This window comes from Marinimicrobium sp. LS-A18 (assembly GCF_000463525.1).
GTDB lineage: Bacteria > Pseudomonadota > Gammaproteobacteria > Pseudomonadales > Cellvibrionaceae > Marinimicrobium > Marinimicrobium koreense.
Map to the genome: position 1 here is coordinate 286,656 of NZ_AWEP01000005.1, position 57,671 is coordinate 344,326.

Annotated in this window: 48 protein-coding genes, 1 pseudogene and 1 riboswitch (2 of these 50 cut by a window edge); of the genes and pseudogenes, 21 read left to right on the forward strand and 28 right to left on the reverse strand. The window is 58.8% G+C overall.

Features of this window, described 5'->3' with window-relative positions; translation table 11 throughout:
* On the forward strand, positions 1 to 1,429 hold the 3' portion of the coding sequence (locus N645_RS0109150; protein ID WP_024461210.1) for a molybdopterin cofactor-binding domain-containing protein. Its footprint begins 773 nt before the window's first position; the window shows 1,429 of its 2,202 coding nt (coding positions 774-2,202); its start codon lies beyond the left edge, outside the window; it ends in the stop codon at positions 1,427 to 1,429.
* Between the two features lie 53 nt (positions 1,430 to 1,482).
* Here the strand turns inward: N645_RS0109150 and N645_RS0109155 are convergent, their stop codons facing one another.
* The 4 genes from N645_RS0109155 to N645_RS0109170 form a co-directional block, all read right to left on the reverse strand.
* On the reverse strand, positions 1,483 to 1,884 hold the full coding sequence (locus N645_RS0109155) for a type II toxin-antitoxin system VapC family toxin (protein ID WP_024461211.1): 402 nt from the start codon (positions 1,882 to 1,884) through the stop codon (positions 1,483 to 1,485).
* Entirely contained in the window at positions 1,881 to 2,117 is a 237-nt protein-coding gene (locus N645_RS0109160; RefSeq protein WP_024461212.1) for a type II toxin-antitoxin system Phd/YefM family antitoxin, read from the reverse strand. The genes N645_RS0109155 and N645_RS0109160 overlap by 4 nt, the downstream gene beginning before the upstream one ends.
* A gap of 70 nt (positions 2,118 to 2,187) precedes the next feature.
* Positions 2,188 to 4,848, reverse strand: a complete 2,661-nt coding sequence (locus N645_RS0109165; protein ID WP_024461213.1) for an MFS transporter — start codon at positions 4,846 to 4,848, stop codon at positions 2,188 to 2,190.
* Positions 4,849 to 4,995: 147 nt separating this feature from the next.
* Positions 4,996 to 6,495 carry a hypothetical protein gene (locus N645_RS0109170; protein WP_024461214.1) on the reverse strand — a complete coding sequence of 500 codons (1,500 nt, stop codon included), beginning with the start codon at positions 6,493 to 6,495 and terminating at the stop codon, positions 4,996 to 4,998.
* Positions 6,496 to 6,734: 239 nt separating this feature from the next.
* Between N645_RS0109170 and narL the strand changes: the two genes are divergently transcribed.
* Complete coding sequence (gene narL / locus N645_RS0109175; protein WP_024461215.1) at positions 6,735 to 7,385, forward strand: two-component system response regulator NarL; 651 nt, start codon at positions 6,735 to 6,737, stop codon at positions 7,383 to 7,385.
* Positions 7,385 to 8,608 (forward strand): gephyrin-like molybdotransferase Glp, encoded by a 1,224-nt coding sequence (gene glp / locus N645_RS0109180; RefSeq protein ID WP_024461216.1) that lies wholly within the window; start codon positions 7,385 to 7,387, stop codon positions 8,606 to 8,608. Before narL ends, glp begins: the two co-directional genes overlap by 1 nt.
* A 342-nt stretch (positions 8,609 to 8,950) precedes the next feature.
* Here the strand turns inward: glp and N645_RS0109185 are convergent, their stop codons facing one another.
* From N645_RS0109185 to yegQ, 3 genes are all read right to left on the reverse strand, one after another.
* On the reverse strand, positions 8,951 to 11,359 hold the full coding sequence (locus N645_RS0109185) for a M56 family metallopeptidase (RefSeq protein ID WP_024461217.1): 2,409 nt from the start codon (positions 11,357 to 11,359) through the stop codon (positions 8,951 to 8,953).
* Positions 11,356 to 11,745 carry a BlaI/MecI/CopY family transcriptional regulator gene (locus tag N645_RS0109190; protein ID WP_024461218.1) on the reverse strand — a complete coding sequence of 130 codons (390 nt, stop codon included), beginning with the start codon at positions 11,743 to 11,745 and terminating at the stop codon, positions 11,356 to 11,358. The genes N645_RS0109185 and N645_RS0109190 overlap by 4 nt, the downstream gene beginning before the upstream one ends.
* Before the next feature lie 320 nt (positions 11,746 to 12,065).
* Positions 12,066 to 13,331: a tRNA 5-hydroxyuridine modification protein YegQ gene (gene yegQ, locus N645_RS0109195; RefSeq protein WP_036160738.1), complete on the reverse strand. Its 1,266-nt coding sequence runs from the start codon at positions 13,329 to 13,331 to the stop codon at positions 12,066 to 12,068.
* Between the two features lie 186 nt (positions 13,332 to 13,517).
* Positions 13,518 to 13,671, forward strand: a riboswitch (molybdenum cofactor riboswitch).
* Here yegQ and moaA point away from each other — a divergent pair.
* Both moaA and moaB read left to right on the forward strand, forming a co-directional pair.
* Entirely contained in the window at positions 13,660 to 14,637 is a 978-nt protein-coding gene (gene moaA / locus N645_RS0109200; RefSeq protein WP_024461220.1) for a GTP 3',8-cyclase MoaA, read from the forward strand. (Overlaps the previous riboswitch by 12 nt.)
* Before the next feature lie 41 nt (positions 14,638 to 14,678).
* On the forward strand, positions 14,679 to 15,194 hold the full coding sequence (gene moaB, locus N645_RS0109205; RefSeq protein ID WP_024461221.1) for a molybdenum cofactor biosynthesis protein B: 516 nt from the start codon (positions 14,679 to 14,681) through the stop codon (positions 15,192 to 15,194).
* 9 nt (positions 15,195 to 15,203) lie between these two features.
* Here the strand turns inward: moaB and N645_RS0109210 are convergent, their stop codons facing one another.
* From N645_RS0109210 to N645_RS0109230, 5 genes are all read right to left on the reverse strand, one after another.
* The gene (locus tag N645_RS0109210; protein WP_024461222.1) at positions 15,204 to 15,578 is read right to left on the reverse strand and encodes a putative zinc-binding protein; all 375 of its coding nucleotides are present in this window, start codon (positions 15,576 to 15,578) and stop codon (positions 15,204 to 15,206) included.
* Positions 15,579 to 15,669: 91 nt separating this feature from the next.
* The gene (locus tag N645_RS0109215) at positions 15,670 to 16,332 is read right to left on the reverse strand and encodes an NrdJb (RefSeq protein ID WP_024461223.1); all 663 of its coding nucleotides are present in this window, start codon (positions 16,330 to 16,332) and stop codon (positions 15,670 to 15,672) included.
* Between the two features lie 14 nt (positions 16,333 to 16,346).
* Positions 16,347 to 19,601: an LAGLIDADG family homing endonuclease gene (locus N645_RS0109220; protein WP_024461224.1), complete on the reverse strand. Its 3,255-nt coding sequence runs from the start codon at positions 19,599 to 19,601 to the stop codon at positions 16,347 to 16,349.
* 51 nt (positions 19,602 to 19,652) lie between these two features.
* Positions 19,653 to 20,528 (reverse strand): U32 family peptidase, encoded by an 876-nt coding sequence (locus N645_RS0109225; RefSeq protein WP_024461225.1) that lies wholly within the window; start codon positions 20,526 to 20,528, stop codon positions 19,653 to 19,655.
* Complete coding sequence (locus tag N645_RS0109230; RefSeq protein ID WP_024461226.1) at positions 20,528 to 21,523, reverse strand: peptidase U32 family protein; 996 nt, start codon at positions 21,521 to 21,523, stop codon at positions 20,528 to 20,530. The genes N645_RS0109225 and N645_RS0109230 overlap by 1 nt, the downstream gene beginning before the upstream one ends.
* A 94-nt stretch (positions 21,524 to 21,617) precedes the next feature.
* On the opposite strand from N645_RS0109230, the gene N645_RS0109235 reads away from it, so the two are divergent.
* The 3 genes and pseudogenes from N645_RS0109235 to N645_RS18335 all read left to right on the forward strand — a co-directional run bounded on the left by N645_RS0109235 (position 21,618) and on the right by N645_RS18335 (position 26,226).
* Entirely contained in the window at positions 21,618 to 22,100 is a 483-nt protein-coding gene (locus tag N645_RS0109235) for an SCP2 domain-containing protein (RefSeq protein WP_081665992.1), read from the forward strand.
* Between the two features lie 231 nt (positions 22,101 to 22,331).
* Positions 22,332 to 22,751 carry a hypothetical protein gene (locus N645_RS0109240; protein ID WP_024461228.1) on the forward strand — a complete coding sequence of 140 codons (420 nt, stop codon included), beginning with the start codon at positions 22,332 to 22,334 and terminating at the stop codon, positions 22,749 to 22,751.
* A 382-nt stretch (positions 22,752 to 23,133) separates the two neighbouring features.
* A pseudogene (locus tag N645_RS18335) lies at positions 23,134 to 26,226 on the forward strand (TonB-dependent receptor).
* A 58-nt stretch (positions 26,227 to 26,284) separates the two neighbouring features.
* On the opposite strand, the gene nrdD reads toward N645_RS18335, so the two are convergent.
* Together nrdD and nrdG are read right to left on the reverse strand one after the other, a co-directional pair.
* Positions 26,285 to 28,090: an anaerobic ribonucleoside-triphosphate reductase gene (gene nrdD, locus N645_RS0109250; RefSeq protein WP_024461229.1), complete on the reverse strand. Its 1,806-nt coding sequence runs from the start codon at positions 28,088 to 28,090 to the stop codon at positions 26,285 to 26,287.
* Positions 28,020 to 28,547, reverse strand: coding sequence for an anaerobic ribonucleoside-triphosphate reductase activating protein (nrdG, locus tag N645_RS17735; RefSeq protein WP_081665994.1), 528 nt, complete (start codon positions 28,545 to 28,547; stop codon positions 28,020 to 28,022). Before nrdG ends, nrdD begins: the two co-directional genes overlap by 71 nt.
* Positions 28,548 to 28,831: 284 nt before the next feature.
* Between nrdG and N645_RS17740 the strand changes: the two genes are divergently transcribed.
* From N645_RS17740 to cysI, 6 genes are all read left to right on the forward strand, one after another.
* Positions 28,832 to 29,542 (forward strand): MOSC domain-containing protein, encoded by a 711-nt coding sequence (locus N645_RS17740; protein WP_081665996.1) that lies wholly within the window; start codon positions 28,832 to 28,834, stop codon positions 29,540 to 29,542.
* Between the two features lie 59 nt (positions 29,543 to 29,601).
* Positions 29,602 to 30,792: a PLP-dependent aspartate aminotransferase family protein gene (locus tag N645_RS0109265; protein WP_024461231.1), complete on the forward strand. Its 1,191-nt coding sequence runs from the start codon at positions 29,602 to 29,604 to the stop codon at positions 30,790 to 30,792.
* A 403-nt stretch (positions 30,793 to 31,195) separates the two neighbouring features.
* Positions 31,196 to 31,990, forward strand: a complete 795-nt coding sequence (locus N645_RS0109270) for a class II glutamine amidotransferase (RefSeq protein WP_024461232.1) — start codon at positions 31,196 to 31,198, stop codon at positions 31,988 to 31,990.
* Positions 31,991 to 32,107: 117 nt separating this feature from the next.
* The gene (locus N645_RS0109275; RefSeq protein WP_024461233.1) at positions 32,108 to 33,337 is read left to right on the forward strand and encodes an FAD/NAD(P)-binding oxidoreductase; all 1,230 of its coding nucleotides are present in this window, start codon (positions 32,108 to 32,110) and stop codon (positions 33,335 to 33,337) included.
* 139 nt (positions 33,338 to 33,476) lie between these two features.
* Positions 33,477 to 35,264 (forward strand): assimilatory sulfite reductase (NADPH) flavoprotein subunit, encoded by a 1,788-nt coding sequence (locus N645_RS0109280; RefSeq protein WP_024461234.1) that lies wholly within the window; start codon positions 33,477 to 33,479, stop codon positions 35,262 to 35,264.
* Complete coding sequence (cysI, locus tag N645_RS0109285) at positions 35,264 to 36,973, forward strand: assimilatory sulfite reductase (NADPH) hemoprotein subunit (protein WP_024461235.1); 1,710 nt, start codon at positions 35,264 to 35,266, stop codon at positions 36,971 to 36,973. The genes N645_RS0109280 and cysI overlap by 1 nt, the downstream gene beginning before the upstream one ends.
* Positions 36,974 to 37,023: 50 nt before the next feature.
* On the opposite strand, the gene N645_RS0109290 is transcribed toward cysI, so the two are convergent.
* A complete protein-coding gene (locus tag N645_RS0109290) occupies positions 37,024 to 37,245 on the reverse strand; it encodes a hypothetical protein (RefSeq protein WP_024461236.1) in 222 nt (73 codons plus the stop codon).
* Between the two features lie 223 nt (positions 37,246 to 37,468).
* Between N645_RS0109290 and N645_RS0109295 the strand changes: the two genes are divergently transcribed.
* Positions 37,469 to 38,005 carry a hypothetical protein gene (locus tag N645_RS0109295; RefSeq protein WP_024461237.1) on the forward strand — a complete coding sequence of 179 codons (537 nt, stop codon included), beginning with the start codon at positions 37,469 to 37,471 and terminating at the stop codon, positions 38,003 to 38,005.
* 28 nt (positions 38,006 to 38,033) lie between these two features.
* On the opposite strand, the gene N645_RS0109300 is transcribed toward N645_RS0109295, so the two are convergent.
* The 4 genes from N645_RS0109300 to N645_RS0109315 form a co-directional block, all read right to left on the reverse strand.
* Complete coding sequence (locus tag N645_RS0109300) at positions 38,034 to 38,258, reverse strand: DUF3565 domain-containing protein (RefSeq protein WP_024461238.1); 225 nt, start codon at positions 38,256 to 38,258, stop codon at positions 38,034 to 38,036.
* A gap of 13 nt (positions 38,259 to 38,271) precedes the next feature.
* Positions 38,272 to 38,979 carry a succinate dehydrogenase iron-sulfur subunit gene (locus N645_RS0109305; protein WP_024461239.1) on the reverse strand — a complete coding sequence of 236 codons (708 nt, stop codon included), beginning with the start codon at positions 38,977 to 38,979 and terminating at the stop codon, positions 38,272 to 38,274.
* A gap of 33 nt (positions 38,980 to 39,012) precedes the next feature.
* Positions 39,013 to 40,572, reverse strand: a complete 1,560-nt coding sequence (locus N645_RS0109310) for a VCBS repeat-containing protein (protein WP_238559229.1) — start codon at positions 40,570 to 40,572, stop codon at positions 39,013 to 39,015.
* Positions 40,573 to 40,716: 144 nt separating this feature from the next.
* A complete protein-coding gene (locus tag N645_RS0109315; RefSeq protein WP_024461241.1) occupies positions 40,717 to 42,315 on the reverse strand; it encodes a BCCT family transporter in 1,599 nt (532 codons plus the stop codon).
* Between the two features lie 294 nt (positions 42,316 to 42,609).
* On the opposite strand from N645_RS0109315, the gene N645_RS0109320 reads away from it, so the two are divergent.
* A complete protein-coding gene (locus N645_RS0109320; protein WP_024461242.1) occupies positions 42,610 to 42,816 on the forward strand; it encodes a cold-shock protein in 207 nt (68 codons plus the stop codon).
* Positions 42,817 to 42,929: 113 nt separating this feature from the next.
* Here the strand turns inward: N645_RS0109320 and N645_RS0109325 are convergent, their stop codons facing one another.
* From N645_RS0109325 to N645_RS0109345, 5 genes are all read right to left on the reverse strand, one after another.
* Complete coding sequence (locus N645_RS0109325; RefSeq protein ID WP_024461243.1) at positions 42,930 to 44,585, reverse strand: VCBS repeat-containing protein; 1,656 nt, start codon at positions 44,583 to 44,585, stop codon at positions 42,930 to 42,932.
* Between the two features lie 128 nt (positions 44,586 to 44,713).
* On the reverse strand, positions 44,714 to 45,355 hold the full coding sequence (locus tag N645_RS0109330) for an SCO family protein (RefSeq protein WP_024461244.1): 642 nt from the start codon (positions 45,353 to 45,355) through the stop codon (positions 44,714 to 44,716).
* Between the two features lie 14 nt (positions 45,356 to 45,369).
* A complete protein-coding gene (locus tag N645_RS16850) occupies positions 45,370 to 46,110 on the reverse strand; it encodes an SUMF1/EgtB/PvdO family nonheme iron enzyme (RefSeq protein WP_036160743.1) in 741 nt (246 codons plus the stop codon).
* Between the two features lie 12 nt (positions 46,111 to 46,122).
* Positions 46,123 to 47,259: a multicopper oxidase domain-containing protein gene (locus N645_RS16855; RefSeq protein ID WP_202960783.1), complete on the reverse strand. Its 1,137-nt coding sequence runs from the start codon at positions 47,257 to 47,259 to the stop codon at positions 46,123 to 46,125.
* Between the two features lie 38 nt (positions 47,260 to 47,297).
* Positions 47,298 to 47,717 carry a cytochrome c gene (locus N645_RS0109345; RefSeq protein ID WP_051174393.1) on the reverse strand — a complete coding sequence of 140 codons (420 nt, stop codon included), beginning with the start codon at positions 47,715 to 47,717 and terminating at the stop codon, positions 47,298 to 47,300.
* A 254-nt stretch (positions 47,718 to 47,971) separates the two neighbouring features.
* On the opposite strand from N645_RS0109345, the gene N645_RS0109350 reads away from it, so the two are divergent.
* Complete coding sequence (locus N645_RS0109350) at positions 47,972 to 49,135, forward strand: cytochrome P450 (protein ID WP_024461246.1); 1,164 nt, start codon at positions 47,972 to 47,974, stop codon at positions 49,133 to 49,135.
* A gap of 182 nt (positions 49,136 to 49,317) precedes the next feature.
* Complete coding sequence (locus tag N645_RS0109355) at positions 49,318 to 49,977, forward strand: peroxiredoxin (protein WP_024461247.1); 660 nt, start codon at positions 49,318 to 49,320, stop codon at positions 49,975 to 49,977.
* 45 nt (positions 49,978 to 50,022) lie between these two features.
* On the opposite strand, the gene N645_RS0109360 is transcribed toward N645_RS0109355, so the two are convergent.
* Positions 50,023 to 51,381, reverse strand: a complete 1,359-nt coding sequence (locus tag N645_RS0109360; protein ID WP_024461248.1) for an OmpP1/FadL family transporter — start codon at positions 51,379 to 51,381, stop codon at positions 50,023 to 50,025.
* 100 nt (positions 51,382 to 51,481) lie between these two features.
* Here N645_RS0109360 and yghU point away from each other — a divergent pair, with 100 nt between their 5' ends.
* A complete protein-coding gene (yghU, locus tag N645_RS0109365; RefSeq protein ID WP_024461249.1) occupies positions 51,482 to 52,324 on the forward strand; it encodes a glutathione-dependent disulfide-bond oxidoreductase in 843 nt (280 codons plus the stop codon).
* Positions 52,325 to 52,336: 12 nt separating this feature from the next.
* Here yghU and sufT read toward each other — a convergent pair whose 3' ends face one another.
* A complete protein-coding gene (sufT, locus tag N645_RS18340; RefSeq protein WP_036161023.1) occupies positions 52,337 to 52,855 on the reverse strand; it encodes a putative Fe-S cluster assembly protein SufT in 519 nt (172 codons plus the stop codon).
* A gap of 448 nt (positions 52,856 to 53,303) precedes the next feature.
* Here sufT and N645_RS0109375 point away from each other — a divergent pair, with 448 nt between their 5' ends.
* The gene (locus tag N645_RS0109375) at positions 53,304 to 54,893 is read left to right on the forward strand and encodes an MFS transporter (protein ID WP_024461251.1); all 1,590 of its coding nucleotides are present in this window, start codon (positions 53,304 to 53,306) and stop codon (positions 54,891 to 54,893) included.
* A 286-nt stretch (positions 54,894 to 55,179) separates the two neighbouring features.
* Positions 55,180 to 55,563, forward strand: a complete 384-nt coding sequence (rnk, locus tag N645_RS16865; protein ID WP_036160746.1) for a nucleoside diphosphate kinase regulator — start codon at positions 55,180 to 55,182, stop codon at positions 55,561 to 55,563.
* Between the two features lie 42 nt (positions 55,564 to 55,605).
* Here rnk and gdhA read toward each other — a convergent pair whose 3' ends face one another.
* Positions 55,606 to 56,952 (reverse strand): NADP-specific glutamate dehydrogenase, encoded by a 1,347-nt coding sequence (gdhA, locus tag N645_RS0109385; RefSeq protein ID WP_024461252.1) that lies wholly within the window; start codon positions 56,950 to 56,952, stop codon positions 55,606 to 55,608.
* An 83-nt stretch (positions 56,953 to 57,035) separates the two neighbouring features.
* A protein-coding gene (locus tag N645_RS0109390) for a nitric-oxide reductase large subunit (RefSeq protein WP_024461253.1) crosses the window boundary here: on the reverse strand, positions 57,036 to 57,671 show its end. It continues 1,731 nt past the right edge of the window; 636 of the gene's 2,367 nt are visible here — the last part of the coding sequence; its start codon lies beyond the right edge, outside the window; it ends in the stop codon at positions 57,036 to 57,038.

Below are 57,671 nucleotides of genomic sequence, written 5' to 3' on the forward strand. Positions count from 1 at the left end.
CATGCCCGGCGTCAAGCAGGTGGTGCGCGTCGATGATGAAACCGTGGCGGTGGTGGCCGATACCTTCTGGCGTGCCCAGAAAGCCTTGAAAGCCCTGCCGATCGAGTGGGATGAAGGCGAAAACGCCAAGGTGTCCAGCGAGAGCATCGCCAAAAAGCTGCTCGAAGGTTTGACCGCGGATACATCGTTTATCGGCAATCAGGCAGGCGATGCCAAAGACTCGCTGGCCAAGGCCGAGCGGGTCATTGAAGCCGACTACAGCTATCCCTATCAGAACCACGCCCAGATGGAGACGCTCGCCGCCACCGTGCGCTGGCGCAAGAACGGCTGCGAGATGTGGGGACCGACCCAGGTGCCGGGAACGGCCCTGGAAGCCCTGGCCGAAGCGGCGGAGTTACCCCAGGACGTGTGCGAAATCCACACCATGCGCATCGGCGGCAGCTTTGGCCGCCGCGCGGCCACAGACTATATACGGCAGGCCACCCTGATCGCCAAACAGATTCCCGACACGCCAATCAAACTGATGTGGACGCGGGAAGAGGACATGCTGCAGGGCCGTTTCCACCCGGTGACTCAATGTCGTCTGCGCGCAGCCATGGACGATGAAGGCAATGTCCAGGCCCTGCATATGCGCATCTCCGGCCAGTCGATCATGGCCTACGCCATGCCCCAGGCGATGAGTGACAAGGGCGATCCGGTGGTGTACCAGGGGCTGGACCCCGAGGGCGATATGGCTCTCGGGTATTCGGTGCCGAACCTGCTGGTGGACCACGCCATGTACAACCCGCATATCCGCCCGGGCTTCTGGCGGGGCGTGAACCTTAACCAGAATGCCCTGTATCTGGAAAGTTTTATTGATGAGCTGGCTCACGCCGCCGGCCAGGATCCACTGGCCTTTCGTCGCAAGCTGATGGCCAACCATCCGAAACACCTGGCGGTGCTCGAAGCCGCCGCCGAAGGCATCGGCTGGGACACCAAGCCGCCGGAAGGCATCTATCGGGGCATCGCCCAGGTGAAGGGTTTTGGCAGTTACGTGGCCGCGGCTGCGGAGGTGTCGGTCACCGACGGCAAGGTCAAGATGCACCGCATCGTGGCCGCCACCGATCCGGGCCATGTCATCAACCCGCAACAGGTGGAGGCGCAGGTCGCCGGTTCATTCGTGTACGGCTTGTCGCCCCTACTCTACAGCGAAGCGACGGTGAAAGACGGGCGCATTGAGCAGGAAAACTTCAACACCTACAAGGTGATGACGCTCAAGGATATGCCCAAGGTGGAAGTGATCACCATGCCCTCCGGCGGCTTCTGGGGCGGCGTGGGCGAGCCCACCATCGCGGTGGCCGCTCCGGCGGTACTCAACGCCATCTTCGCCGCAACCGGCAAGCGTATCCGCGATATTCCCCTCAAAAACACGGACCTGACGGTCAGTTGAACCTAGCGCCCCTGGCCGTCAGACGGTCAGGGGCGAATTTGAGTGAGCCGGGATTACCAGATGCTGCGCACATGCTTGTAGGCCCGAATTTTCTCATCGGCGGTCACCAACGGTGCATTCAGGTGGCGCGCCAGTGACACAATCATGCGATCGGCCGGATCTTTATGAAAATCCCCCGGTAGCCGGGTGGCCTGCACGCCCACCGCGACGTCCAACGGCACAAACCGTACGCTCTCTATCTCGGCTACCACATCCAGCCAGTCATCAACGCTCATACTCAGCGCCAAGCGGCCTTTCTCAATCAGCATGGCAACTTCCCAGGCAGAAATGGCCGAGATCAATATCAGGCCGTTTTCCGAGGTCTGCTCATGCTCAATGGCCGCGCGAGCATTCTCGGACAGTTGCGAGTCACCATTGACCCACCAGACCAGCACATGGGTATCCAGAACAATCACGACAGAGCATCCCAGTCATCATCAGCGACCGGCTCAGTGGGGCCTTTGAACTCCACCACCGAACCTCGCAGACGCTCCAGCGGCGAACGCTGCTCCGCCCGGTAGCGGCGAACCTCGATGGCAGGCAGCCCCTTATCGGTGACGATAATGGTCTCCCCAGACGCCTCCACCCGTCGAAAAAACTCCAGCGCCTTGGCCTTGAACTGGGACTTGGAAACCGGCTCTTGATGCATAAATCACCCCTGGTCATCGCACATGGTCATCAGCTTACTACCACCCGATGACCGGAGCAACCGCTCCTCACTAGCAGGGCACCTCCGCCCCACGCCGGGCGTAGTACCACCAGGTTACGAACAGACAGGTCACGTAGAACACCACAAAGCCGGTCAGGGCCGCGGCGACACCGCCGGTCATATCGAACGAGGTGCCGTAAGCTTTGGGGATAAAGAAACCGCCGTAGGCCGCGATGGCGGAGATGAAACCGAGTACCGCCGCCGCTTCCCGGTTGCCTTCCACCTGTGCCTGTTCGGTGTCGCCCAGAGCACGCTGGCGCAGGGTCATGAACATCACCGGCACCATGCGGAATGTGGAGCCATTGAGAATACCCGAGGCGACGAACAACACCAGGAACATCCCGAAGAAACCCCAGAAGTTACCGGCACTGTCTTCACCCGGCAAAAACTGCAGCACACCGACGACGCCGGCAATCATCACCGCGAAGGTCCAGAGGGTCACGCGTGCGCCGCCCAATTTGTCGGCAATCACCCCACCGGCCGGACGCGCCAGCGCACCGAGCAGGGGACCAATAAACGCGTATTTGGTCGGGTCCACATCCTTGAAGAGCATGCCTGACAGCAGCGGGAAACCCGCGGCAAAGCCGATGAAGCTGCCGAAGGCGCCCAGGTACAACCAGCACATCAGCCAGGTGTGCTTGCGTTTGAAAATCACCGCCTGATCACTGAACGAGGATTTCGCCGAAGCAATATCGTTCATGCCAAACCAGGCCGCTATCGCCGCCACAATAATGAACGGTACCCAGAGCAGAGCGGCATTCTGAATCCACAGGTTCTCGCCCGCCAAGGCGCCGGACTGAATCACCGTGGGGTCACCCCCGAACGGGCCCAGCACACTGGCCGCGATCGCCAGCGGCGCAATCAACTGCATGGCGGATACCCCGAGGTTACCCAGGCCGGCATTCAACCCCATCGCCCCCCCCTTCTCCGCTTTCGGGAAGAAGAAGCTGATGTTGGCCATACTGGAAGCAAAGTTGCCGCCACCGAAACCACACAGTAAGGCCAGAATCAGCATCACCAGATAGGACGTATCGATATTCTGCAGAGCGAAACCCAACCACAGGCAGGGCAGCAGCAGCGAGGCGGTGGAAATCGCGGTCCAGCGGCGGCCGCCAAATATCGGCACCATAAAGCTGTAGAAAATACGCAGCGTCGCCCCGGACAGCGCCGGCAAAGCCGCCAACCAGAACAGCTGATTGGAGGTATAGGGGAAACCGAGCTGGGGCATTTTCACCACCAGAATGGACCAGATGGACCAGACCGCAAAGGCGAGAAACAGGTTGGGGATGGAGATCCACAAATTGCGTCGGGCGATTTTTTTGCCTTTCTCTTCCCAGAAGGTTTTATCTTCCGGACGCCAGTCCTCCAGCACAAAGGCATCGGGCGTGGAGAGCTCCGGCAGGTCGGTGACGTCCCGCCCGGAACGCCACTCGTGCCGCTCCGCCAGGCGAATGGCGTAGTGCATCCAGGCCAGCGCCGCACCAGAAATCACAAACAGCAACATGAAGGCGCTCTGCCAGACACCGATCACGTCGTTGAGCATGCCGAAGGTCAGCGGCAGAAAGAAACCACCCAGGCCACCGATCATGCCGACGATACCGCCCACAACCCCAACGTGGGTCGGGTAGTAAACGGGAATGTGTTTGAACACCGCCGCCTTACCGAGCGACATGAAGAAACCGAGAATGAACGTAAGCACCACAAAGGCGGGCAGAGTCAGTTCAAAGCTGAACTCCAGGGTGCGATCCACCCCCAGCACCCGGTATTCGGTGGGCGGATAACTGAGTAGAAAACAGCAGATGACCGAGGCGGTCAGGGTCCAGTACATGACCCGACGGGCGCCGTAACGATCGGACATCCAGCCGCCGAGAATCCGGAACAGCGAAGCGGGAATGGTGTAGAGCGCGGTGAGAATACCGGCAGCGGCAATGCCCAACCCATAGACTTCCATCAGATAGTGGGGCAGCCACAGCGCCAGGGCCACAAAGGCGCCGAACACAAAAAAGTAATAGAGCGCAAAGCGCCAGACCCGAAGGTCTCCCAGGGGCGCCAACTGCTGACTCAGCGAGGTGATGTTGGCACGACGTTTGGCCAGTCCGGGATCGGCCTTGGCGAACAGAATAAAGCCCACCCCCATCAGGGCAATCACCACCGCATACACCTGAGCCGTCACCTGCCATCCGAGCGCGAGCAACAGGAAGGGGGCACCGAAGTTGGTGATCGCCGAGCCGACATTACCGGCACCGAAAATGCCCAGCGCTGTGCCCTGCTTGCCCGCCGGATACCAGGCCGAGGTGTAGGCCACCCCGACAATAAACGAGCCGCCGGCCAGCCCCACACCGAGCGCGGCCAGCAACAGCAGATAATAATTCTGCGCCATGCTCACCAGCAGAACGGCCACACCGGTGGTGATCATCAACAGGCCAAACACCCAGCGGCCGTCGAACCGATCGGTCAGCACACCGAGGAACAGCCGACTGATCGACCCGGACAAGATCGGCGTTGCCATGAGCAGGCCAAGCTGGGTATCGCTCAGCCCCAACTCCTGCTTGATCTGGATCCCGAGGATGGAAAAAATCGTCCAGACCGCAAAGCACAGGGTGAACGCAAAGGTGGAAAGAAAAAGCGCACGCCGCTGGTCGCGGGGGGCAATGGCGCTGGCATCAAGCATGAGGCGTCTCCAGAGAACCGGGCCGATAAAAACCCGACAATGTTTAGGGGTACTGCCTCATAGTAGAAACGATTGGCGCCCTTGCCTATTGAGCCGTTTAGGCACCACCTGCTACCTCTGAATGGGTATGTTGGTGGTCCATGCGGCTTAGGGGTTATAGATGAACGCGTGGCGCCGAAGGTACAGGGCCCAGGCCGCCAACGCACAGAGCCCATAGAACAGCGCAAAGCCCAGAAACGCCTGATAGACGCCGTCCACTCCGCCGGCTCGATTCAGCGCCAGGGGGATATACACCATCCCCAGGGTTGCCACCGATACCAGCCACATTTGCGCCGGCTGGCGTCGGGTCGGGGGGAAGACCTGGGGCAGTGCGCGCAGCAAGGCCGCGTAACCAATCCCCGAGGCCGCAAAAAGCAACGCCATCGCGAGCAAATACGGCATAAGGTAGTCCAGAGGGAACTCGGACAAGGTCAGGGCACGCAAGCTCCAGAATACGGCCATCGCACCCAGCGCCAGGCCGAGCATACTGACCGCCGCCACCCGCGCACCGCCCCAGCGCCCGGCCGCCCAACCGCCCAGGGGACGAACCAGAATGGCCAACAGGGGAAACATCCAGGCATAGAGAAATACTCCGGAATACCCCTGCGTCTCACCGAACAGCTGACAGGTCACGATCGGGAACACCAGGGTCAGCCCCAGGAATGTACCCACACTGGCAAGCCACAACAGGCTCATCAACCAGAGGTGCCGGTGGGACAACAACCCGATCAACCGCTGACGCTGAGGCGCGGTGGAGAGCCCCGCAACGAGCAACACGCACAGGGCCAGAACACACATCAGCGTGAGCTCCACCGGCATCCAGACCGAAACGCCACCAAGCGAACGAGGCAAGGTCAGCCAGCCGGCCAGCACGGCCAGAAGTCCGCCGGCGAACAGCGCGGATACACCGCGACGCCAATCGCTCACCGCGAGGGACTGCCGCCAGGGCGCCCGCAGGGACCAGAGCAGGAGAGTGATCAGAGCAAAAAAGGCCCAGAACAGACCGCTCCAACCCAGCCAGACCGGGGTACTTTCGGGTAGGCGGCCCAGAAAGTGACTGACGCTCAGATTGAGCCACTGTGGCTCACCCACCGGCAGCGGCACCGTAATGACCAGCGGTACCACCAACAGACTGAGCACCACCCCCAGGTGCCCCGCCAGCGAGGCCGCTTCCAGGCCGTAGCGCTGTGCCTCATCCGAGGTTTCCGCCGGCCCGCCCAGGGCTGCCAGACCGCCACCGCCTAGCCCCACCAACAGAAACAGCGCCGGCAGCCAGGTCCGGCTCAGGGGCGTGCCACTGAGCATGAAAGTCAGCACCACCGCCACCAGCAGCAGAATCAACAATGTGCTGAGCACCAGGCCGCGGCCGTAGCTCAACAGCCAGAACCCGAGCGTCAAGCGCAGGCAACTGGCCGACAAACCCGTCAACGCCAGTAGGGACAGTAAGTCGGAATAGCTCAGATCGGTGCGGGTCGCCGCCAACAACACCACCCAGACCGACGGCAGCAGCCAGAGCCCGAAGCCGCAGACCAATACCGCGCCCACCCAACCGGGACCCGGACCGGTCGTGTCGGTCGATACCTTGGTCGGGGTAGACAAGTCACGCATAGGGGACGCACTGCTCGCAGGGTTGATCGTAATCCTCATCGCGCTACTATGGGTGCTGGGCAGAAGGCGCTCAATGCCCCCTTGGACATAGGGGCACTCGGGCGTCCCCCTCCAAAGGGCTACCCACACTGGACAGCTTGCGCCTTGTTCATCCTTACGCTAAGGGCCGCCCGTGACTTGCCAAAAAGAGGTAAGCCACTGACAATGCGGCGATATTGATTGATTTGGGAGACATCTTTATGAGCCACGACGCGGCCAGCATCATGCTGGTGGATGACCACCCCTTATTGCGCAAAGGGTTGCAGCAACTGATTGAACTGTCCGACGACCTTGAGCTGGTCGCGCAGGCCGGCAGCGGCGCCGAAGCCATCAAGCTCGGTGAAGAGTTGGACCCGGATCTGATTCTGCTCGACCTGAACATGCAGGGCATGGACGGACTGGAAACCCTGGAAAAACTGCGCGGGGTGGGCGTGACCTCCCGCATCGTGATGCTCACCGTCTCCGATGCCGACGAAGATGTGATTGCCGCCATCTCCCGGGGCGCCGACGGTTATCTGCTCAAGGATATGGAACCGGACGAACTGCTCACCCAGATCGAGCGCGCCCTGCAGGGCAAGATGGTAATGAGCGAAGCCGTGACCCAGGCCCTGGCCACCGCCATCCGCAAGCCCCAGCCCAACAACGAAGCCAAGCTCGACAGCCTGACCGGGCGCGAGCTGGAAATTCTCAAACTGATCGCCAAGGGCCTGAGCAATAAACTGATCGCCCGGGAGCTGGACATTTCCGACGGCACGGTCAAAGTGCACGTCAAACACCTGCTGAAAAAGCTCGGCCTGCGCTCACGGGTGGAAGCCGCCGTGTGGATGATCAACCAGGAAAAGAGTGACTGATGGCCTGCTGCGACGAACCCCAACTGATTCCGGTTCAGGACGCCATCGCCCGCATGCAAGTGGCGGTACAGGCGGTGACCGACACGGAGACCGTTTCCCTGCCCGAGCTGCTCGACCGGGTCACCGCCGAGCCGGTACACGCCGGTTTTAATGTCCCCGGCTACGACAACTCGGCGATGGATGGCTACGCTCTGCGCGCCGAAGATGCCGGACAAGTGTTGAAGCTGGTCGGACAATCACTGGCCGGGCATCACTTCGACGGTGAACTTAACGCGGAGCAATGCGTACGCATTACCACCGGGGCCACGATTCCCGCCGGTGCCAATGCGGTGGTCATGCAAGAAAATACCGAAGTCGACGGCGATAGCGTTCACGTGATGAAAGCACCCTCCACGGGCGAGAACATTCGTCGCGCCGGCGAGGACATCACGCAAGGCCAGGAAGTGTTTCCCTCCGGCTATCGATTCGGTCCCGTGGATATTGCCCTGCTCGCCTCCCTGGGCTTGGCCGAGGCCACGGTCAAGCGACGCCTCAAGGTCGCAGTGCTGTCCACCGGCGATGAACTTACTCCGCCGGGACAACCGCTGAAGGATGGCCACATTTACGACAGCAACCGCTACGGTCTGATCGCCATTCTTCAACGCCTGAACGTCGAGGTGCTGGACCTGGGCCTGATTCCTGATCAGCCAGACCAGATCCGCGCCGCTTTCGAACGCGCGGGAGCAGAAGCCGACGCCATCATTTCCAGCGGCGGTGTATCGGTAGGCGATGCGGATTATGTCAAAGACATTCTCGGCGAACTGGGGGAGATCGGCTTCTGGAAAGTGGCCATCAAACCCGGCAAACCCTTTGCCTTTGGGCACCTTGGTAAGGCGGTATTCTTTGGCCTGCCCGGCAACCCGGTGTCCTCCATGGTCACCCTGCACCAGTTGGCACTGCCCATCCTGCGCACCATGGCCGGCGAAGCACCGGAACCGCCTTTGCAGCTGACCGCCAAAGCCGCCAGCGGTTACAAAAAACGCCCGGGCCGACAGGACTTCCAACGCGCGACCCTGCGCTGCGTCGATGGCGAAAACCAGATCGACAGCAACGGCGCCCAGGGCTCCGGTGTACTCACCTCCTTCCTTGGCGCCAACGCCTATGCCGTGCTCGAAGCCGAACGAGGCAAAGTCGAAGCCGGCGAGCCCGTCACCGTCATTCCCTTTGATCGGTTTATTACCTGATTCAAACGGCACCACATGGGTGCCCTACTTCAGCGGCACGGCCACCTCATGACGGCGGATGCGCGCTCCGCGCTCCATAACGTCGGACCGATCCGCCCTACGGATAGCTCGGAGGCCGCGTAGGGCGGATAAGGCCGGAGGCCGCATCCGCCGCAACAAAACGGTACGCGTCACCCAATGCTTCAAGCTTGGCAACGGCGGATGCGTGCGTTGCACTCCGAAACGTCGGACCGATCCGCCCTACGGATACTACCGGTTAGATAGGAGATCGTTTCGTTCATCACTCGGTAACAAAAAAGCCCGGGACAAGCCCGGGCAAAGCGCTAGGGTTTAGCCGATCAACTATCGCGCAGCGAGATCGGCATGGTTTTCCACCAATTGTTCAAACACCCCCTGCCATTGCTCACAATGCGTTTCATAGCCGTACAATGACACCGGCTGGGTAACCAACTCGTACCCCTCAGGGCGTTCGATGCCCTCACACACCTCGGCGACCTGGGCTACGGCTTCCGTAATCGTCTTGTCTTCAATGATCAAGTCAAAGAGTGCGTCGGGCTCCTTGTGAGCAGGATAAATATTTACCCAGTTGAACTCATCGGCCCAGACCGATATGGAATGGTGAGCCATCTCCAGCGCATCACGCTCCGGGTCTTGCACCGCCTCAAGCAAAAAATCGGCTCTCATTTTCTGGAAGATTACGGTGAATGTCCGTTTTTGTCGGTCACTCATAACAACGCCTGTTTGCAATGACCACGCTTGGAAATGACGCTCTAAATGCTTTTCCTGATAGAGGTAGGAATGCAAGTCGCTGGGCAGCTTGGCGAGCAGACTTGCAAGCTCTTTCTCCAGCTCTTCCAAAAAGGGTAACTTGTCGCTATCCATAAACATCATCAAGCGGTTGGAAAGGTATTGTTCAGGCTCGGGATCAAACGCTATTTCCATTAGGCCTTCTCGACTGGCCCGAAACCCAAGCAGTGCGCTATAGCCTTCCGCGTCCTGACCAGTTAACACAGATTCAACAGCTTCTTTGCCCAACCACACCTGATAAAAGTCAGAGGTAGCCGCGAACGATCGAATGTGCCCCTGCTTGGGGTCATCATTATATGAAAAGAATTTCATCTTTCCCGCCAAGGCTCCATCACCGGAAAAGTCTTCCGATCCTACCTTGCGCGAGGTGACGAAATCCGGCATCTGCTCCCCCCGTCGAAGGGTCAAGAGCAGGCTGCCATCGTTCAAAGCGCGTAGAGAAAAAGGGCCGGCCTCCACTGACTCGCCTGGTTGATTTTGCAACGCTCGAATTGAACCGACGGGAACTTCCGCCTCCATTCGTCCCCCCTCATATGTCGCGAAACGAATTTTATCAGATTGATCAGACACCCGGGCGTCATGCTCTTCCAGTCGAACCAGTTTACCCTCCAGCGCCCGAAGGAAGTGCGCATAATGTTGCTCAAGCAACACCTGCCGCGCCTCCAACCACTCTTCCTCATTGAGATGACTGTAGAACGGAGGACGCTCTTTGTCGCGATAACGATCCTTCCACAACGCCGCTTTGAAGTGTCGAACGAACGCCGCCCGCTCCTGATCCGACAAGGCCTGATAATCCGAGGTCGGCACCAGCGTGGTCACAAAATGGGGCTCATCGTCGGCGTCTATCAACTGCGAACGAAAGGTGTCGATCAGGCTTTCCACCGAGGCATCGTCCAGGGTTTCAATGTCGGGGTATTGGTCCTCGGCTTGGGAGTGCATACTCAAGAACAACCCCAGCGCCACCAGCAGCAAGCTGGACACCAGCCCTTCAAACGGACGTGCGGTAGACGTCGCGGGCTCAAACAGCCGACGAATACGGGCGAGTAGGTGCGGGTGCTTTCCATTTATAGCCATGGTAAGTTCTCCATCATTGGAAGCCGAGTCGCCCATTTTCAGCGAGGAAAATCGGGCCAGAGTCTCGGCGTAAAAAATCCGGCTTTTACAACCGTCAGCAGCGATATCGTCGCAGGCATTTTCCCGCTCGCGATCGATCTGCGCACTGATCCAAAGCACGAGCCAGTTAAAGAAGTACAGGGTTTTGATCAGGCTTTGAATCAAACCGACCAGGTAGTCGTTGCGACGGATATGCGCCAATTCATGCCGCAAAATCGCCTCCAATTCATCACGACTCATCTGGGTCAGGAGTGCAGCGGGCAACAGAACCACCGGCTTCAGGTGACCAACAACGCAAGGTCCTTCCAGACGTTCGCTGAGCCGCAGCACCACATCCCTTCCGACTCCGATGCGGCTCCCCAGGGCATTGACCCGTGTCTGCCACGGCGACGATGCCGGATGACTCAGCCGGTTTTTCAGGCGATAGCAGTAAAGCAGCCCGCCGCAATATCGAGCCATAGAAAGGGCGAAACCCAACATCCAGAGCAGCAAGATGGTCGACATGTGGCGGTTGATCCACTGGGCCCACACCGCCGGCGAGAACAGCGAACCGGAGTCGGTCAGTACCGGCTCGGGGACGGCAGCGGCTTCAACCAGCGCCACTTCCACCAACGCGTAGTAGCGACTGTAAGTCAGTGCGCTCAGCACCATGACGATCCCCAGGGCCACCACGCCACTCAGGTAACGGGCATTGGCCGACCAGCGAGGTGTCACCGTCAACACCAGCGCCAAGCTGACGGCCACCAGGGCGCTCTGCCACAGGGAGTGCAATAGGGTCCACCCCAGGGCGTAAACAAACGTCTCGCCCATCCATTGGGTCAGCCAGTTCATGACTTGTCCTCCTCAATCCGATCGAGGTATTCCCGTATTTCGTCCAGTTCTTGACGGGACACGGTTTTATTGCCCAGCAGGTGCATCATCAGTTTGCTGGCGGAACCTGAAAAGGTGGTATCGATAAATGAGCTGAGCAGCGAGGCTTTGGTGTCCTGTTCTTCCACCAGGGGATAGTACACGTGGCTACGCCCTTCGCGCCGCCGCCCCAGAAGCCCTTTCTGGTGCATCAGCTGCATCAGTTTGAGCGTGCCGGTGTAGCCCACCGAGCGCTCACCGCCCAGGGCGTCGTGAATGGTCTGGGCGGTGGCCTCACGACACTGCCAGAGCTGCTCCAGGATCTGCATTTCCGAGCGAGTTGGGGTTGAACGGGACGACTTGGGCATCGGGGCTCCTTAATTACGAAGTATTTCGTATTTATTCTACGAAACTTTTCGTAATTGGGAAGGAAGCGTTTTTAATAGCGGAGCAGAACGACTATCAAGATTGGTTATAAACAGGGTTGACGTCTGTCACAGCGGATGGGCTCGGCTGCGAACGCCTGACCGATCCGCTCCACACCTCCAGTTAGGCCGTCAGCCGACGGACAGTCCGGAGGTCGCGTAGGGCGGATAAGCGCGGAGCGCGCATCCGCCGTAACAAGCGTAACGCAACACCCGAACGCCGCGTCCGGCAACGGCGGATGCGCGCTCCGCGCTTATCCGCCCTACACCAGGTTTTTAACCAGCAGGGCGGTTTCCGGATCGCAATCCACCGGGAGTTGCAGGCGGACGCGGTGGCCCGAGCCCGGGGCGCGTTCTATCGGGGTACCGGTTTTATCCTGCAGCGCGGTCAGCTCAAAGAGGTGATTGCCCTCGGGCGTCAGCAGGTAAAGCCGCTCACCTACGGAGAAGCCATTTTTGGCTTCGACTTCATACCAGTCCCCCACCCTCGCCTTGGGCTCGGCCACCCACTGCTGGGCACCGTTGTGGTGCGCACGTTCCAGGTTCTGCAGGGTTTCGGGGCGGGCGTGGCGGTCCAGCAGGCCGGCGGTGTAGCCTCGGTTGGCCAGGCCTTCCAGCTCAAACAGCAGGCTCCGGTCAAAAGCTTTCCCGGCGACGGCATCGTCGATGGCGCGGCGGTAGACCTGGGCGGTGCGGGCCACATAGTAGGGCGACTTGGTGCGCCCCTCGATTTTGAGCGAGTGCACGCCCATACGCGTCAGCTGCTCCACATACTCCACGGCGCGCAGGTCTTTGGAGTTGAGGATGTAGCTGCCGTGCTCGTCTTCATCCATGGGCATCAATTCGCCGGGGCGGATCTTGTCTTCAATCACCACCGGCTCCCACTGCCCTATCTCATCTTCCCGAGCGGGTTTGGCCTCGTACTTCCAGCGACAGGCATTGGTGCAGGCGCCCTGATTCGGGTCGCGGTGGTTGAAGTAGCCCGAGAGCATGCAGCGCCCGGAATAGGCCATGCACAGGGCTCCGTGAACAAAGACCTCCAGTTCCATGTCCGGCACCTGCTCGCGGATTTCTCCGATCTCCTCGATGCCCAGTTCCCTGGACAGGATGATCCGCTCGATGCCCTGCTCCTGCCAGAATTTGACCGCCGCCCAGTTGACCGTATTGGCCTGGACCGATAAGTGCATGGGCATGCCGGGAAACTGCTGGCGGACCAGCCAGATGACTCCAGGATCGGAGACGATCAGGGCGTCCGGCCCCATGTCCACTACCGGCGCCAGATGCTTGATCAGGGTGCGGACCTTGTTGTTGTGCGGCGCCACGTTGGTCACCGCATAAAAGCGCTTGCCCAGGGCGTGCGCCTCACTGATGCCCTGTGCCAGGGCCTCGTGATCAAAGCTGTTATTGCGCACCCGCAGGCTCATGCGTGGCAAACCGGCGTAGACCGCATCGGCACCGTAGGCAAAGGCCAGGCGCATGGCGCGCAGGCTGCCGGCGGGAGACAGAAGTTCAGGGGCGAACAGGGGCATTGGGCAAAGATCCTCAGGAATTGGGCATCACAGCGGACAAAAACCCGCGCATACTAACGGCACGCGCATGCTAAGTGGTTGATTTGACTCAAAACTTCCACCGAAAAGTGCCAACTACCCATGAGGAGGTAGGCGGGGTTATACCTCGGAGCCATAAACAAACCGCGCTGTTTTGCGCTAGACTTAACCATACACTCACACCGAGCCCATTGACCTAAGGCAACGCTAGGGTCCATGGGCCGTTACCCACTCATCCAACCGGGTGAGCCAAGGTAACCGGGGCCGTTCGGGAAACCGGGCCGCCTCCCGCGCTTGGAAAGGTGTTTCTATGCTGACTGACTCTTTTGATCGGCGCTTCAGTTACTTGCGCCTGTCCGTTACCGAAGTGTGCAACTTTCGGTGCGACTACTGCCTGCCGGACGGGACCGATTGTGGCCCCGATGCCCGCGCTCAGGACCTGACCCTCGACGAAATCCGTCGTCTAGTGAATGCCTTTGCCCGCCTGGGCATGCGCAAAGTGCGCATTACCGGCGGCGAGCCCTCCCTGCGCAAAGATCTGACCGAGATCATCCGACTGTGCAAGCAGACCCCCGGTATTGAAACCGTGGCCATGACCACCAATGGCTACCGTTTGACCAAGGACATCGACGCCTGGCACGCGGCGGGCTTGGATGCGCTCAACGTGAGCATCGACAGCCTGGATCACGCCAAGTTTGAGATGATCACCGGTCACAACAAACTGCAGGAAATTCTCAAGGGGCTGGAGCGTGCGGCCGAGCTGGGCATTCCCAACATCAAGGTCAACAGCGTGTTGATGAAGCACTACAACGACGATGCGCTGGATGACTTTATCGACTTTGTGAAAGACCGGCCCATCACCCTGCGCATGATCGAGTTGATGCAGACCGGGGACAACGCCGAGTTTTTTGATCGCCACCACTTGAGCGGCGATAAAGTGATTGAGCGCATGCGCACCCAGGGCTGGCAGGAGCGACTCCGCGGCCGGGACTCCGGCCCCGCCCGGGAATTCTGGCACCCGGATTACGCCGGCGGCATCGGCATGATCATGCCCTATAGCAAAGACTTCTGCGCCACCTGCAACCGTCTGCGCGTCTCCAGTCAGGGGCAGCTGTTCCTGTGCCTGTTTGTCGATGAGCACCAGAGCCTGCGCCACCTGTTGCAGTCCGATGATCCGGAGCCGGTGATGGCGTTTTTGCGGGAAGCCATCAAGGGCAAAGATTTCAGCCATCACCTGCACGAGCAGAACCCCGGCTCGACCCGGCAGCTGGCGATGATCGGCGGTTAAACTTTTACCTGATTCAATAGATTGTTACGGAGTAGCTGTTAATGGCACACGCCTTACCCTCGGAAATGAAACCCCTGAACATTGCGGTTCTGACCGTTTCCGATACCCGCACCTTTGAGAACGACACCTCGGGTCAGTACCTGGTGGACGCTCTGCAGGAAGAGGGCCATACCCTCGCCGACCGCGCCTTATTGAAAGACGATATTTATCAGATTCGCGCCCAGGTGTCCGTCTGGATCGCCGATGCCAACGTGCATGTGGTCCTGATCACCGGTGGCACCGGGTTTACCGACCGGGATTCGACCCCCGAGGCGATGAAGCCGTTGTTTGATAAAGAAGTGGAAGGGTTTGGGGAGATGTTCCGGCAGATTTCCTGGGGGGAGATTGGCACGTCGACCATTCAGTCTCGAGCGTTGGCGGGGTTGGCGAATCATACCTTGATTGCCTGTCTGCCCGGGTCGACCGGGGCCTGCCGCACAGGATGGACGAAGTTGTTGCAGCCGCAGCTGGATGCTCGGCAGGGGCCTTGTAATTTTGTGGGGCATTTGATGCGGTAGGAGAGTACGCTACTCCCCCGTCGCGATAATCCCCAACTCGCTATACACACTGCGCAACACATCGTAATGCTCCTGAATGGAGCACCCTTCGTGACTCCGCTTTTTGATGCCCTTGGTCGTGAGCTCAATATGCCACTTGGGCGTTACGCCGTGGCGGGCCAGGGAGTGCTTGACGCAGGCCAGGGCGCAGCCGTCGATGGCGCAGATATCCCGGCCGGATTTGGCGACCTTGACCAGACTCGGTACATCGCCACCCACGCCCGCGATGCAGGACATTTCAGCGTGGCCTTCCCGGTCCATCACCACGGCAATATCGTTCGCCAACTGGGCCACATTGGAGCGGCCCGAGCAGGCATAGACCAGCGGTTTCTGTGTGTCGTCCATAGTGAATTCCAAAGCTGACAACGTGTGAAGTTACTTTACGCTGACTGCACACATCCGCCTTGACGTAAATCAACTGAGCCTCAGTCGAGGCTCAGCCGCACTTGGACGCCCCGCAGTTGAGGCAGGTTTTACAACCATCCATGATGATCACCGCTTTGGTATGGCACTTGAGACACAAGGTTGCGGTGGGCGGAAACTCATCACTGCCATGCTCGATGTGATGCTTCTGCTCGTACTCCACCTGCTTCTCCTTGAGCACCTCCCGCTGCGCTTCGGATAGCGCTTCGTCCTGGATCAGGCCGATGCGCTTCATGTGGGTTTCAATGGCGTCGCCGATCTCCGCCACCAGCGAGGGCATGAAGCGGCCGCCGGATTTGAAGTAGCCGCCCTGCGGGTCAAATACCGCTTTCAGCTCCTCCACCAGGAAGGTGACATCCCCACCCTTGCGGAACACCGCGGAGATGACGCGGGTCAGCGCCACCACCCACTGAAAATGCTCCAGGTTCTTCGAGTTGATGAAAATCTCGAAGGGCCGGCGTACTTCGTGGTCGGTGCCCGGGTTCAGCACCACATCGTTGATAGTGATGTACAGGGCGTGGTCGGACAGCGGCGTCTTGATCTTGTAAGTGCTGCCTTCGAGGGTTTCCGGGCGCTCGAACTTCTCGTGCATGCGCTCGATGTCCGGCTCTTTCTCGGGCTCCGGCTTTTTGATGGAGAAGCCGGTGATTTTTTTGTCAATAACTTTGGCGTTCATACAGACTGCTCCAATTAAAACTTGCCGTAATAACCTTCTTTCAAGGCCTCGTACAGGTTGGCGGCGGTGTGCATTTCGCCGTCGTACTCCACCTCTTCGTTGCCCTTCAGTTCGAGCTTTTGACCGTCCTCCAGCTCAAACACATAGGTGGTGTTTTCCAGATCCTGCTCTTTCACCAACACACCCTGGAAGGCTTCCGGGTTGAAGCGGAATGTGGTGCAGCCCTTCAGCCCTTTCTCGTAGGCGTACAGGTAAATGTCCTTGAACCGGTCGTAGGCGATTTCTGTGGGCACGTTGATGGTTTTGGAAATGGAGGAGTCAATCCATTTCTGTGCCGCGGCCTGCACATCCACATGCTGCTCAGGAGTGATCTGGTCGGATACCACAAAGTACTCTGGCAGACCGGTCTCCCCCGGCTGCGGGTAAGGTTTGGCCTTGGGCTCGACCAGCTGGCGATAGCGCAGCAGTTCGTAGGAGAACACATCCACTTTCTCCTTGGTTTTCTTGCCACTGCGGATCACATTGCGCGCGTAGTGGTGCGCAAAACTGGGCTCAATACCGTTACTGGCGTTATTCGCCAGGGACAGGGAAATGGTGCCCGTGGGCGCAATGGAAGAGTGGTGGGTAAAGCGGCCACCGGTGTCCGCCAGCGCCTCCACCAGTGACGGATCTTCCTCGGCCACCTGTTGCATATAACGGCTGTATTTTGCCCAGAGCACTTTACCGGGCACCTGATCGCCCACCTTGTACTCTTTGGCCAGCTCGGGTTGCTTGGCCAGCATGATAGGCGTGACCTCGAAGGTTTCCGCCATGATGGGCGCCGGGCCTTTTTCTTTGGCCAGATTCAACGACTCGCGCCAACCGGCCAGCGCCAGCTCTTTGCTCACCTGTTCGGTAAACGCGATGGACACGGGACTGCCATAGGGAATGGTGAGCATGGTCAGGGCCGAACCCAGCCCCAGAAAGCCCATGCCGTGGCGGCGCTTGCGCTCAATCTCCCGGCGCTGCTCTGCCAGCGCCAGCCCATTGATTTCCACCACGTTATCCAACATGCGGGTAAAGATGGAGACCAGCTTGCGGAACTTTTCCCAATCGAATTCCGCCTGCTCGGTAAAGGGATGCTTTACGCACTGGGTAAGATTGACAGAGCCGAGCAGACAACTGCCATAGGGGGGCAGAGGCTGCTCACCGCAGTTGTGCACGTAGAGCCCATTGGCATCAAAGGCGTTGATGCCGGGAACCTGCACGTCGTAAACGGTTTCGGTTCCCACAGGCGCCAGACCTTTGACAGTCACCATAAACCGCTCGCGGTTCAGGGTGCGCTTGTAGCTACCCAGGGCATTTTTCAGGCGGGTCATTTTGACGATGTCGGAAAAGCCCACCCGTTCCATAAAGGTCGGCAGATTATCGCCACTGATGACCAACTCGTGTTGGGCGACGGTGGCATACGCTTGCTGGCCACCCCGGCCATCCGGTAGAGCACGGTGCTCGGCCGGGCGACGATTCTGATAAAGACGGGCTGCAATGCCGAGGCGCAACAGCATGCGCTGAACCGCCTTCAGCCGCGGCAGATCGGACTGGGCCAGACGCACGCTGACGCCCTTCTGCTGAGAGCCCTGCACCGAACCATCGGCATCGAAAAATCCGCGCAAGAAGCCGCGATAGAATTCACTGGAGCGTGTTTCCAGCGCGGGGGTAATCATTTTGTTGCCGGGCGTCATGCCCAGGCCTTCGGCCAGCTGTTTGATGGCGCCCGTGGCCAGACGGTATTCTCCCCGGCCGGGCACTTCGATCCAACCTCTGAAGTCCGCCCAGTGCGGCAGAGTGCGGGCGCAGCGCAGCGCCTCGGCCATGACCGGGTGTGCCTGGGGGGAGTCTCCCACTGCCTGTTGTCCCGGCCACACCGACAGAACGGCTTTGTCGCTTTTCAGCGTACCGTCGCCCACCAGCAAACCCATCAGGTAGCCCTCTTCCCGGCTACCGTCGCCGGACCAGTCCGGCATCGCCCGATGGTTGTGCAGGACGATCTGATCGCCCGGTTCCAGCTGTTCAGCGGGCACCCAGTCGAGCGTTTCCGACCAGCGGCTTTTGGAAGCGACCTTGCGCACTTTGTGGTCATCGGTCAGCTTCACGGTATAACCTTCGCGCGTGGACAGTTCGAACACCGGTTTATCGCCGGTGACGAAGAAGCCTTCCTCGCCGGATGCGTAGTGGGTACCGTCCACCCTCGCAGTAAATGGGCGCCCCACCAGTTCACTGACCTGGCGCGGCCCCTCCGAGGTGTGAACCCAGGTATCGGCGGTGACGCAGGGGTTGGTCGCGCGGATGTCTTCACAGAACCAGTTGTTGTTCCACTGGTTGACCCGATCGATCAGGATAAAACCTGGCTCAGCGAAGTCGTAAGTGGAACGCATGATCTGGTTCCACAGTTGCCGCGCCGGGACTTTCTTGTAGACCTTGCAGGCAATCTCGCCGTCATCGTTACGCAGGTATTTTTCGGACACGTGATCGAGGCGCCGCCAGACCACCTGCTCGGGGTCATCACCGTTCAGGCCTTCGCGCTTGAGGTCGTCCTCGGTGATGGGGAAACTCAGCGGCCAAGAGGCATCGGCCTTGACCGCTTGCACAAAGTCATCGGTAATCAGCAGCGACAGGTTGAACTGGCGCAGACGCCCGGCCTCGCGCTTGGCGCGGATGTATTCGCTGACGTCCGGATGGTGCACGTCAAAGGTGGCCATCTGGGCGCCGCGCCGGCCACCGGCGGAGGAAATGGTAAAGCACATCTTGTCGTAGATATCCATAAACGACAGCGGCCCGGAGGTGTTGGCACCGGCGCCGGCCACGTAGGCGCCTTTGGGTCGCAGTGTGGAAAATTCGTAGCCGATGCCGCAACCGGCTTTCAGGGTCAGCCCGGCTTCGAGATTTTTATACAGGATGTCTTCCATGGAGTCACCGATCGTGCCGGAGACGGTGCAGTTGATGGTGGAGGTGGCGGGCTTATAGGCCTGGGCCCCGGCATTGGAAATAATCCGCCCGGCGGGGATGGCGCCGTTGCGCAGCGCCCAGAGAAATTCCTGGCGCCAGTGGGCCTTGCGCCTGGGTTCGATCTCCGCGAGCGCCTGGGCCACCCGCTCCCAGGTGGCGTCGATGGTCTGATCCACCGGCTGGTCCTGGTGGTCTTTCAGACGGTATTTCTGGTCCCAGATGTCCAGGGACGCGGGTTGAAGTTCGACCGTCGGCTCGGCAATGTCCTTGGATTGTTCTGTCATTCGTCCGCCTCTTTAAAATCATTGAAATTCGGAGATAAGGGGTAGCCGTCATCAGGCTACCTGTACGATGCCAGCCATCTTGTGCCAATAGCCGTTGACGTCCTGCTCGGCGCGCGCCTGGGCATCGCCCCGGCTGGCGGCCCGAAACCGGGCGAGCCACTCCAGGGTGCCCTCGGGCTCCGGGCTGAGGCGCACCGCGTCCACCAGCCCGGCCATGTGCGGCACCTCGGCCACCAGATTGTACCGGTCTCCGGACTGGGTCTGAATACCATTGAGCACAAACAGCCGCTCGCCTTCCTGATTGTAAACGGGACGGCCCGACGGGTATTTGATGCAGCACAAGTCACATTGATCTTTGGGCCGATTTTCCGAGCGGGCGGTAAAGCAGCGTGCCGACCAAGCCAGGGGCAAGTGCCCAAAGCCAAACACCTCGACCTCAAAGCTGCTGCGGATATCCTCAATATCCGGGTGACTCAGTATCTCCGACAGCCACTCTCGGGACAGTTCCACCGGCATCAACCAGCGTTGCATGCCGAACTGCACCAACTGGCGCAGGGTCTGGGGGTTGTAACAGTTGATCGCGGCTCCGGCGACGAAGGGAAGCCCCGCCTCGCGCAGCAGACCCACCGCGCCGATGTCATTGGCCTCCAGGGCGAATTCACCGTTGTCGCAGTAGCGGCGCAGCTCGCGCAGGTCGGCGGGGGATTCCAGCAGGGTCATGGTGGATAGCACTACCTCCTTGCCGGCCTCACGCAGCTGGTGCGCCTGGGCCATATAGTCGTCCAACTTCAGCTCCCTCCGCTTGGGGCACACGGTTTCGCCCAGGTAGACGCAATCAGCATCCGACTCGGCCACTGCGGTGTAAAAACGCTGGACCTGCTCTTTGGGCCAGAAGTACAAAATCGGTCCGATATTCAGCTTTAACATTAACGCCAGCTCCTGTGGTAGGCCCCGATGGTGGTCTGATGCCCTTCGGACAGGCCCGCCAGGGTGTGGTCCCAGTCCTGATGTACCTGATAGCGGGTCGGATCTTCCAGCAACCGGTCGATGGCCTGACGCCACACCCGGGTAACCTGGCCGACATACGCGGGACTACGCTGGCGACCCTCGATCTTCACCGCCTTGATGCCATCGCGGTACAGCTCGGGCAACAGGCTCAGGGTGTTGAGGCTGGTCGGTTCCTCCAGGGCGTGGTAGCGCTCGCCGTCCACCTCGAAGCGACCTTTGCACAGGGTGGGATAACCGGCGTTCTCGCCGCCGGCAAAGCGGTCAATCAGGTAACCATTCAGGCGGGACTCCAGGACGCCCCGCTTCTCCTCCCAGCGGACGAACTTGGCGGGCGAGCAAGCGCCGGAGTTATTAGGGGACTCGCCGGTCATGTAGGAGCTGAGATAACAGCGCCCCTCAGCCATAATGCACAGACTGCCAAAAGCGAACACCTCCAGCTCGGTACTCACGGTGTGCGCCAGTGCCGACACCTGTTTCATGGACAGCACTCGCGGCAACACCACACGACTGACGCCATAGGCCTGCTGGTAAAAATCAATGGCCGCCGCATTGGTGGCCGAGGCCTGCACCGACAGGTGCCGCTCCACCTCGGGATGGCGCTCGGCCGCGTAGGCCAGTACCGCCATATCGGCGATGATCAACACGTCCGCCCCGGCCTTGACGGCTTCATCCACCGCCTGTTGCCAACTGTCCCATTGTGTCGGGTGGGCAAAGGTATTGATCGCCACGTGCAACCGCCGCCCCTGCCGATGGGTTTCCCGGGCGGCATCGCGCAGCCCCAGGGTGTCGAGATTGAGGCCGGCAAAGTGCCGGGCATTGGTATCACCGCGCAAGCCCACGTAGACGGCATCGGCCCCCTCTTTCAGGGCGGTTTTCAGCGCGGGCAGGCTCCCTGCGGGACAAAGTAATTCCATCGGCGTTTACCTCTGTTTAAAAACGGTACCTATTTTGGGCGAGTGGCGACGCCCCCCGGGTTTGCTAGCATGCCCGCTCAGGAGGTGCCCCACTATGACTACCATGCAATCCCGTTCAGCATCATTTCGCCCATCACTCCGCCAGCTTATTCAATGCGCCAAAGTGGCCCAACCACTCATCCCCCAGGCCATTCGCCGACACACGTTGGGCATCGGCCTGAACCACTCTTTTTCAGAGGCGCTGTGCCGGGGCGAGCTGGATTTTCTGCGCGGCCGACAGGCGCGGATCACCGTGCCGGATATTAACCTGGACTTCGCGGTGACGCTGCTCGGCCAACGGCTACACGTTTCGCTCAAGCCTGTGGCGCCCGACGTGACCTTTCGGGCCGATACCCGATCACTGCTGCAAATCATGGCCGGCCAGGTTGATCCCGACACACTGTTCTTTCGCCGTAAACTGGCCATTGAGGGTGATACCGAACTGGGACTGGCACTAAAAAATTTCCTCGACAGTCAGGACCCCGAACAACTGATCCCCGCACCCGCCTACCGCTTTATCAGCCGGATGGTGGCGTGATCGTTCCAACGAGCTCAAAAAAGGGTGCAATCCCTGCACCAGAGGCCTTTGAGTCCCGGTGGCACAGCTGCTAGGGGAATACCAACCGGGACCCCTAGCCTACTGCGCTGACCCGTTATGCGATATTCCCCCATGGGTCTACCCCTTTAGAGGAATCACAGTTCACCCCGAAAGTGTGCACAATGGGCAGACATACCTCTTCCACCCGTTGATAACAGTGATCCGTTTACTATGAGCACCTTTGAACTAAACCACTTCGATGACTTTCTCTCCATTGCGCGGTCCCAACCCGAACCGCAAAAACTGATACTGGTGCTCGCCCGACGAGAGTTGCCTCACGGTCACACCGAGCAACAGGCCAGAGATTTCGAAAATGGGCACGGAGGCCACTTGGCACCACTGGCGGGCATCGACAAACGCCCCGACGAGTTGGCCAACTTCTCAGCATTGGTCGAGGAGGCTAAACAGGCGAGTGATGAATGGGATGCGGTGTTTGTTGCGGCGCTTCCCGGAACAGATGGAAAACTCCCAACCCCCAAGGCAATAGACGACGCTATTGAGAAAGTCATTCATGCCATTCGCAATGGGATGATCAACAACTTTCTGGCTTTCGACTGCAAAGGTACGCCGCTGCAGATCAGCCACGGCTAAAACACACCCAATCAAAAAGAGGGGCCCGGACAGTCCATGTCGCGGGTGCCTGCCATTAGACAAGCCAATAAAAGGAACAATACCTGGTCTCAGTGTTGTCCTGAACCCTAACAATACCTCACCGCCCTCAGGCTAGACCATTCCCCATCGTCGGCAACCCGACCATTCCTTATGCCGTAAGCGTCGCTGCCTCCTCAAGGGTAACTTCACTGCGACATTGGCTACCCAACCAGACTAATAGACTTAACGACTATATGAGTTCATTTTGGAGTCTCTGCCTGGAGGCGTCCCAAGGCCTCCTGCAGATAGATGCAATGAAGGACACTGTTCTCAATACGAGCACTATAAGCAATAACACTCGATATAAAAATTGGAGGATCCAATGAACACAAACCGCAGTTTGGTTAAAAAACGGTTACTGTCGGCCAGTATTGCCGCCCTGGTCGGCACCACCTTCGGTACTTCCGCCTTGGCGCAGGAGGCCGGTCAGTTAGAGGAGATCGTCGTTACCGGCTTACGCGCCTCACTCGATCGCGCCATGGACATCAAGCGGGATTCCTCGGGCGTCGTTGACGCCATTTCCGCCGAGGATATTGGTAAGTTCCCAGACGCCAACCTGGCCGAATCCCTGCAGCGGATCACCGGCGTCTCTATTGACCGCGTCAACGGCGAAGGCTCCCAGATTACCGTGCGTGGCTTTGGTGCCGCCAACAATATGGTGACACTCAATGGCCGCACCCTGCCCGCCGGATACACCTACGGCGGCGGCAGCGGCGCCGGCGGTACCTCCGGCGGCGCCACCCGCGCGTTTGACTTTGCCAACCTGGCATCCGAAAGCGTCGCCGGTGTCAGCGTGTACAAAACCGGTCGCGCTTCGGTACCCACCGGCGGCATTGGCGCCACCGTGGACATCACCACCACCAAACCTCTGGAGAACGACCCCCTGGAGGTTTCCCTGAGCGCCAAGGGCATGCACGACACCACCGTTGGCGACAGCGGCGAAGACTTCACGCCCGAAGTCTCTGGCTTGTTCAGCTGGAAAAACAGCGACAACACCGTGGGCCTGGCCGTTACCGCCAGCTACTCCAAACGGGATTCCGCCGCAGCCAATGCCGCTGAAAATAACTGGAACATGGCTTACTGGGATGCCGAAGCACACGCCGCAGGCGAGAACCAGGGGTTCAGCTGGATTCGCGATGGCGACGGTAATATCGCCGCAGATATCAACGGAGAACCGAAAGATGGCCAACTCTTCGCACGCCCCAATGATTTCCGCTGGGCTTATTCCGAACGCAGCCGGGACCGTGCTAACGCTCAAGTGACCGCCCAGTTTGCCCCTCGCGATGATGTGACCGTTACCGTCGATTACACCTACGCCGATATGCAGATTGCCGAGCACCGCGGCGAATGGGCGCTTTGGATCGGGAACGGTTCCAGCGTGGAACAGGTTGATTTCGACAGCTCGGGCGAGATCGCCGTGCCTCTGTATATTCAGGAAACGCTGAACAACAAAGACATGGGTTACGAACAGCAGTGGCGCGAGCAGAACAACACTCTGCATTCGTTTGGCTTCAACACTGAATGGTTGGTCAATGAATCCCTGACCCTGAACTTTGATGCCCACGACTCCAGCATGGACAACATGCCTGACGGTCCTGGACAGGCTGGCGAAATCGCCATGAGTGTGGGCGCTCCGGTTGGTGAGCGCCAGTACTTCTGATTCGGCGGAGACCTGCCTCAGGGCGCCTACGACTGGGACGATGACAACACCAACGATAACGGGCGCTTTGACGAACCCGACTTCGGCACCCAACAGGGCCGCGTGTTCTACGCCTCCCAGGAAATGGACATCACCCAGGTACAGTTCGGTGGTAGTCAGGCATTTGATGACGCCACGGTGGACTTCGGCCTGGAATACCGCGAAATGGAGATGCGCCAACAGAACTCCAACCGCCAGGTCCAACTGGGCAACTGGAACGTCAGCAACCCCGGAGAGCTGTACAACATTCTCAAACCATTCAACTTCGCCGCTCAGTACGACGACTACGACACCTCCAGAATGAGCACCATCGGCATGCGGGCCATTGACGTGTACGGCCTGTGCCAGCAATCGTTGGGCATCTACGGCGATTACGATGGCGACTGGGATTGCTCCGCGCTCAGCCAACACCCCAACGACAATCAGGTAACCGAAGAGATTACCGCCGCATTCGTTCAGTATGACAATACCTTTGACCTGGGCGGCTTTGAGACCGACGTTCTGCTCGGCCTGCGCTACGAGGAAACGGAAGTGACCTCATCCGCATTAATGGAAGTTCCGCTATATCGACCCTGGGAGAGTGATAATGACTTCCAGACCACCGTATACGCCGAAGACCAGGCGTTTGTGGCAGAGGATCACAGCTATGATAACCTCCTACCCAGCCTGGACGTAGGTGTTTCGGTTACCGACGATGTACTCGCCCGCTTCTCCGCCAGCCAGACCATTGCCCGGCCGAACTACGGCAACCTTTTCGTATCGGTGGGCAATTTCTGGCAGGACAACCCCACGCACTTGGGCGGTATCACCTCGGCCAGCAAAAACGATCCCAAGCTGGATCCGTTGGAGTCCACTAATATCGACCTCTCGGTAGAGTGGTACTTTGATGACAGCAGCTATGCGTCCATCGGCTACTTCCGCAAAGACGTAGAGAACTTCATTGGCTCCGGGGTACGCAACGAGCCGCACTTTGGCATCCGTGACCCAAGTGCCGGGCCATTGGTAGAGCAGGCCGAGCAGGCCTTGGAGGCACGCGGTATTTCGGTCAACGCGGAAAGCCTGTTTACCATGACCGCCATTCTGGACAACCCGAACGACTTCCCGACCGGGCCCGACGCCATTCAAGTGGACAGCGGCAACGCCTCGCAGCTGGACCCGGACTTTGTCGCCGACATGATTCAGACGTACGACATTGCGCCAAATGAGGACAGCCCGTTGATTCAGTGGCGCACCACCTTCCCGATCAACCAGAAGGAAGCCACCATTGATGGTGCCGAGCTGGCCTTCCAGCACTTCTTCGGTGACACCGGGTTTGGCGTGCAGGCCAACTACACCATCGTCGACGGCGACATCGGCTTTGACGATACCGCTGATCCAACCGAGGAGCAGTTTGCCCTGCTCGGCTTGAGCGACACCGCCAACCTGGTAATGATGTACGAAAAGCATGGCATTCAGGCCCGTCTGGCCTGGAACTGGCGCGATGAGTTCCTGCGTCAGACCAACCAGGGTGGTTCCAATAACCCGGTTTATGTCGATGAGTACTATCAATGGGACATGAGCGTCTCGTATGAGATCAACGACCAGTTCAGCGTTTTTGTGGAAGGTTTGAACCTGACTGAAGAAAATGTTCGCTGGCGGACCCGTGATGCCCGTTTGACGCAGTACCTTGAAGACCTGGGCGCACGCTATCAAATCGGCGTTCGTTACAACTTCTAAGGAGAAATAAGCAGGGGCGGCTTAGCCGCCCCTTTTTCCCCGTACGTCCCGTTCAGGATTACCGAACCAGAGCCGCACTCCCCTCTTTACCTAAACGATGGTAGTGACGTAACCGATGTTCGTTACGGCGTCCGGCGCTGAACGCCGACACCCGTTTCAAATAGCCGATCACTCTCGTACCATAATCAATATCCTCCGAATGGCATTCCGGACAGGCCTCAAGCGTTCGCTTGTCGATGTGTTCGCAACGATTGCAAATGGTGATCCGAACATTGATACAGAAGTAATTGCAGCCGGTGCGCGCCGCGGTTTCCATTAGGGCGAGATAGCCATCAACGGTCAGAGACTCCTCCAGGTTCAGGTGCAACGCCGAACCACCGTCAAGATAGTCGATTAGCTCTCGTCCGTGCAAAATCAATTTATCCAATGAGTTGGTAGACTCATCTTCAACCTGATAGAAGTAGGAGTTGTAGCAATCTCTGCGTACCTGGTAGCCATCCGCCCGATCCCACTTGGCATTCTTTACGCCCAGGTTTTCGGCGGGAACGAATTCGGTATTGAACATATAGCCCCACTCTTTCTTGGCCCGCTTGTTGGCATCGTAGATGACTTTCAATTGTCCCTGCACAAACGCTTTGTATTCAGAGTTATTGCCGGGCACCAAGCCTTGCGACTCGGCCGCCTCCACCATGCCATTGATGCCGATGGTCAGAAACTGTTTGTCGAGCGAGATTAACCCCGCATCATAAACGCTTAGCAAGCCAGCCTGCTGATACTCTTCCATCAACGCCCGGTAGGCCACTTGATAGCGATGTACTTTGTCCACCTCGACATCCAGGTCGCGGCCATCCTGAACCAGACGATTCATGTTCAGGGTAATCACGTTGATGGAGCCGGTGGCCACCCCGCCCGCACCCAATGTGTAGGAGAAGGTGTTGTCACTAATTTCGCTGCGCAACCGGCAACAGGAGGCCAGCGAGTCGGCATTGTCCGACATGAACATGAAAAATGAGTTTCCCTCACTCAGCTCACCGGCCAGCTTTTTGGCAAACAGTTGGTCCCGACAGCGCCCATCTTTGGTCAACAAAGCGGCCGTAACCACCGGAAAGGTGAGAATCGCCTTTGTACGCTCCCGGTTGAACCAGTTCATGAAAAAATCCTGCAACTGTGACACCGAGTTCCAATCGGGTTTGGTGAAATCCGGAAACACGAAATCACCAAACATTGACTCAAAATAGTACTGATCGTATACCGAAATATTCCAGAACACACTCTGATAACCGCGCGCGGCGGCCGGCTGGTTGATAGCATAGACCACGTGTTGAAGATGGTTGGCAATCGCTTTCGGGTGGTCTCGCAAGTAGTTGTCGCCATAGTCTTTTCGGGCGAAATAGTCAAAATAGGTTAAAAATTCGACCGTGGCCACGGCACCGGCAAACTGAGCACTGACAGCGAACACCAGGTTGACGAAGCTGCCACAGAAGGATTCCAGGTGCTGCGGTGCGCGAGACTCACCACCGAGTTTGGTCAGCCCGTCGCGTAGGAAGGGATACAGCGTCATGGAGACGCAGTAGGGCTTGAGGCTGGTTTCATCATGCACATAAATTTCGTGCGCCTCAACCTGACGAACGTATTCCTCCGCCAGCTCATCACCAAACAGTTCGGCAATCTTGCGGCTGACTTTCGCCCGGTTGATCTGGATGAACACATCTTTCATCAGCTCGGACTCCAGTGTGGCGATATTTTTGTGCGTGACGTTGGCATTGGCATCCACGCAGGAGCCGTCGGCGGCATTATCCGCGTGCAAGTATTCCTGAATGAAGCTCAGTTTCTGATTGATCTGGTGTGGTGTGAGTTGAAGCATGGGAGTGACCTCCTTGGAAGTGATGGTTGAGCATTGCGCCGGTGCGCAAATCGATAAGGCGTTGATTGGTGGTGGGGCTGTCGAGGCCGCCCAACTCCCGAACCCAAGGGCCGGTTTTAAGAAACGTCAGTTGACGACGTAAGCGGGGCTCGACCGTATCAAGACCGGTGTACAGGCAACGATGTACTCCCTGACGTTGGGCGGCAGCCAATAACGCCAGCAAGGCGCACGGCTGCCATTCACCACCGAAAAAGAGCACACAGGTCACCAGCCCCCGATAGTCTTTCAATCGCTGAATCAGAAAGTCAGGCGTCAGAGGGCGACCACCTTGAGGGTCCCAGCTGTCCGCACTGTGACAACTCGGGCAGCGCAGTGGACATCCGGTAACCGTGTAGGCCAGAGACACTTCTCCAGGAACCTCCTGAAAGACCACATCTTCGGTGAGATAACGCAACATGATGAGTTCGCCTGAGCTGCATGACTTGAAAGCACAACATATAGTGTTTTTATGGAGACAAAGACACAATACCCAGTAAGCGGTAATACTCGCGCCACCCCTGATCTCCTCATTTTTTTGCCGACAGAAAACGGCCAAGAGACTCGCATCCAGATCAACCTGCACACTGAGACCGGGGCCTGAATGTGGGAAACAGGCCGCATAAGTTAATCACAGAGGGGCATTTACAGGTTCACACGGATTGATCAACATTACACCGACGACAACTCATCAGGCATAGCTTTATGGTAGAACGAAAATTTGTCACGCTAGACCGGCTTTTTATCGGACGTGCTATACCCTACGGCCCGAACGGTGAACTCAGCGCCATTCACAAAGCCCCCCTGGAGGGCCCAGTCACGGTCACTTCTTTAGGTCTGACCGGTGATCAACAAGGTGATCCGCGTCATCATGGCGGCCCCGACAAAGCCATCCACCATTATCCCGCCGACCACTACCCCCACTGGCAACAGCAACTGCCCGACACGCACGGCAAGCGCTGGCACTGTGGCGCGTTTGGTGAGAACATCAGCACCGTTGGTTTGACCGAGAGCGATGTCTGTTTCGGCGACATCTTTGCACTCGGTTCTGTCCGTCTTCAGGTGAGCCAGGCCCGCCAACCCTGCTGGAAACTGAACCACCGGTTTCACGAGAAAGACATGGCGCAACGAGTGCAAGATAGCGGTCGGACGGGCTGGTACTATCGGGTATTGACCCCGGGCACACTTCAGGCGGGTGATCGGTTCAAATTGATTGATCGGCCTCATCCGGATTGGCCATTGACGCGCATACTGCACTTTCTGTTTCTCGATCCTCTGAACACAGAGGCATTGCGCGCCATGCATGAGCTTCCCCGCTTACCGGCGTCCTGGCAAAAGTTGCTAGAACATCGATTGAACACCGGTGAAGTGGAGAGTTGGGACCGACGATTACAGACGCCGACAAAAACCGTATAAGCACCACCTGCACGAAAAGCCTCCAGGGCGAACCGATTTTGTTTGAAGAGACCAGAACCATGCCGATAAATAAGCCCCAGGCACTACGGACACGTTTAATTCACAACCACCCCGACAACGACCCCTACGGCAGCCCCTACTGCCCGGTGTACAACACCACCACCTACCGCCAGGCCAATACCCGGGCTCTACTTGATACCATTGAGGGGCGCGCCGATGGACCGCTGTATACCCGCTGGGGCAGCAACCCCACCATCGAGGCGCTTGAGCAGAGTCTGGCAATGCTCGAACAGGCGCCGGCCGCACTGGCTTTTGCCTCAGGCATGGCTGCCATCTCGGCAACATTGCTGTGTCATGGGCACGAGGGCATAGTCGGCGTGGGTGACCTGTACGGCGGTACCCTGGAGTTTCTCGAGCATAACGCCCGCCCTCTGGGCTACCCGGTTGAGTACCGGCGCTACGATCAACTCGGCGAACTGGGCGACACACTCAGGCCCGGAATGCTCGTGTACTGCGAAACACCCGCCAACCCCACGCTCCGGCTGATCGACATCGCCGCCCTGGCCGAGCAGGTACACCACAAAGGCGCCCTGCTGATGGTGGACAACACCTTTGCCACCCCCATTAACCAACAGCCTCTGACCCTCGGGGCGGACCTTGTGGTGCACAGTGCCAGTAAATACCTCGGCGGCCACAGTGACATTACCGCCGGCGCGCTTATGGGCGACCGGGAACGAGTGCGTAGGGTCGCCTCATGGCGTACCAACCTGGGACAGATTCTGTCCCCGGAAACCGCCGCTCTGCTGGCCCGCAGCCTGCGTACCCTGCCTCTACGTGTACGCACCCATAACGACAACGCTTTGGCTTTGGCCCAGGCGCTCGAAACCATGTCGCCTATCCGCCGGGTGCTCTACCCGGGCCTCGCTTCGTTTGCCCAACACGAGCTGGCCAAACGACAAATGTGCGGCTTCGGAGGGATGCTCAGCATTGAACTCGAGGGCGATTTTGAACAGGCCGCCGCGGTGGCCGATCGTCTCAAGGTTTTTGTATTGGCGCCCAGTCTCGGTGGATTGGAGAGCCTGGTCAGCCAACCTTGCGCTACCAGTCACCATGGCATCAGCCGAGAACAGCGAATGGCGCTGGGCATCAGCGACAGTCTGTTGCGCCTGTCGGTAGGGGTAGAGTCCGTGGAAGATTTGATCAGCGACATCCAGCAGGCCCTTGACGCCGCTTACGACTCCGCCCGGTGACCGGAATAGCACCCATCGCGCGGCGTGATCGACATTTGGCGGGCGTAAACCGCTCGACACTGGCACCAGGAGTCCCAGGACTAACTCACCGTTTTGAGTGGCTCAGAATTCTCCGATTATTTTGGGGCTCTTAACGGGACGCCCAGGCCCGAACGGTAAAAGTATTGTAAGTCCGGTGCCACCCCCTACAGCATCACGTAATCACCATCATGGTGCTCTTGCCCCGACTGATTTTGCACCAATCTGGAACACAGCTTGGGCCTCGACGACATCACTGCAATTTTTTGGTGCATAAGCCAAAGGTTGTCGAAGCGCCATGCCTCCCCTGACGGCAGTCCGACGAAAGATAAAGTGCGTATAATCTCTTATTATCTGTGCATTATCCTTTGAGAGCCGGTCTGTTATGTGCGAACTTCTGGCCATGAGCGCCAACACCCCCACCGATCTGTGCTTCAGCTTTACCGGCCTGACCCGCCGCGGCGGCGAAACCGGGCCCCACAAAGATGGGTGGGGCGTGGCGTTTTACGAAGGCAAAGGCGTGCGCAACTTCCACGACGCCGACGCCAGCGCCTCCTCCCGCATCGCCGAGGTAGTGCAGACCCATCCGATCAAAAGCGAAGTGGCCATCTGCCATATCCGTCAGGCCAACGTGGGTGATATCTGCCTGGCCAACACCCATCCCTTCACCCGCGAGCTCTGGGGCCGGTACTGGGTGTTTGCCCACAACGGCCAGTTGTCGGACTTTGCGCCCGAACCCGGTTTCTACGAGCCGGTGGGCACCACCGATAGCGAGGCGCTGTTCTGCGATATGCTCAACCACTTGCGCCGGCATTGCGATCGCCACACGCCGACCGCCGAGGTGGTACAGCGGCTGGTGAGTCTGTCCGAAAGCTACGCCCGTCAGGGGGTATTCAACCTGCTGTTGAGCAATGGCGACTGGCTGTTCACCTACTGCTCCACCAAAATGGCCAGCATCACCCGCCGGGCGCCCTTCGGCCCGGCCCGCCTGAAAGACGCCGACATGATGGTGGATTTCGAATCGGAAACCACGCCCGACGACATTGTCAGCGTGATCGTCACCGAACCGCTCACCAGCGATGAGACCTGGGATATCTACCAACCCGGAGAGTGGCGCTTATGGCGTAAGGGGGAGATTGCAATGCGAGGGACCAGGGACGCCCTCCCCCCTCAAAGCTGAGTGGCACGGCTTATATCGCTCAGCACTTTGCTTAATACCAATCCATCTAATAAGATATATTTTTAATACATCTTAATACTGATAAGCTTCCCGCTCGATCTGACAGGAGGCTGACTCATGACCCAACCCCGGCACCACGATATTGTGATCATCGGCGGCGGTGCCGCCGGCACCAGCGCCGCCGCCTCGCTGCTGCGTCAACGCCCTCACTTGGATGTGGCGGTGATTGAGCCCAGCGACACGCATTATTATCAACCGGCCTTTACGCTGGTCGGGGGAGGTACCTACGCGTTGGAGGACACCGCCAGGCCGCAAGCCCACACATTGCCCCACAACGCGACCTGGATTCGCCAGCCGGTCACCGCATTGAAGCCTGAACAACAGCGCGTGGTGCTGAATAATGGCAACGAAATCCACTACCGTGCACTGGTGGTTGCGCCCGGTATTGAGCTGAACTGGTCGGCCATCGAAGGCCTGCCTGAGGCGCTGGGCCAGGGTGGTGTCTGCAGCAATTACGATCCTTCACTCGCCCGTTACACCTGGCAATGCATCGATGGCCTGAAGGCCGGCCGCGCCCTGTTTACCCAGCCGTCCACGCCCATCAAATGTGCGGGCGCGCCGCAAAAAATCGCTTACCTGGCGGCTCATCAATGGCAGAAACGCCAGCAGAGTCATCAGATACAGGCACAATTCTACAGCGGCATGGGCGCCCTGTTCAGCGTGCCGGACTTTGTTCCGCACCTGCAGAACGTGGCCATTGATTACGGGATAGGCATCAACCTTAAACACGATCTGATCCGGGTGGATGGCGAAAAGCACATCGCAACCTTTAAAGTGACGGATCAGAACGACGAAACCCACGAAGTCGACGAGCCCTATGATGTTCTGCATGTAACACCGCCACAACGCGCGCCGCAGTTTGTACGCGAAAGCGTTATGGCCAATGAGGGCGGTTGGTTGACCGCGGACCCCCACACTTTGCAAAACCCGGATTACCCGGAGGTGTTTTCTTTAGGCGACGCCAGCTCGCTGCCGACATCCAAAACGGCGGCCGCCGTACGCAAGCAGTCACCCGTTGTGGTCAAAAATCTGCTCGCCTTTCTGGATCAGGAACCACTGAGCGCCCGCTACGACGGCTATACCTCCTGCCCGGTGGTCACCGGTTATGGCGAGGTGATGCTCGCGGAATTCACCTACGGTGGAACCGTAACGCCCACATTGCCCCTGAATCCGTTCAAGCGGTCGCGCTTTTACTGGGTGGTCAAAAAACATCTGCTGCCACCTTTCTATTGGCGTTACATGCTGCGGGGCAAAGAAGGCGACATCGCGCACAAAGAGCGCCACTGACATCCCCCTGTTACTACCGCCGGTTCTTTGCTTAGGACACATCCGTCTAAGCAAAACGGCGGCGTTGCCTTGAGTTTTTGTTAGCCTGACTCACTATCAAAGTCAAAGGATCACGGAACCCATTGGAGCCCGACTTCGCATGAACGCACCCTTGCCCCCTTCACCGTTGAACGACGCTCAGCGCCAGCAAATCGACGCCCTACTACGGGAATTGAACGAGCAGCAACTGGACTGGGTCCAAGGCTATCTAGCCGGCTACCGGGCCGCACTGCAAACCGGCAGCACGCCAGCAGCCACAAGCGGTCCCGACAGCACCAAGCTGACGGTCCTTTATGGCTCTCAGACCGGCAACGCGCAAACCCTGGCCGAGCAACTGGCCGAACAGGCGCGCGCCAAGGGGCTGAACGTCGAGTGCCTGGATATGGACGAATTCCCCATCCGGCAACTGAAAAAGACCGAGCGGCTCGCCCTCATCACCTCCACCCACGGCGAGGGCGACCCGCCGGATAATGCTCTTGGGCTGCACGAGTACCTGCATGGGCGCAAGGCACCGAAACTCGGTCAGTTGCGTTACGCCGTGCTGTCACTGGGGGATTCCAGTTACGAATACTTTTGCCAGACCGGGGTGGATTTTGATCAACGCCTGGCGGCGTTGGGTGCCGAGCGGATGTTGGATCGCGTGGACTGTGACGTGGACTATGAGGAGGCCGCCGATCAGTGGATGACGCAACTGCTATCGGCACTCAAATCCGAGACAAAAAACACGGCTGCGGTTGCCCCGACACCCACAGCATCTACCTCCACCGCTGCGGGTCATGATCGCAAGCATCCGTTTCCCGCCCCTCTGTTGGACCGAGTAACGCTGAACGGTCGTGGCTCCAGCAAGGCGGTACACCACCTGGAGTTTTCCCTGGAAGCTTCCGGGCTGCGCTACCAACCCGGCGATTCCCTGGGCGTTTATGTGCAGAACGATCCGGAGCTGGTGGCCCGGATTCTCGAGCAGACCCGGCTGGACGGCGAGCAAGCCGTGACGCTCAAGGACGACTCCCTGACACTGCACCAGGCGTTGCAGCATCATCTTGAGCTGACGCGACTGACACCACCGACGGTGCAACAGTGGGCCAAACTGAGTGAGGCCAGCGAGCTTCAACAGCTTACCAACGATAAACGGGGGCTGATCGACTGGCTGCACGGACGCGATCTATTGGATCTGCTCCAGGAATATCCCATTGGCGGACTTAGTGCCCAGACGCTGGTCGACCACATCCGTCGCCTGCCGCCCCGGCTCTACTCCATCGCTTCCAGCCAGGCGGCTGTGGACGAGGAAGTGCATCTGACCGTGGCGGCGGTGCGCTACCAACAACGCGAGCGCCTGCGTGAAGGGGTGGGCTCCACCTGGCTGGCGGATCGCCTGGTGCTGGATGATACTGCACCGGTATTTATCGACACCAACAAGAACTTCCGCCTCCCCAGTGACCCCAACACGGCCATTGTGATGATCGGCCCGGGCACCGGGGTAGCGCCATTCCGCGCGTTCATGCAGGAGCGCGAGGCCGAGACGCACGCAGGCAAGAACTGGCTGTTTTTTGGCGATCGGAATTTTCGCACCGATTTTCTCTACCAGCGCGAATGGCTCCAGTGGCGCAAGCAGGGACTGCTCAGTCGACTGGACGTGGCCTTTTCCCGGGACGGGCCGGACAAAGTGTATGTGCAACACCGGATTCGTGAGGCGGGGGCAGAGCTCTGGCGCTGGATCGAGGACGGCGCGCACCTGTACGTGTGCGGCGATGCCAATGCCATGGCGCCGGACGTGCACGAAGCCCTGATCGACGTGATCAGCACCCACGGACACAAAAACCGCGACAGCGCCGAGCACTACCTGCGCGAGCTGACCCGAAGCAAACGCTACCAGAGAGATGTGTACTGATGAGCCATGACGATTTGCCTTTAGCCGAACAGATCAAGCGCGAAAGCCGGTATTTGCGCGGTACCCTGCGCGACTCCCTGGCGGATCACGCCACCGGCGCACTGCGCGACGAGGACACGCACCTGAGCAAGTTTCACGGCCTCTACCAGCAGGACGACCGGGAGCTGCGCGAAGATCGCCGTCAGCAGAAACTTGAACCGCACTTCCAGTTTATGCTGCGCTTGCGGCTGCCCGGCGGGGTACTGACCCCGGACCAGTGGCTGGGACTTGATGAAGTCGCCGACCGCTTTGCCGACGGCAGCCTGCGCCTGACCACCCGACAGACGTTTCAGTTTCATCGGGTATTCAAGGAAAACCTGCAACCGCTGATTCAACATCTGGATTCGCTGGGGCTGGACAGCCGGGGCGCCTGCGGGGATGTCAACCGCAACGTGGTGGCGAACGTCAACCCGCACCTTTCTGCCAATCACGCACGGGTCTATGACCATGCGGTGCAGATCAGCGAACGACTGATGTGGCGGTCGCGGGCTTATGAAGAAACCTGGCTGAACGAGGCGCCAAAAACCCGCGAAGGCGAAGAGGAAGAACCCTTCTACACCTACCGCTACCTGCCCCGAAAATTCAAGGTCGCCATCGCTCTGCCACCCCACAATGATTGCGATGTATTAGCCAACGACATCGGCCTGATCGCTATTGAAGAAGATGGCGATATCGTCGGTTACAACATCGCGGTCGGCGGCGGCATGGGTATGACTTACGGAGAGACCGGTACCTACCCGCGCCTTGCCAGCCCGGTCGGCTTTGTGCCGGCCGATCAGGTGGTGGATGCCTGCGAAGCCATTGCCGCCATTCAGCGCGATCACGGTTGCCGCACCGACCGGGCTCACGCCCGATTCAAATACACGCTCGATGATTACGGGCTGGACTGGTTCAAGGAACGGTTTGCCGAGGTGCACGGAACGCCGCTGGAACCACTGCGAGACTACACCCTCAAGGACAGCGGTGATCAATTCGGCTGGACCGAGGATGATCGGGGTCGGCACCACCTGACGCTGTTTATCCCCAGCGGCCGCATTCGCGATTTCGAGCAACTGAAGTTGCGTACCGCGTTGCGCAGCATCGCTAAAATTCATTCAGGCGAATTTCGCATCACCTGCAACCAGAACCTGATCATCGCCGGCGTCAGCGAACAGGAGAAATCAGCCATCCAGAAGCTGGTGGACCACTACGGTCTGGATGATGGAGGTAAAAGCTCACCCCTGGCACGCAACGCCATTTCCTGCGTGGCTTTCCCCACCTGTGGATTGGCCATGGCGGAATCCGAACGCTACCTGCCGGAGTTAAGTCGGAAAATTCACCAACTGATGAGTGAGGTGGGCATCGGTGACCAGGTGATTCAATTGCGTGTATCCGGCTGCCCCAACGGCTGCGCCCGCCCCTACCTGGGGGAGATTGCACTTACCGGAAAGGCCCCCGGAAAATACAACCTGTATCTGGGCGCCGATACCGGGGGCAACCGGTTGAACCGTCTCTACCGGGAGAATATCGACGAAGCGCAAATACTCGCCGATCTGAAACCGCTGTTCGAGCGTTTTGCCCAGGAACGCGATGCCGATGAAGGCTTTGGGGATTTTCTCTACCGCAGCGACGTTATCAGCCCCTACTCCGGGCCCGAGGATTTTCACCAGCCATTGATCGCTCGCGGCTGATCCGTCCCGCCAAATTGCCCCGTCACGCCCTCGCGAAGGGCTGACGAGGGTCAATCCACCGGCCGACCAAGCTGTTTGAGCGCCACTAAGCGCGTGATGTAACTGATTTTGAGCAGGGTAACGAAGGGGATCAGACTGACATGTGCGGCCACCTGCCACGCCAGGGTCAGGCCATGATAAAACCAATAACCCATGGCCACCGCTCCCAACGAGAGGGCGATGCTCAGCACCATCCCCATGTGCGCCAGATTGAGAAGTTTGATCGGTTGCATGGCATACCTCCCGAGGTATAAATGGTTTTTACATAATCAGGATTGGCTCGCCCTAAAGATTCATTTAATATACTACTTATAGTTTTACCACCCTCGGAGACCTTATGCAACCGCTTTCCGGTATCGCCAGCCACGGCCAGCGCCAGAGCGGTGCTATCCTACAAATCGGACCATAACGACAGAACGGCCATTATCGTTCGCTCAGAATCCTAAGGAGACTCCCATGATCTTTAATCGCACAGGACTTCACGTCACCGCGCTTGCCGCGACACTCATGTTGACCCCCTTGACCGACACGTTGGCAGCCGAACCCGTCGGGCCAGAGTTGACCCCTAAGCTGCGCGGTTTGTTGATCAAGGAAATGCGCCAGATAGACCAAGCCATGCAGGACGTTTTCAGCGCCATTATTAAGGGAGAGCACGAGAGGGTGGCCGAGAAGGGGCAGGCCATTCACGACAGCTTCATTGTGAAACAGTCCCTGACACAGGAAGACCGTCAGGACCTGAAGGCCGCTGTGCCTTCGGCGTTTCTTCAGATGGATGCTCATCTGCATGAGCTGGCCGCATCCCTGGCCGAGGCAGGTCGCTCAGAGGACACGCCTCTGCAACTGGATACGTTCACGAAAATGACGGAGGCCTGTATCGCCTGCCACAGCACCTACACCACCGACCGTTTCCCGGGACTGAAAGCTCCGGCCGTTCCCGCGGATTGGGTTGATGCTATCGACTCTGCCGGAGACACGTCACATCACGACCATTGATCGATGGTGCTGTTCGGTTTTTGGAGTCTTAGTTGTCTACCAAGCGTTGAGTATGATCCGTCGGCTCTCGGCGATCACACTTGACGCAATTGAGTCGGGTGCCAAGCATGGAAGCTCGCCCCATTTCAGTGGTAACCCAGGGGCGCTCCACCCAAGGTGGGTTGTTACGAACATGCTGATTGTGGCCGCAGGCCAGGCGCGCCACCCAGTGGTCTTCTTCATCTTTGTGGTAGCCGATGATCGGTTGCTCCATGAATGCTCCCGGGTTACACGCCGTTTTTCAGCAACAGCCGCTTGATATCGCTGATGGCTTTCATGGGGTTCAGGCCCTTGGGGCAGACATGGGTGCAGTTTCCGATGCTGTGACAGCGAAACACGCTGAACGGATCCTCCAGTTCTTCCAGTCGCTGTTTCAACCCTTTATCACGGGAATCGGACAGGAATCGATAAGCCTGCAGCAGTCCAGCAGGGCCAACGTACTTCTCGGGATTCCACCAATAGGAGGGGCAACCCGAAGAGCAACAGCCGCACAGAATGCATTCATACAGTCCATCAAGTTTGGCGCGATCTTCTGGGCTCTGTAACCGCTCTATGGCCGGAGGCGGGTCGTCGTTGATCAGATACGGATGGATGCGTTTGTACTGGTTAAAGAATTGGGTTTGGTCCACCACAAGATCGCGAATGACCGGCATGCCCGGTAACGGGCGTAACACCAGCGTATCGCGCCGGTCGAGTACCTTCTCCACCGGCGTAATGCACGCCAGACGGTTAACGCCATTGATGCTCATGCCGTCAGAGCCGCACACGCCCTCCCGACAGGAGCGCCGGTAAGCCAGCGTCTGATCCTCGGCCTTCAGGTGTTCAAGCACATCGAGCACCATACGCGACCGGAATGGATCATCAATCGAATACGTTTGCATGTGCGGCGCTTCATCGTACTCGGGATGATAGCGGTAGATGGATACTTGAAGCATGGCGTCTACCTCTCTGATCGCGTGATTTTTCGGTCAATGTTCCGGCTTTTCGGGTTCATTACGGAATGGCGCTTCGAACCAATACAGGCGTGGCTGATCGGCGCTGGCGTCAACATCGCCGTGCCTATTCTGCGAGGCTCCGGTCATCACTCGACGCAACAGGTCCATGCGGAAGGCGCCGGCGAGCACATCAGGGCGACCATTTCGGTTCAGATCGGTAACAACCATCGGGACCAACCCGTGACGGTTACCGGCCAGCGGCCGTGAACGGAACGTCTCATCACCGTTATTCTCAAACCATACCATGGATTGTCGCCGAGGATCGTCCCAGTGGTTCACCCAGCTACTGACCAGTACATCCTGATGACCATCGTTATTCATATCGGCAACCGTCGCTTTGGCCGCACCGTAGTACCTGGCAATGTTACGGTACTGAAACTGCAAATCACCGCGATTTTCGAGCCACTGAACGCCATGGTACGGCTTGGGCTCGTTCTGGGTATCAAAGGCGTCGCCATTGGTCATCAATAAATCGGGCCGACCATCGCTATTGAGGTCGGCCACTTGCAATTGCGTAAAGCCGTACATCGGATGTGGGGCTCTTGCGAGCTCCATGGTGCGGTACTGCCCCGCACCTTCGTTGATAAAAGCGATCACGACTTCATGTTCCTGGGCCACCAGAGTGACGAGATCCTGAAGGCCATCGTTGTTCAAGTCGGCCTGAACGATATTGAGGGCGCCACTGAGGTTCAGCAAGTCCTGCCGGACGAAACGCCCGTCCCCCCGGTTGTCGAGCCAGAGCACACCGCCGATATCATTGCCGCCAAACACCGCCACAACCAGATCCAGGAGTCCGTCTTCATTGATATCCAGCACCTGCACATCCGAGATCCGGCCTAAACCGTCATAGAGCAGCCGGCGCTCAAACCGCCCCTTGTCATCTTGCGCCAGCAGAAACAGTTTACCCGCCAGGGCACCGCTCGGGGGTAACTCACCAAGATCGGCGACCACAATATCCTGCTGACCATTGCCCGTGTAATCCAGCGCCCGAGTCTGAATGGGAAGGGTGAACTGGCCGAGCGTCGTTTCTCGCCATGGGTCCGACGCCGGGTGATTTGATGGAACCTCCAACAAGCGAACTTCGCCTGCCTCGCCGTCGCTGACCAGAAAAGCCGCTGCCGCGTCACTGCCAAAGCGCTCTGGTGATACCGGCTGTAGGTTCAGTATTTGCGGCAGCCGCGATCGCTCTCCCACCACCTTTGCCGACCAGGCCGACGAGTCTGAGGATTCCGTATAAGGGAGGCGTGGCAACTGTTCGGGGCTTGAGCCGTAGTAAAGGGCTTTAATGTGTGGCACAACGTCTGCGGGAATCACCTCCTGACCGGTGCGCCGACGCCCCAAATCGACCATGGTGTCAATCACGGCCGGCCAGCTCCGCTTGGGTAACAAATCCGGCGAAGGCAGTGCATGGCAGCTACCGCAATAGCGCTCGGTTAACGCGACAATTTCTTCGACAGACTTTGGCTCCACCTGGCCTTCGGCCAACGCGTGCAGCGGCGCTAGCAAAGCCAACAGCAAAGTACAGACCGTCACTTGGCGCCTAGAGCGCACCGACCATGTCGTTTTGGTTGTGACGTATTTCGAATGAAAGCGTGTGGGTTGCATCGGGCCCTCCTGGCCAACAGCTAACCATAACCGCCGGTCCGACACACTACCCAGAATGGAGTACCGCGGTCGTCAGTCTTCTTTCACCGGGTCTTGGGTGTCGCCCGAACGGAATTCCTGAGCCCGGCGATCCGTGTCATCCAGCAATCGCTGAATGCGCTCTCGCATCAATGCTTCGTGCAACTCCATCTGTCGCTGTTCATTGCGCAGGGACTTGAGCAGTGACGCGGCCATAAACACCATCAGCACCATAAACGGGAAAGCCGCCACAATCGAGATGGTCTGCAGTGCGGTCAGGCCACCGCTCAGCAGTAGTACGCCGGCCACCAATACCTGAATGACGCCCCAGGTCAGTCGCATGGGCCGGCTTGGCGAGAGCACACCCCGGCTGGTGAACATGCCCAGCACGAAGGTGGCCGAGTTGGCCGAGGTGATGACAAACAGCACAATCAGGATCAGCACCAAGACACTTATCCAACCCACCGCGGGGAGGAATTCAAGCATCTGAAACAGCGCCGAACTCATCTCCCGGGTCACCGCGTCGCCCAGCGCTGCACCTTCAAACAGTTCGAAGTACAGCGACGAGCCACCAAAAGTGGCAAACCAGAGCGTGCTCAGCAACACCGGCATACCGATGACGCCAACCACGAACTCCCGAATCGTCCGACCTCTGGAGATGCGGGCGATAAAGCTTCCCACGAAGGGCGCCCAGGACAGGCCCCAGGCCCAGTAAAAAATCGTCCAGCGGGCCACCCAGTCCTCACCCGTGTAGGGCGACATCACCAGGCTCATACCGATCATGTTGGAAAAGTAATCACCAATGGCATTGGTCATGGCGGCGGTGATGAAATCAGTGGGCCCGGCAAAGAAAACAAACACCAGAACGGCCGCAGCCAGCAGCATGTTGGCATCGCTAACATAACGCACGCCACTTTCCAGAGGCGCCAGTGAGCAGAGTAAGAACACAATGGCCACCCCGGCCAATATGGCAAGCTGGGGCGTAGTGCCGAATGCCATACCAAACACCGAGCCCATTCCACTGTTGATCTGAATAACACCCAAGCCCAGGGTGGTGGCCACCCCGAACACCGTAGACACTACGGCTAACACATTGATCGCGTGCCCCCAGCCACCATCCACCCGGTCGCCCAGACTGGCCCGGAAGGTCTCGCTGATCAAGCCCGGCCGCTGCTGACGGAAGCGGACGTAGGCAATCGCGAGCCCCACGACAGCAAAGTTGGCCCACTGATGAAATCCCCAGTGAAACAGCGAGTACTGCATGGCCAACTCAGCGGACTCGGCACTGCGCCCCTCGGCCATACCCAGGGGCGGATTGACGTAGTGCGTCATGGGCTCGGCGACACCCCAGAACACCAGGCCAACCCCCATCCCGGCCGAAAAAATCATCCCCAACCAGGTGGGATAGGAAAATTCCGGCGCTTCACCGTCGGCCCCCAACCGGATGTTGCCACTACGGCCGGCCCCCAGAGCAATGCAGAACACCAGAAAACCGGTGGTGACAAACAGGTACAGCCAGCCGAAGTGGCTGGTAGTGAAGGCCAGCGCCTGCTCTGAACCACCTGCCAACTGCTCTGGCCAGAAAATGCCGAGCACAACAAACGCACTCAAGAGTGCAACCGATACGTAAAAAACCCAACCGGGTCTGTTCATGAGACGCTCTGCTTCAATATTTTAATGGTGAGCCAAGTGCTTGATATGTAGCGAAAAAGCCTAACACGGACCGCACCAGCGACAAATACATTGATAAATACGTTGACAGTCACCCTAAAGCCTGTAGGATGGCTCGGGTTAGGAAGTTCTGATTTATATTGTAAAAACCTGTTCGATCCCTGCCCGTAGCTAGCAACTCTGTCGCACGTCATCGTCCTGTCTTTTTAAGTAATAGAACCTTTTTAGCACTACCGGTCCATCAGGGCCACCATCAAATGATTTATAGGTACGATTATGTCAGTAGTTACTGGAACAGTTAAGTGGTTCAACGAAGCGAAGGGTTTTGGTTTTCTGGAGCAGGAATCCGGTCCGGACGTTTTTGCACACTTCAGCGCCATCGTTGGTTCAGGCTTCAAAACCCTGGCCGAAGGCCAAGCGGTAAGCTTTAACGTGACCCAAGGTCAGAAAGGCCCGCAAGCCGAGAACATTCAGGCGATCTAAACCGTCTGCTGACACAGCCCGTCGCCGCCAACCGAAGGCCGACGGATTGTGTTCTTTCAGGGGTTACCCCTGAATCAAAAACGGCGCCCCTCACAGGGCGCCGTTTTTTGTGTTCAATTTTCAGTGGCACGGTTACGAATTAGTAACAATCGATCGCTGGGTGCACGCTGATCCGCTTTCATTTTGTCGGTATCCATGGAGGGAATACCGTCTTCCACCCGCAAGAAATCCTTGAGGATATCCATACGGAACGCACCGGTGATGATATCCAGGCGACCATTGCCGGTGATATCCACCAACTCCAGAGGCACCACACCGCGGTATTCATCGCTGATGGGCCGAGGCTGGAAGGTCAGGTCGCCAGTATTTTCATACCAGATCAGGGACTGACGTTTTTCATCGTCCCAGTAATTGGTCCAGCTACTGACCACGATATCCGGGTCGCCGTCGCCATCCATGTCCGCCACCGCCGCATTCGCAGCGCCATAGAAACGGCCGATGTCATGGGCGGCAAACTGCATATCGCCTTTGTTTTCGAGCCACTGAACGCCGTGGTACGGCTTGGGATCGGTTTGGGTATCGAAAGCATCACCATTGGTGAAGATGATATCGGGTTTCCCATCACGGTTCAGATCCTCAACGGTCATGCTGGTGGCACCAAACAACGGATGCCCGGCGCTGACCAGATCCACCCGTTCAAACCCGCCGTCGCCCTGATTGACGAAAGCGACCATGGTTTCATATTCCTGAGCGAGCAATGTGACCAGGTCCATTTTGCCATCGCCGTTGAGATCCGCAGGCGTGATATTGAGCGCACCACTCAACCCCAACAGGGGTCTTTTCTGGTAATCGCCACCGCCCTGATTCTCCAGCCAGAACACCTCGCCAATGCCGGCCCCACCAAACACCGACACGGCGATATCCAGATCGCCATCGTCGTCCAGATCCAGCGCCTGTACATCGGTCACACGCCCGAGCTGATGAATCAATAGCTGTTTTTCGTAGCCGCCCTCCGGCGTCTGCTGCAACAGAAAAATTTTGCCCGCCAACACCCCACTGGGGGCAAACTCACCGAGATCGGCCACCAGAATGTCCTGACGGCCATCGCCGTTAAAGTCGACAACTCGGGCCGTGATCGGCAGCTCAATCTCGGCAATGGTGGATTCGCGCCACTGGGGGTTTTCACCTCCATCGGTTTGCAGCAGGCGCAACTCGCCGCGCTCGCCGTCGCTGACCAGAAAGTTGAACTTGGCGTCATTGTCCAATGCCACCCGCTGGATATTGAGAATTTGCGGAATACCAACCCCATCACCCACTCGCTCGGAGGTCCAGCGCATGGCCGGATGGGGGTCATCAATATAGGGGAGGCTGGCCAATTGTTCGGGGCTGGACCCGTAATAGAGCGCCTTGATATGGGGCACGGCGTCCGCCGGAATCACGTCCTGACCGGTGCGGTTTTTGGCCAGTTCCACCATGGAGTCGATCACCCGCGGCCAACTGTGCCGGGGCAGCAGCGAGGGCGAGGGCACCTGATGGCAGCCACCGCAATAGCGCTGCGTCAGCGCCACAACTTGTTCGCGGGATAGCCGCTCTTCGGGCTGGGACGGGCCGGGTTGGGGCTGGGACGGGTCGGGTTGGGCCTGTGCCTGGGCCAGCACCGGCGTTGAGATTACCGCGCCAAGCACCAGCAGGCCGACCCGTAAGCGTCGGAGGATGCCGTGAAATTCGGCGGTAAAAACCAGTGGGTTCCTGAGGAGGGTTCGATGCATAACCGTAGTGCCGCTGTGTTTGTTGGGTCCCACAATGATAAACGGCTCCGAAGGCCTCTCCGGCGCCGTTTATCATTGTGAGGCCCAGTGTACACCAGGCCGGGGCACGACTGAACGCGCCCCGACGCTCAACGCAGACTGTTTACGGCTTCGGTGACCGGTTGGTTCAGCCCCTCCCGACGGTGGATCACCTCCCCGTCGGCATTGAGCAGCGCAATCACGTTGCTGTGGTCGTAACCGCCACTGGGGTTTTTCCGGTAGCGAATGCCCAGCAGCGCCGCCAGGGTGCGCACGTCTGCCGCCGAGCCGGTGGCAAAGTGCCAGGGCGCCTCCGTGGCCCGGAAGTTGTGGGCGTATTCATTTAGCACCTCGACGCTGTCATTTTCCGTATCGAAACTCACCAACAGTAAGGTCACGTTGTCGCGCTGCTCGGCGGACAACCCCTGGTGGATGCGACGCACATCTTCCACCAGCACCGGACAGGCCGTCGTGCAACTGGCATACATCATGGTCACAATCACCGGCTGTCCCGCCAGATCGCTCAGGCGCAGCGTCTCGCCACGGTGGGTCTGCCACGTGGCATCGAACTGATGCAGCGAGCCCTCCGGGATGTCACTGGCCATTCCCAGAGGGGTATGGTGATTGTGGTGGCCGTGATGGTCGTGACCGCCGTGGTTCGCGTGGTCGCCGGCAAACGCCAGTCCAGCCAGCGCCCAGAGGCCCAGAGCGGCCAGCCAATGCCAGGCCTTTGTAAAGCCGTTCATGTTCATACAGGTATCCTCAATCAGGGGTAAACGCAGCGGAAGCCGAGGTTGCTGGCGGTGGTTTCCGGGGCGTGGTTGCTGCGCATCTGGTAGCGCAGCAGGGTGGCGTAGTGAGCGCTGTCGTAGCGCAGTATGAGCCGGCCGGTATCACCGCAGGAGCCACCACCAAAATCCACCCGGTCGCCGTTGGCGAGCAGCAGCTGGTAGTCCTCCAGCCACTCGTTGACCGGGCCGATAAAGCCCGAGAGCCCCAACGCCCGATCCTCGAAGGCGGCCGGACGCTGCTCGCCGTACCACGCAAATACGGCATTGGCGTAGTCGTCATCCGACAGGCCATTCAGGCGCCGTATCAGGTCCACCAGATACTCCCACTGCACCAGACTGGGCAAGGTGCCGCCCTGGGCTTCACAGTAGGCCCGGGCAGCGTACCAGGACACCTGAACCACCGGCGCCTCTGGCGCGCCATCCGGGGAGACATCCGAGGACCAGCCGCGCAAGTAGCCGCCATCGTGAAACAGCCCCGCGACCGCCGAGCGACGCCAGTGGGGATGCGCCTCCACAAACGCCGCATAGTCCTCGCGGCTGACCGGGCGGGCATCCACCCGGAAGCTTGCCACCCACTCGGTGCGGCGCTCGCGATCGAGCAGCACCGGGTGTTCAAAATTGCCCTCCGGTACCACCACCGGCTCGGCCGCCAGGGCGGTGACGGTGCCGGCCAACAGGAGCCCGCCCCACAACCATTGTTTACACCACCCTGACATCTCGCGCTCCTCTTACGGTGCCGGTGCGGCAATCAAGGCGCCGGCGGCGCCGCGCTCGGCGTCGTGGAACTCGTGATCCACCAGTTTGTACAGCCCGTCCTCCGGCACGACGAACTCCATCACCGCACCGTTACTGGCCCCCAGAAGTACGGTCTGCATACCGCGCCACTCGTTTTCCAGGTTGCCCTCGTACCAGACCCGATCAAAGATGGCGCCGATCACGTGGAAACTGGAGGTGCCGTTGGGCCCCGCGTTCAGCACGTAGAGGCGCACCCGGTCACCTTTTTGGGCGCGCAGGGGCTGGTCCATCAGGGCGGACACATGACCGTTAAAGGTCACGTGGCTGGGGTTGTTGGCCATGGCAGCCTGGTGATCATAGATATAGGACTCGCCCACCTGCTGCAGATAGAACTCGGACTGGGTAATCACGTATTCGTGATCGGCTTCCGTGGGGTAGCCCTCTTTGGGGGAAACCACCACCGCGCCGTACTGCCCCATGGCGGTGTGCATCAACACACTGGAGGTCCCGCAGTGGTACATGTAGACCCCGGGATAGTTGGCCACCCATTCGAACTGGATGGTTTCCCCCGGCGAGATGCTGCGCCACTTATCATCGGCCGCCACGGTGCCACTGTGAAAGTCCATGGAGTGAGGCATGGGAGAAATGGCCGCCTCCGGCTTCTGGTAGGGGTTGTCCGCCATCTGCCGGTAGAAAGGCGCGGCGCCCTTGCCGGGCTCGGACACCAACACGGCCTCGTCGGAGCGGTTTTTCATGGTAAACACCACCCGGTCGCCCTCGCGCACGTGCAACACCGGACCGGGCACGCTGCCGCCAAAGGTCCAGGCGGTGTAACTCACGCCCGGGGCCACTTCCACTTTCTGAGACAGGGTGTCCAGCCGGACCTGATGGGTTTTGTTGCCGGCGTAGTCGAGCTTGGCCAAATGGGGCGAGGCAGTCATGGTATCGCCCACCACCGCATCGCCCCGGTAATCCTCACGGAACACTTCGGCCTTGGGCATGCCGTAAACCTTGCCCTCGACTTCAAACTCACCGGCGGTGGCCATGGGCCCGGCCTGAGAACAGCCTACCAACGCCGCCAAGGCACTCACGCTCGCCCCCAGAGCCATCATTTTCATCATCTGTTTCATCGTCGAATTCTCTCTATCAATTAATAAAAGGGGTACCGTTAACGCAATGCACTGATATTGGCTTCGGATAGGGTCAAATCACTGCCATTGAGATCTGACAGGATGTAGGCCACCAGGTCGGCAATATCCGAATCGCTGATGTGGGCCATGGACGGCATCACCCCGTTGTAGGATTTTCCGTTCACCGTCAGCGGACCGGAGACGCCTTTGACGATGGCCTGCGCGATATAGTCGGGTTTGCCAGCCAGATTGGCGTTATCGGCCAGGGGAGGAAAGGCACCGGGAATACCGGCACCGGCGGGCTGATGGCAGGCCTGACAATTCATCTGATAAACAGTTTTGCCATTGGCGGGGTCAGCGGCCTGGAGGTTGAGGCTGAGGCTCGCCAACGCGATCCCTCCCAACAACCAGCGACCAAAGAAACCACGGCGGGACAAGGAAAAGGCGGGACGATTCATGTAAACACCTCGATCTGTTACCGGGAAAATCGTACCTGTTACGATTTCCCACACAGCTTCATCAGACCGAAAATTCAGGTGCCACGCAATTGCGCCGATGGGTTATTCGGCGTCGCTACTATATGCCCTCTTGGGGGTAGACGATGGGGATTGGGGAGTATTCCCGTAGGCTCAAGGGCGCAAGCGCCGTAACATGGAGGTAACAACCCATGAGAGCAGCAATCCTGAACAAACACTTCCCCGGGAGGAGTTTCATGACCGATCACCGCCCGACCTACGACTGGGACCCTCGCAGCGATACGGTTCTGGACAACCCCGTCGCCAGCTTCGATGACATGCGCCAACGCTGCCCGGTGGCCCGCAGCGAGTATATGGGGTGGTCCGTGTTTCGCCACGACGATGTGCTGGCGGTGGTGACCGATCATGACACCTTCAGCAATCAGGTCTCGCAGCACCGCTCCGTGCCCAATGGACTGGATCAGCCCGAACATACTCCGTACCGCACACTGATAGAGCCCTTTTTTACCGACCAACGCATGGCGCTGTTTGAGCCGGAGTGCCGCGACATTGCCGCCGAGCTGGCTCGAGCTATCGCCGGACGAAAGCAGGTCGATATTGTGACCGAATTGGCGGAGCCCTTCGCCTTGCAGATCCAGTGCGCCTTTCTCGGTTGGCCCGACAGCCTGCAGGAGCCGCTGCGCGAATGGGCCCACGAAAACCACGAGGCCACGCTGGCCGGCGATCGGGAGGCCATGGCGGAAATTGCCCAGCGTTTCAGTCGCTATATTCACCAACTGCTCGAAACCCGACGTGAGCAGGGCGATTGGGCGCCTGAAGATCCCACCAAGGACATCATGCGCAGTACCATCGATGGTCAGCCCATTCCCGAGGAAGACATCGTCAGTATTCTGCGCAACTGGACCGTGGGCGAAATCGGCACCATTGCGGCCTCAGTCGGCCTGTTGTTGAAATTTCTGGCCGAACATCCGTCATTGCAGAAAACGCTGCGTGAGGATGTCGACCGAATTCCGGAAGCCGTGGACGAAATTCTGCGTATTCACGGCCCGCTGGTCACCAATCGGCGCAAAGCCACCGGCCCCGCCACACTGCAAGGCCGCCAAATCGAAACCGGAGACCGGGTAACGGTCAACTGGGTATCAGCCAATCGGGATGAACGCGTGTTTCCGCAGCCCGACCAGTTCCGCTGGGGGCGCGACCAGAGCCAGAACCTGCTCTACGGTGCCGGCCTGCACGTCTGCCCCGGCGCACCGCTGGCCCGGCTGGAACTTCGGGTACTGATGGAGGAGTTATTACAGATCAGCGGCGCCTTTGCGCCGACGCCCGACAAGGCAGCGGTCAATGCGTACTATCCGGCCAGCGGTTACCAGCACCTGTGGTTGGATTTCGACGCAAGCTGACGCTGCGTACTTCGTTATAACCGAACGCTATGGATTAGACGGAAAGGTCATTTTACGACCGCCGGTGCGGCCTTTATCATCCCCTCTACTGACCGGTCGGTCAGGGCTTGTATTTGCCCGGATCGGCCCCACTAACAATGATTCCATTCCATCATTTGTGTTCGATCCCGAAAGGAGGTCTCATGGCCCTGCGTATTGGTAGCACAGCACCCGACTTTACCGCCCAAACCACCGAAGGCGAAATCAACTTCCACGAGTGGATTGGCGACTCCTGGGCGATCCTGTTCTCTCACCCGAAAGACTTTACCCCGGTGTGCACCACCGAGCTGGGCTACATGGCCAAACTCAAGCCGGAGTTCGACAAGCGCAACACCAAGATCATCGGCCTGTCGGTCGATCCGGTGGACAACCACGCCGCCTGGGCAAAGGACATTGAAGAAACCCAGGGCACCGCGCCCAACTATCCGATGATCGGCGACACGGATCTGAACGTGGCCAAGCTGTACGACATGCTGCCGGAAGATGAAGGCGCCTCCTCAGACGGTCGCACCGCCGCCGACAACGCCACCGTACGCGCGGTGTTCATCATTGGCCCGGACAAAAAGATCAAAGCCCAGTTGATCTACCCGATGACCAGCGGTCGCAACTTTGACGAGATTCTGCGTCTGTTGGAGTCCGTGCAGCTGACCAGCAAGCACACCGTTGCCACACCGGTGAACTGGAAAAATGGTGAAGACATCATCATTCCGCCGTCGGTCAGTGACGAAGACGCCAAGAAGAAATTCCCCGAAGGTTTCAAAACCCTCAAGCCCTACCTGAGAACGGCCAAGCAGCCGCAGTAAAAACGGTTACACCGGCCGAGGCTGACCGCCCCGGCCGGTGATCGGTTAGAACTGCCAGTTGATCTGGGCCGCCAGGATGTTGACCGAGCTGTCGAAGCTGCCTTCCAGAGTGTAGCTTCCGCCCAAAGGGGTGGGCTCAGTGCGCTCCAGTTGAGCATCATCCACCAGCAGGTGAGCGTAACTCACATCCATGGTGACCGAATCGAATACCTGGAAGTTGGCGCCGACGGCCAGCCAGGTACGATCTTCATCCGGAATTCTCGGACTGACAAACTCCGGATCGGTTTGCGGCGCCTCGTCCTGCGCCACACCAAAACGCAAGGTGAAGGTATCCGTCAACGCCGCGCTGGCGCCCAACGCCAGGCGAAGCGTGTCATCGTAACGCAGGTCCAGTGTGGCCACGTTCTCGCCGTTATCAACATTATCAACCGCAATGGTCTGAATGCTGCTCCAGCGGGTTTGCGCAATGTCCGCGTGCAGGGTCCACATATCATTCAACTGTTGCGAACCACTCAGGGTGATGGTATCTGGCAGCTCCGCCCCAGCGGTGACCGGACCTTCAAGCCCGGTCAGGGCGCCGGCACATAAAGTACCGGTGGTCGGTGCCGGTGGCGCGCCGGTGGGCGAACCCGCGCCGGGCGCACAGGCGGCGTTGAGCTCAAAGGCAGCACTGCCATCGAGGGTAAAGTCCCCACCCTGACGCCAGATCAAACCCAACTGTGTTCCCGGGGCCGGCGTCCACAACACGCTGGCATCGAATACGATATCGTCATCGTCCCCTTCAATGCTCGCACTACTGTCGGTGGCGGGATCCGGGCTGGCACCCAAGGTGGAGTCAAACTGGCTTTGCAGGGTGACATCGATCATCTGATAGTTGATCCCCAAACCAAAGGCGATCTGATCGTTCGGTGCCCAGGCACTGGTGAGGTTCAGGTTGGTGACTTCCAGTTCACTGAAGGTGGCGTCGTAGCGCCCCGGCCACTCGGTCCCAAAGTCACTGGAAAGGCCAAAGGGGCCGCCCGCGCCCAGGCCCAGGGTGAACTGCTCGGATACCGGAACGACCCAATAGGCATTGGGAATAAATCCGGTTTCGTCGGTGGTCCCGCTGCCTTGCACAGGCACGGTGTTCCCCTGAATGACGTAATTGCTGCCGTCGTTGACGAAGTCCGCTTCGGTGAGCACGACGTTTCCGCCCAGGGTCAGGTGCTGACCGTCCAGACGTGCCATACCCGCTGGATTGAAGTAGACCGTAGAGGCATCGGTAATATCCGACGCCGTGCCGGCAAATGCCTTGCCCATGTGGGCCGGACTTTGCTCAAGCAGCTGGAATGAAGACGCCAGGGTTACCGACGGCAAACTCAGCAAGGACAGCGCAAAACAGGCGCGGAGCGCTTTTTGATCCATGGTATTCTCCTCCTGCGTACAGTGGTTATGTGTGTCAACGTCATCGAACTGTAGTGTAGCAGTTTCAAAACGCAAGCAACCGATCGTGAATGGAGGAATAATGAGCGAGCACTCGTACACCCCACCCAAAGTCTGGACGCCAGACACATCGGCCGGCGGTAAATTCAGTGGCATCAACCGCCCCACCGCGGGGGCCCGTTTCGAGCGAGCGCTACCGGTTGGTAAGCACCCACTGCAGCTCTATTCACTCGCAACACCCAACGGCGTGAAAGTGACCATCATGCTCGAAGAGCTGCTCGCTCGCGGAATTTCGGGAGCGGAGTACGACGCACACTACATCGACATCATGGAGCAGGATCAGTTCTCCAGTGGTTTTGTGGCCGTCAATCCCAACTCAAAGATCCCGGCCATGGTGGACCACAGTACCGATCCCGCCACGCGGGTATTTGAGTCCGGTTCGATTCTGCTTTACCTGGCTGACAAGTTTCGCGCTTTTATTCCCGACAGCACTGCGGGCCGCACCGAGTGCCTCAACTGGCTGTTCTGGCAGATGGGCAGTGCGCCCTTGTTGGGCGGCGGGTTTGGTCATTTTTACGCCTACGCGCCGGAGCCTTACGAGTACCCCATCAATCGTTTCACCATGGAGGTCAAACGGCAGTTGGACGTGCTTGATCGCGAGCTGGCGGACAAGACCTATTTGGCGGGAGAGCAGTACAGCATTGCGGACATGGCCATTTGGCCGTGGTATGGCGAACTGGTACTGGGGCGCCTGTACGACGCCGGCGAGTTTTTATCCGTGGATGAGTATCGACACCTGAAGCGGTGGGCGCAGGCCATCGATCAGCGGAAAACCGTGCAGCGCGGGCGCAAAGTCAATCGCACCTGGGGCGAACCGCACGAGCAATTGCGCGAGCGCCACGACGCCGCGGATTTTGATGGGTAGGGATACCCGACCCTAGAAAAACATGCCCGTTTCCAACTGAGCTTCTTCACTCATCATCTCGCGCGTCCAGGGTGGATCAAACACCAACTGGACGTCGCTGGATTGGACATGGGGGACTTCCGCCAGGCGTCGCTTGATATCATCCACCAGCACATCACCCATTCCGCAACCGGGTGCCGTCAGGGTCATTTCCACAAACACATGACCACGCGCCTGATCCACGTCCATTTTATAGACGAGCCCCAAGCTGACAATATTGACCGGTATTTCCGGATCATACACCATCGACAGAGCCTTCCAAACCTGCTCCTGGTCGATGGTGCCATCCTCACGCGCCTCGAACTCCAGCGCGTTGGAGGTCAGGCCGATAGCGTCGGCATCTTTACCGTCGATACGAATCAGGTTGCCGTGGTACAGCAACGTGTAGCTGGCCCCTAATGCCTGGGTAATCGCCGCCTCGGCCCCCTTGGGAATCATCAGATCATCACCGGAGGGCACCAGCTTGGCCGGGCACTCGCGTTCAAACTCCACCTCGCGCCCCTGCGCACTCTGGGGCTTCTTGGCGTTGGGGGCACGGATGGTGATCTGCTTCTGCTCGCCTTTTTCCTGCAGGCCGATTTCCAACCCCTTCAGGTAGGGCAGGCTGCGCTTGTCGAGAAACAGCTTCAGATCACCCTCGTACACTTCCAGGTCGGTTTCCGACTCCTCGCCCGGCCGGCAGTATGCCAGGCAGGTTTCGGCCCGAGGGGTGCCGGCTTCCACCACAAAAATCCTGGCCGCATCCACACCCTGACTGCTCAACAGCTCAATCAGGTAGTCGCGGGCCGGCTCGGAGATATGAAAACTGGGCTGCATAAGATGCTCTCTGGATACACATTATCAACAACCGTTATGCTACCATCAAAGTCAATAAAGCTAAATACCTGAGTAAAAAGCTCAACTATTAACCGCCGTCACCGTCCGTCGTTGAGGTTCTCCCATGCGGTTTTACCATCCACTGGCATTCTGGTTTGGGTGTGCTGGCATCACCCTCGGTGTGCTGTCGCACATTCCCATGTTTCTGCATGCTGCCCCCATGGGCTATCAGATGGCGGGCATGCCCATGAGCACCACAATGCTGGTGGGCATGGCGCTGATCCCCCTCGGACTGCTGTGTTCCGCCTACGGCGTGGTGCCCCGGGTGAGCGAGCTGCGCCAACAGAGCGACCCGCACCTGCAATTCCATGTGGCCGACCAGGTACCGCTAAACGCGGAGCACTGGAAGTTGGTCATGGTTCTGATGATTGCCGTCACGGTGGACGTCATGAAGCCGGCCACGCTCGGCTTTGTCATGCCCGGCATGTCCATAGAATACGACCTGAACAGCCAGTCCGCTGGCGTCCTGGCAGTCGTCGCCCTGACCGGCACGACACTGGGGTCGATCTTCTGGGGTATGGCGGCGGACCGCTTTGGTCGACGGGCCGCGATTTTGCTCTCCGCGCTCATGTTCATCGGAACCGCAATTTGCGGCGCCATGCCCAGCTACAGCTGGAACCTTGCCATGTGCTTCCTCATGGGACTATCGGCCGGGGGCTTGCTGCCCATTACCTTTGCCCTGATGGCGGAATCCGTGCCGGCCCGGCACCGAGGCTGGTTGTTGGTCGCACTGGGCGGATTGGGCACCACGGCGGGCTATCTGGCCGCCGCAGGATCCGCCACCCTTCTGGAGCCGCTGTTCAGCTGGCGCATTCTGTGGCTGCTCGGGTTACCTACCGGGATGATCGTCATACTGTTGAACCGGTATATTCCGGAATCCCCTCGCTACCTGGCCAGTCGGGGCATGACCCGCGAAGCTCGTCAGGTACTGACGCGGTTTAGTGGCGCCCAACACTCGGAGCAGAATGTGGTGGTCGAACCCGAGCCGGACACCGGTCGCGCCAGTCTCAGAGACCTGTTTCGAGCCCCGTACAGGGGTATTACCTGGGGGCTGACGACAGCCGGCATAGCCTGGGGACTCGTCAATTTCGGTTTTCTTCTCTGGTTGCCCACCAACCTTTACAGTCTGGGGCTTGCCGAGCACGCCAACTCCCTGGTCGCCAAGTCCGCGTTTTTTGCGCTGCCGGGCGTGGCACTGGTGATCTGGCTCTACCACCACTGGAGCTCCATCGGCACACTCACGCTGTTTACCTCCCTGACCGCTGCCGCCTTGGGGGTATTCGCCCTGAGCGCCGCCATGGGCTGGCTGACGGTGGAGATACTGACGGCCTGCACCGCACTGCTGCTCATGAGTGCCAGCGGCATCATCGCCATGCTGATTCCCTACGCCTCGGAGATTTATCCGGTGCATCTACGCGGCACCGGCTCAGGGTTGGTCGCCGCCAGCTCCAAACTGGGCGGCATCGCCGGTACCCTTCTGGGGGTCGCGGGTCTGCTGGACTTTCTCTCTTGGTCCGCGCTGGTCATCGCGGCACCGCTACTGCTGGCCGCCGCACTGCTGTTTATCGGTGGCATTGATACCCGCGGCCTGCGCCTGGAAGACGTGCAACACGCGTTGACCGCCAAGCGTCGAAGCTCCCAAACGTACCGTTGACTTTTATTTTCTTTGGGGTAATCTCAGGTCAACGTCATTTTGAAAAACACAGGATTTTCGTGAACAACGTACTGGCGCAATTTCTGATGTGGAGGCTCACCCCCATCTTCCCCTCTTGACCGGGTGCTAATTCTCAGCACTCGGGCACACCTTATTCCCCTTTACCTTCATTCCGTATTCGCACCTTGGCTCATAAGCCTGGGGTGTTTATTGCTGCACGTGAAAACCGCTGGTTTCTCCGGAAGCCTGCGCCGTTGAACGTTTCGCTAATTTTCAGGGTCATTTTATGGCATCAAAACCCAAAATCACGTTAACCAAAAATGTGTATGAACGCTTGTGGAACCTGTTGGAATCGGTTCCCGAGGACACCATCACCAATCAGTTGGAAGAAGAGCTGGAGCGGGCGAAAATTGTGACGCCCGCCAAGCTTCCGGACGATGTGGTGACCATGCACTCACAGGTGACGTTTACGGTTCAGTCGACCGGAAAGACGTTCACCTATACGCTGGTGTATCCCACCGAGCTGGATAACACGGAGAACAAATTGTCCATTTTGAGCCCCATTGGCAGCGCCATTATTGGCCTGAAACAAGGGCAGGAAATTGACTGGCCGATCAGTAAAACCCAGCGCACCACCGTGAAAGTGGAAGCGGTCAGCCGAGCAGACTGACGACCGGTGCCGAGCACCGATCGTCAGCTCGTTTGGCAGACCTCAGATAACACCAAAGGCCAACATGGCATCCGCCACTCGCCGGAAGCTGGCTATGTTGGCGCCCGCCACATAGTTGCCATCCAGATCAAACTCCCGGGCGGTGTCGTAACAGTCTCTATGAATGTTGGCCATGATCTGGCGCAGACGTTTTTCCGTGTGCTCAAACGTCCAGGAGTCACGACTGGCATTCTGCTGCATTTCCAGGGCCGATGTCGCCACGCCACCAGCGTTGGCCGCTTTGCCGGGACCGTAGGCGACATTGTTTTCCATAAAGCAATCCACCGCCTCCGGCGTGCAGGGCATGTTGGCCCCCTCGGCAACGGCCAGACAACCGTTTTCGACCAGGGTCTGCGCGGCCTTCTCATCCAGTTCATTCTGGGTGGCACAGGGGAACGCCAGGTCACAGGGAATATCCCAGATGTTCCCTTTGTCCCGATAGTCAGCCTCGCCATGTTGAGAGGCATAGGCTTTGATCCGGTCGCGCTGCACCTCTTTGATTTCCTTCACCGTGTCCAGATCGATGCCCCGCTCGTCGTAAATCACTCCACCGGAGTCAGAGCAGGCCACCACCTTGGCCCCCAACTGCTGCAACTTTTCAATTGCGTAAATCGCCACGTTGCCGGAGCCGGACACCACACAGGTTTTTCCTTTCAGTGATTCGTTGCGCGCCTTTAGCATTTCCTCGGCAAAGTAAACCAGGCCGTAGCCGGTCGCCTCTTTACGAACCAGTGCGCCACCCCAGCTTGGGCTCTTGCCGGTCAGCACCCCGGACTCATAACAATTGGTAATGCGCTTGTACTGCCCGAAAAGGAAGCCGATTTCACGGGCACCGACACCAATATCCCCGGCCGGCACGTCGGTCATCTCGCCAATATGCCGGTATAGCTCGGTCATAAAACTCTGACAGAAACGCATAATTTCATTGTCGGATTTCCCCTTGGGATCGAAATCGGAGCCACCCTTACCACTGCCAATCGGCAGGCCGGTCAGGGCGTTTTTAAAGGTTTGCTCAAAGGCAAGAAATTTGATGGTCCCCAGCAGGACGCTGGGATGAAACCGCAGCCCACCTTTATAGGGCCCCAGCGCGCTGTTGAAACCAACCCGGAAGCCGCGGTTGATGTGAACCTCCCCGTCATCATCCTGCCAGGGCACACGAAAAATGATCTGCCGTTCCGGTTCACAGATGCGCTCGATGATTTTCTGTTTGGCGTAATAAGGGCATTTTTCCAGCACGGGCGTCAGCGTTTCAATGACCTCCCAGACCGCCTGATGAAATTCAGTTTCCCCGGGGTTTCGGTTCTTGACCACGTCATAGATGGTATCTATACGCTCTTTGGCATTGACCATTCACTTCTCCCAAACCGTTAAGACAAAAAGGGCGGGCTGAGCCCGCCCTGTGGACGTGAAACACCAGCGTGTCAAACCTGCGGCTATTTATCGCCGCCACAGTGTCCGCAGCACACGCTGTCACCCTGATGCGCTTCAGCCATGGCCGTATCGGACTCAGCATAGGCGGGGGCCCAGGCTTTTTCCAGTCGGCCTTCGGCTATCTGATCGGGTGCATCCGGGAAGAGTACGCCCTTGGCCACCTGCCAGGTCACTGCCAGGGCACCGACAATGAAAATCACATCGCCAATGGTGCGGACCCAACGCAGGGTTTCCAACAGCGGCGTCTGCATGAACGCTTCGCTGCGGGCATACCACAGGCCCTCAGAGGCACTGGCAACGAACTGAATGACGCCCACCGGCAGCAGGCTGGTAAACAACATCAGCACCAGACCACCGTTCATCCACCAGAAGGCGGTTTTCATCACGCGCTCGTTGAACGCCATGTTCGGGCGAATGTAGCGGAGAATCAGCAGGCAGAAGCCCAGCGCCAGGAAGCCGTAAACCCCGAACAAGGCGGCGTGTGCATGAGTGGGCGTGGTATTGAGCCCCTGCACGTAGTAGAGCGAGATGGGCGGGTTGATCATAAAGCCCAGCACACCGGCGCCCAGCATGTTCCAGAACGCCACGGCGACAAAGAACAGCAGCGGCCACTTGATGTTCTGCATCCAGGGAGCGCG

Excerpts from the sequence above, each read along its gene's own strand:
- cysI (WP_024461235.1), top strand. The coding sequence starts at position 35,264 with ATGAGCCATGACGATTTGCCTTTAGCCGAACAGATCAAGCGCGAAAGC.
- moaB (WP_024461221.1), top strand. The coding sequence starts at position 14,679 with ATGGCACACGCCTTACCCTCGGAAATGAAACCCCTGAACATTGCGGTT.
- N645_RS0109235 (WP_081665992.1), top strand. The coding sequence starts at position 21,618 with ATGACTACCATGCAATCCCGTTCAGCATCATTTCGCCCATCACTCCGC.
- gdhA (WP_024461252.1), bottom strand. The coding sequence starts at position 56,952 with ATGGTCAATGCCAAAGAGCGTATAGATACCATCTATGACGTGGTCAAG.
- N645_RS0109300 (WP_024461238.1), bottom strand. The coding sequence starts at position 38,258 with ATGGAGCAACCGATCATCGGCTACCACAAAGATGAAGAAGACCACTGG.
- N645_RS0109170 (WP_024461214.1), bottom strand. The coding sequence starts at position 6,495 with ATGCGTGACTTGTCTACCCCGACCAAGGTATCGACCGACACGACCGGT.
- N645_RS0109160 (WP_024461212.1), bottom strand. The coding sequence starts at position 2,117 with ATGCATCAAGAGCCGGTTTCCAAGTCCCAGTTCAAGGCCAAGGCGCTG.
- N645_RS16855 (WP_202960783.1), bottom strand. The coding sequence starts at position 47,259 with ATGAAACAGATGATGAAAATGATGGCTCTGGGGGCGAGCGTGAGTGCC.
- N645_RS0109230 (WP_024461226.1), bottom strand. The coding sequence starts at position 21,523 with ATGGAATTACTTTGTCCCGCAGGGAGCCTGCCCGCGCTGAAAACCGCC.
- N645_RS0109220 (WP_024461224.1), bottom strand. The coding sequence starts at position 19,601 with ATGACAGAACAATCCAAGGACATTGCCGAGCCGACGGTCGAACTTCAA.
- N645_RS0109190 (WP_024461218.1), bottom strand. The coding sequence starts at position 11,745 with ATGCCCAAGTCGTCCCGTTCAACCCCAACTCGCTCGGAAATGCAGATC.
- narL (WP_024461215.1), top strand. The coding sequence starts at position 6,735 with ATGAGCCACGACGCGGCCAGCATCATGCTGGTGGATGACCACCCCTTA.
- N645_RS0109270 (WP_024461232.1), top strand. The coding sequence starts at position 31,196 with ATGTGCGAACTTCTGGCCATGAGCGCCAACACCCCCACCGATCTGTGC.
- N645_RS0109315 (WP_024461241.1), bottom strand. The coding sequence starts at position 42,315 with ATGAACAGACCCGGTTGGGTTTTTTACGTATCGGTTGCACTCTTGAGT.
- N645_RS16850 (WP_036160743.1), bottom strand. The coding sequence starts at position 46,110 with ATGTCAGGGTGGTGTAAACAATGGTTGTGGGGCGGGCTCCTGTTGGCC.
- N645_RS0109355 (WP_024461247.1), top strand. The coding sequence starts at position 49,318 with ATGGCCCTGCGTATTGGTAGCACAGCACCCGACTTTACCGCCCAAACC.
- nrdG (WP_081665994.1), bottom strand. The coding sequence starts at position 28,547 with ATGTTGCGTTATCTCACCGAAGATGTGGTCTTTCAGGAGGTTCCTGGA.
- moaA (WP_024461220.1), top strand. The coding sequence starts at position 13,660 with ATGCTGACTGACTCTTTTGATCGGCGCTTCAGTTACTTGCGCCTGTCC.
- yghU (WP_024461249.1), top strand. The coding sequence starts at position 51,482 with ATGAGCGAGCACTCGTACACCCCACCCAAAGTCTGGACGCCAGACACA.
- N645_RS0109215 (WP_024461223.1), bottom strand. The coding sequence starts at position 16,332 with ATGAACGCCAAAGTTATTGACAAAAAAATCACCGGCTTCTCCATCAAA.
- N645_RS0109210 (WP_024461222.1), bottom strand. The coding sequence starts at position 15,578 with ATGGACGACACACAGAAACCGCTGGTCTATGCCTGCTCGGGCCGCTCC.
- N645_RS0109225 (WP_024461225.1), bottom strand. The coding sequence starts at position 20,528 with ATGTTAAAGCTGAATATCGGACCGATTTTGTACTTCTGGCCCAAAGAG.
- N645_RS0109360 (WP_024461248.1), bottom strand. The coding sequence starts at position 51,381 with ATGGATCAAAAAGCGCTCCGCGCCTGTTTTGCGCTGTCCTTGCTGAGT.
- N645_RS0109165 (WP_024461213.1), bottom strand. The coding sequence starts at position 4,848 with ATGCTTGATGCCAGCGCCATTGCCCCCCGCGACCAGCGGCGTGCGCTT.
- N645_RS0109280 (WP_024461234.1), top strand. The coding sequence starts at position 33,477 with ATGAACGCACCCTTGCCCCCTTCACCGTTGAACGACGCTCAGCGCCAG.
- N645_RS0109330 (WP_024461244.1), bottom strand. The coding sequence starts at position 45,355 with ATGAACATGAACGGCTTTACAAAGGCCTGGCATTGGCTGGCCGCTCTG.
- N645_RS0109295 (WP_024461237.1), top strand. The coding sequence starts at position 37,469 with ATGATCTTTAATCGCACAGGACTTCACGTCACCGCGCTTGCCGCGACA.
- glp (WP_024461216.1), top strand. The coding sequence starts at position 7,385 with ATGGCCTGCTGCGACGAACCCCAACTGATTCCGGTTCAGGACGCCATC.
- N645_RS0109325 (WP_024461243.1), bottom strand. The coding sequence starts at position 44,585 with ATGCATCGAACCCTCCTCAGGAACCCACTGGTTTTTACCGCCGAATTT.
- N645_RS0109350 (WP_024461246.1), top strand. The coding sequence starts at position 47,972 with ATGACCGATCACCGCCCGACCTACGACTGGGACCCTCGCAGCGATACG.
- nrdD (WP_024461229.1), bottom strand. The coding sequence starts at position 28,090 with ATGCTTCAACTCACACCACACCAGATCAATCAGAAACTGAGCTTCATT.
- yegQ (WP_036160738.1), bottom strand. The coding sequence starts at position 13,331 with ATGCCCCTGTTCGCCCCTGAACTTCTGTCTCCCGCCGGCAGCCTGCGC.
- N645_RS0109265 (WP_024461231.1), top strand. The coding sequence starts at position 29,602 with ATGCCGATAAATAAGCCCCAGGCACTACGGACACGTTTAATTCACAAC.
- N645_RS0109320 (WP_024461242.1), top strand. The coding sequence starts at position 42,610 with ATGTCAGTAGTTACTGGAACAGTTAAGTGGTTCAACGAAGCGAAGGGT.
- N645_RS0109185 (WP_024461217.1), bottom strand. The coding sequence starts at position 11,359 with ATGAACTGGCTGACCCAATGGATGGGCGAGACGTTTGTTTACGCCCTG.
- N645_RS0109275 (WP_024461233.1), top strand. The coding sequence starts at position 32,108 with ATGACCCAACCCCGGCACCACGATATTGTGATCATCGGCGGCGGTGCC.
- rnk (WP_036160746.1), top strand. The coding sequence starts at position 55,180 with ATGGCATCAAAACCCAAAATCACGTTAACCAAAAATGTGTATGAACGC.
- N645_RS0109305 (WP_024461239.1), bottom strand. The coding sequence starts at position 38,979 with ATGCTTCAAGTATCCATCTACCGCTATCATCCCGAGTACGATGAAGCG.
- N645_RS0109375 (WP_024461251.1), top strand. The coding sequence starts at position 53,304 with ATGCGGTTTTACCATCCACTGGCATTCTGGTTTGGGTGTGCTGGCATC.
- N645_RS0109345 (WP_051174393.1), bottom strand. The coding sequence starts at position 47,717 with ATGAATCGTCCCGCCTTTTCCTTGTCCCGCCGTGGTTTCTTTGGTCGC.
- N645_RS0109290 (WP_024461236.1), bottom strand. The coding sequence starts at position 37,245 with ATGCAACCGATCAAACTTCTCAATCTGGCGCACATGGGGATGGTGCTG.
- N645_RS0109240 (WP_024461228.1), top strand. The coding sequence starts at position 22,332 with ATGAGCACCTTTGAACTAAACCACTTCGATGACTTTCTCTCCATTGCG.
- N645_RS17740 (WP_081665996.1), top strand. The coding sequence starts at position 28,832 with ATGGTAGAACGAAAATTTGTCACGCTAGACCGGCTTTTTATCGGACGT.